This window comes from Streptomyces sp. OR43 (genome assembly GCF_008042275.1).
Taxonomy (GTDB): Bacteria; Actinomycetota; Actinomycetes; order Streptomycetales; family Streptomycetaceae; genus Streptomyces.
In genome coordinates, this window is sequence record NZ_RDBK01000008.1 from 570,137 (window position 1) to 617,483 (window position 47,347).

Sequence of the window (47,347 nt, forward strand, 5' to 3'; positions counted from 1 at the left end):
GTATCGTGAACCCCGTCCCATAACACCGCACGTCACAGCCGCTCCACCGCCGCAGCGGCCCGCAGCCCCCGCATCGCACGAGGAGCCCGCACCGCCATGGCCGAGCACGCCGATCACCCCGCCTACCCCGTCGGACTGCGCCTGAGCGGGCGCCGTGTAGTCGTCGTCGGCGGCGGCCAGGTCGCGCAGCGCCGGCTGCCCGCCCTCATCGCGGCCGGTGCGGACATCGTCCTCGTGTCGCCCGCCGCCACCCCGTCCGTCGAGGCGATGGCGGACGCCGGCGAGATCCGCTGGGAGCGCCGCCCGTACGCCGACGGGGACCTGGCCGGTACCTGGTACGCCCTCATCGCGTCCGACGACACGGCGGCCAACGACGCCGCCTCCGCCGAGGCCGAGCGCACCCGCACCTGGTGCGTCCGCAGCGACAACGCGGACGCCGCCACGGCCTGGACCCCCGCCACCGGCCGCAGCGAGGGCGTGACGGTCGCTGTCCTCACCACCGACGCGCACGGCCGCGACCCGCGTCACTCCGCCGCCGTCCGCGACGCCATCGTCGAGGGCCTGCGCGACGGCACCCTCGCCGCCCCCCACCACCGCACCCGCGCCCCCGGCGTCGCCCTGGTCGGCGGCGGACCCGGCGACCCCGACCTGATCACCGTCCGCGGCCGCCGTCTCCTCGCCGAGGCCGACGTCGTCATCGCGGACCGGCTCGGCCCGCGCGACCTGCTGGACGAACTGCCGCCGCACGTCGAGGTGATCGACGCCGCCAAGATCCCGTACGGCCGCTACATGGCGCAGGAGGCCATCAACAACGCGCTGATCGAACACGCCAAGGCGGGCAAGGCCGTCGTCCGGCTCAAGGGCGGCGACCCGTTCGTCTTCGGGCGCGGCATGGAAGAGGCCCAGGCGCTTGCCGCCGAAGGCATTCCCTGCACCGTCGTGCCCGGCATCTCCAGCTCGATCTCGGTCCCCGGCGCGGCCGGTATCCCCGTCACCCACCGCGGTGTCGCCCATGAGTTCACCGTGGTCAGCGGCCATGTCGCCCCCGACGACGAGCGTTCGCTGGTCGACTGGGAGGCCCTCGCCCGGCTGCGCGGCACCCTCGTCCTCCTGATGGCCGTCGACAAGATCGGCGCCATCGCCCGTACGCTCATCGCCCACGGCAAGTCCCCGGAGACCCCGGTCGCACTGGTCCAGGAAGGGACCACGGCCGCCCAGCGGCGCGTCGACGCGACGCTCGCCACGGCCGGCGAACGTGCCGTGGCCGAGGACGTCCGCCCGCCCGCCGTCATCGTCATCGGCGACGTCGTCGCGGTCGGCCCGGAAGCAGCCGCGCGAACCACTGAGTAACCAGCGGTAACGGATCTTCCGCCAGACCGTTGGCACCACACACCGGACAAGGCAGTATCAACCTGTGGCTGATCTCATCACCGTCGACGACCCCGACGACCCCCGCCTGAGCGACTACATCGGTCTGACCGACGTCGAGCTCCGGCGCAGGCGAGAGCCCGCGGAGGGACTCTTCATCGCCGAGGGGGAGAAGGTGATCAGACGCGCCAGGCACGCCGGGTACGAGATGCGCTCCATGCTGCTCTCGGCGAAGTGGGTCGACCTGATGCGCGACGTCATCGACGAGGTCCCGGCGCCCGTCTACGCGGTCAGCCCCGAGCTCGCCGAACGCGTCACCGGCTACCACGTGCACCGCGGCGCGCTCGCCTCCATGCAGCGCAAGCCGCTGCCGACGGCCGACGAACTGCTCCGCACGACCCGCCGTGTGGTCGTCGCTGAGGCCGTCGACGACCATGCGAACAGCGGGGAGATGTTGCCTTCGGGTTCACAAGGGCGTGCTGGGCTGTGCCGTATCGCGATCTTCGAGGACATCGTCGACCACGCCAATCTGGGTGCGGCCTTCCGCAATGCGGCGGCTCTGGGAGTGGACGCCGTGTTCCTCACCCCGCGCTGTGCCGACCCTCTTTACCGACGGGCCGTGAAGGTGTCCATGGGAGCTGTCCTCGCGGTCCCGTACGCCAGGCTCGAGTCATGGCCGCGTGATGCCGATGTCATCCGGAAGGACGGCTTCGTACTCGCGGCCCTCGCCCTCTCACCGAGTTCCATCACGCTCGACGAGCTCGCCGACCGCCGTTACGAGAAACTTGCGCTGATGCTGGGCACGGAAGGGGAGGGGCTGTCGGCCGGAGCGCTACTGGCTGCCGACGAGCATGTACGCATCCCGATGGACGCCGGTGTCGACTCGCTGAACGTGGCCGCTGCCTCGGCTGTCGCCTTCTATGCCACCCGGCCGAGGTCCGACTGACCCCGAAGGCGAGGATCACGAGCCCGCCCGGTGCGGCGTTCCGAGGTGACGGACGGCAAGGGCACGAGGTCGCTGCCTGAGGCGTGACTGCTCCCGGCGCAACAGGCCGGCTCTTCCTGGCGGACCAGGCGATCAGGACCTTTCCGCGGGTTGTGCCCAGGCCATGGACCCGTTCCCGCTCCCCGAGGCGATGTCAAGATCGAGCCAGGCGCGTGTCGGCCATGGGCTGGCCGGTTCATCTCTGCTTCTTCATAAAGCGTCTCGATTAGTGTGCCCTTTTGGGCCGAGACCGTATGTACTCCTTTCGGGCCAGCGTGACCTGGCACACGTATACGTCGTACGTTCAGCGTGTACGGTGTATCGTGGTGTGTCTGTTACGGCTGCGCAAGGGGGGTGCAGGTCAAACCGCTGGGCGTGTCGGGCGTGACCGCGCCCGTGGGTCGAGGAATCGGAAAGGGCCGGAAGCTCTGTGGTTGGCCTGCGTCTGCGTGATGTTTCCTCGTGGGGCGGAAATGGACACGCGCCGGACGTTCTTTTGGTTTCCTTTCGTGTTCCGCTTGAGTTCCCGCGTGTTTCGGCGGCGTTTCCGGTTCTCGTTATTCACTGGCAGTTAATTATCAATGTTTGACGCATTGAAGGCATGGTCTGTACCCTCATCGTGACCCTCTATGGATTGGTGCGACGCTTCGTTTTACCGGATGAATATGGGGGATTTCACGGATGGGGCATCAGAACGTAAGGCTTGCAGAACCGCGCATGTCGCAGCAACGTGCCACGCGGGGTGCGTCCGTCAGGCCTGAGGCAAGGCGAGCCCGCAAAGCGTTACGCGTGCTCACCGTCGAGAGCGAGCCGCAGGTCGCGAAAGTGCTCATCCACAACCTGTGCCGGCACGGGTTCCAGGCGGAGAGCGTGCCGACCGGGGCTCAGGCGCTGCAGAAGTACCGGAACGTAGATCTGCTCCTCGTCGACCTGGACCTGCCCGATCTCGATGGGGTCGAACTCTGCCGCAGTATCCGGGCCGTCTGCGACATCCCGATCATCGTCGTCACGGCACGTGACTCCGAACTGGACCGGGTGCTCAGTCTGCGCGCCGGCTCGGACGACTATGTGACGAAGCCCTATAGTCTCGCCGAGCTGATCGCCCGGATCGAAGCGGTCATGCGCCGGGCTCTGCGGCAGCCGGTCTCCATTGAGGAGAACATTGCTGTCGGTCCGCTCGGAATCGACCCGCGCGCTCGGCAGATCAGCCTCGAAGGCCGGCCCGTCGAGGTGACACGCAAGGAATTCGATCTGCTGTATCTGCTTGCCTCGCGCCCGGGTAGCGTCGTTACCCGTAAACAGATCATGGCGCAGGTCTGGAGAGATTCCCGGTCGGAGCCGGGGCGCACCATCGACACGCATGTCAGCAGCTTGCGGAGCAAGCTGGGATCGAGCAGTTGGATCATTACGGCCCGCGGTGTCGGATTCCGCATCGGGTACGCCTGAGCATTTATGGCGGTCATCCCGGGATACCCGGGCGATGGCCGTCTCCCTCCATGGGAATTCACCCTTTGTTCCAGGATGCAACCGACTCCCGAAACTCCTGGACCAAAGGCCTGAATTCGAGGACGCTCGGTCAACGGCGACCGGCGGTCCTCCTCTCCCCTGGCCCGTCGTGACGTGCAGACGGGATCACTCCCCCGTCTGCGAAGGCCTCCTCGGCGGGGCCGTCCTCACACTGCGCCGCGCCAGCCCGGCAACGGGTCGGCGGCCCAGGAAGTGACCGTCCTGCTCCTGGCCGAGAACAGCCCCCAGGGGGCCTTGTTCCGAAAGCCCGAGCCCGTCTCCTGCGCCGCCTGGACAGTGCGCGCGGCGAGGACGGTGGAGAGCGCCACCGAGACCGCGGCGAGCTCCTCGGGCGTGGGAGCGCCGCTGGTGATACGCCAGGAGCGCGCGGTCGGTATGCAGGAGGCCTCGCCTGTGGTGTTCTGCTCCGCTGCCATGGGTTCCTCTCCTGGAACGGGGGCGGCCCTCCGGAACCCGGWCCGGGTTCCGGAGGGCCGCCCGGTGATCCCGTTGGGTCAGACGCGGGACCGGCGAATCACTTCCAACGCGGCCACCGCGACGAAGCCGACGAACAGGTGCATCGTGATCAGCGTGGCGGCGGTGCCGCCGTCGGTGTCCTGGACCAGCGGGCCGATGGCCGTGAGCACCGCCACCGCGCCGCTCACGATCTGCCCCACCCGCAGGAACACCGGCTTCCAGCGGGCCAGGAGCACGACGGCCGTGATGCCGATCACCGGCGCGGCGATCGACATGAAGATCACGTCGCCGGCGCCGATATCGTCGGGCTTGCCGTTGAGCTCCAGGACCATCGAGGCGCCGGCGGCGTCACCGATGAACAGGACGATCAGATCGACGACCGCGGCGAGGGCGGCGGCCGCTGCCACCGCCTGCCACGCGGGCAGTGCCCGCCGTCCTGGAGCGGTGTTGGTGGCGGCGGGGTTACTGCTGGTCATGGAGCCCTCCGGGCTGTCGTACCGTGCCGGGACCGGGTTCTGTCCGGGCCCCGGCACGGTGATCGTCGAAATGGGGAGCGTGCGTTTCCGGCGGGGGGACCGGCCGCCCGAGCGGTGCGTCAGGAGGGGGTCAGGGACAGGCCGTGCCGGAAGACGTTCTTGGGGTCGTAGGTGTTCTTGACCTGCTGCAGCCTGGGGTAGTTGCCCTTCCATATGAGCGAGTACCAGGGCACCCCGGACGTGTTCTGCGCCGGATCGCGCATATCGCTGTCCGGGTAGTTGATGTAGCCGCCGTCCTGCTGGTCGTTGGGCGCCGGAAAGCCGCCGGTCGCGCCGTGGACGTTCTTGCGCAGCGTGCGCAGCCAGTCGACCTCGACCTCGTCGGAGGCCGGATCGGACCAGCTGTTGGAGTACCAGAGCTTGATGACGGAGTCCCGCTGCGGGATCGCCCTGGCCTCCGACGGCATGGTATTGATCTGGCAGCCGTACGCCGCCAGGTACACCAGGCCGACGCCGTAGTGGTTCGGGTCTGTCAGCGAGCGGTAGATCGCGCCGACCTGATCTACCGTCAGCGGCTTGCGCAGATGACCGCCCATGGACTTCTGGCGCGAGTACGCACCGTAGTCGGCGGTCGGCTCCAGAGCGATCTCCAGCCACGTGCCCTCCGTGACGTCGATCGTCGGCTGCACCCCCACGCCCGCGGAGAGCGCGCCGATGTAGTCGTCGTGGAGTCTGGCGGTGTCCGCCGACGTGGCGTCCATACGGATCTCCATCTGGATCGTCCCCGCGATCGACGAGTACAGCTGGAGCGAGCTGTGCATCGCCTGGTATACGGATCCCGGAGCGCTGTTCGCGGCATGCCAGGCGCCGTGGTTCATCACCAGACGTGTGAAGCCCGCTTCGGTCAGCTGCGCCCACGGCCAGGTGACGACGGTATTGCGCATCCGCGCGGGCGGCTTGGGCAGCAGCGAGGACGCGCTGCCCGTGGCGCCCGGGGTACGGAACCAGAACTTCGTCACGATGCCGAACCCGCCGCCGCCCCCGCCGGTGTGTGCCCACCACAGTTCGCGGTTCGGATCGTTCGCGTCGCGGGTGGCGACGATGGTGCGTGCCTTGCCGCCCTTGTCTGCCACGACGACCTCGACGGCGTACAGGTGGTCCACGACGAGGCCGAAGCGGCGGGACAGCGGGCCGTATCCGCCGCCGGCGACGTGACCGCCGACGCCGACCTCCGGGCACACGCCGCCCGGGACCGTGACGCCCCAGCCCTCGTACAGTGCCTTGTACACCTCGCCGAGCCGAGCACCCGGCTGGACGGCGAAGGCGTTCATCGACGGGTCGAAGCCCACGCTCTTCATCTCGGACATGTCGACGAGAACACGGACCTGGGGATTGGCGACCAGATCCTCGAAGCAGTGACCGCCGCTGCGCACGGTGATGCGCTGATTGTTGGCGCGGGCCTTGTTCACCGCCTTCTCCACCTGGGAGGCGCAGTGCACGAGCCAGATCTCGTCCGGCGTGGCCGCGAAGCGGGTGTTGTAACCGCGGCCGGAGAGCACGGCGTACCGTGCGTCTCCCGGTCTGACGATCACCTCCGGATCGACGTGAGCGGCCGCCTGGGCCGAGGAGGGCTGTGCGGTGAACCCCACCGTGGCACCGGCCACCGCTATTGCGGAGCCCAGAAACCTGCGTCGCGAAACCATATGGAGCCCTATCTCTGCTGGGATGCCGATAAGTCACCGCATTGACGGATGCGGACCGGGGGGTGGACTTCAGCCAATCAGTTCCCGGGAGCCGTCACCACGTGCTTGACACGGATCTGTCGTGCCTCGATACGAAAGTTGAGGTTCCGATGCTCCGGTCAGCCGTCCGAGGTGGTCCGCGGCGCCTCGCGAAGGGCCGCGAGCAGCGCGGCCTCCGACTGGGATCCGGTCAGTGGCCGCACGCCGTCGATGAAGAACACCGGCACACCGCTGACGCCGAGCCCGCGCACACGGTCGAGTTCGGCCTGAAGCCGGTCCGTTTCCGAAGCCGAAGCGGGGGCTGTTTCCGCCGGCCACGAGCCGGAGTCGTTCACCGTGACACCGGCCTCCCCGGCGAGCCGGGCAAGCGTGGGCGGGTCGCCGATGTGCAGCCCGTCCGTGAAGTGCGCGCGGAAGAGGCGCTCCACCATCTGTTCGGCCCTGCCCTGCCGCGCGGCTCGGCCGATGAGCCGGTGCGCCTCGAACGTGCCGGTGGCCACAGCGCGTTCGTAGTGGAGTTCCAGCCCCTCCGAGGCCACCTGCTCGGCGAACTGGAGCGTGTGCTGCACGGCCTGCGGGCCGAACACCCGCTCCAGTACGGGGAGCAGGGGCTCCCCTTCGGTGCCCGCGCCCGGCGCGAGCTCGAAGGGCAGGAACTCCACCCGGAGCGTGTGGCCCTCGGCGCGCATCCGGTGTGCCGCACGGCTGAAACGGGTGTAGCCGAGGTAGGAGTGCACGCAGATCACGTCCAGCGCGATCCGTACACGCAGCGTCGTGCTCTTCGGCGGTTGCTTCTCCACGGGTGTTGCCTCCCTTGGGCTGATGATTTCAAGTGCCCTTTTACTATGGCTGGTTGCCGTGTTTGCGGGAGGGAAGGCCGGCGTGTTCGGTCTGCAGCACGGCGAGGCACTGGATGAGGACCTCGCGGGTCTCGGCGGGGTCGATGACGTCGTCGACCAGGCCGCGCTCGGCGGCGTAGTACGGGTGCGTCAGTTCGGCCTTGTACTCCATGACCATGCGGGTCCGCGCATGGCCTCCGGGTCCTCGGCGTCGGCGATCTGCCGGCGGAAGGCCTGGGCGTACCCGGCTTCCTGCCCGGCGTCGATCAGGAGCACAGCCGCCGTCGGCCCGTGCCGGGGACGTGGCCGCCGATGCGGACCGCATCGGGCGGGAGCCGGTGTACCACGGGCCGGGGAGCCGGTCCCCTGATGGCCGCGGCCGCCGCATGGCCGGGGCCGAACGGCACGTCGAGGACACTCCAGCCGTCCGGCCGCGGTGGGGCGTCCGGTCCTCCGTTGCCGAGGTACACCTCGGACGTCCAGCCACCCACTCCGACGCCCATCCCCTTCAGACAGGCCTCTTTGCGGGCCCAGAGCCGGGCGAAGAAGGCCGGGCGGTCCGGCGGCCGGAGTCCCGCCAGCTCCTGCTGCTCATAGGGGTGGAGAGCCGAGCGGCAGACGTCGACCCGCTCCGGGCCCGGCACCCTCTCGACATCGACACCCACCGGTGCGCGGGCGACGCCGACGAGTACCGCTCCCCGGCTGTGCGACAGCGAGAAGTGCGGGGCGTCGGGCCCGGCGCCGGCCAGTACCGGGCGGCCGTGCGGACCGCCGCACCGGGGGCAGTGCGCACGGGCGAACACCAGTTCCTTCGCCGGCGTCCGCAGGTACCCGCCCAGCAGCCGGCGCAGCGCGATGTGTGCGGTCACGTACAACGTGCGGTCGCCGGGCAGCCGGAAGGCGTTTGCGCGGCGCCGCTCGGTCTCGTCGAGTTCGTCGAGCGCGAGCGGTCCCCGATCGGGCGGTGTCAGCAGCCACAGTGCCAAGTCCCCGTCCTGCAAGGTGAGCTCGCTGCTGTCGGGGGCGGCCGTCATACGGAGCGACGACGTACGTCATCCAGCAGGACGGCCTGCCGCAGGGTGTCCGCGCGCGGGGCGGCCCCGGCGCGGACCGCGGTGACGAACGCGGCGACCGTGGCCGCGACCTGGTCGGCGGGCTCCAGTCGGATCTGGTCCGTCTCGGCGCCCCGGTGCAGTCCGATCGAGGGCACGAAGTCCGCCGGCGGGGTGAAAGCCCGGTCCACGGTGATCCGGCCCTCGCTGCCCCACAGTTCGTACCGGGAGAGATAGGAGTGCTCCATGCCGAACGTGAGGTGTGCGGTGATCCCGCCGGGAGCGGCCAGCAGCACGGCCCCCGACGTCTCGACCTGCCGCCCGGCGCCCCGGGTGAGACGGGCGCCGACCACGTCGAGTTCGTGGCCCAGGAAGTGCAGGGCGGCCCGCAGCGGGTAGAGGCCGACGTCCACCAGTGCGCCGCCGCCCAGCTCGGCGGAGTACCGGATATCGTCGCCGTCGAGCGGGGGGATGGCGAACTCCGCTCGGAATGAGCGGAGTTCACCGATGCGCCCCTCGGTGACCAGTCGCCGCACCGCCTCGTGCCGGGGATGGTGGACGAACATGACGTTCTCCATCAGGGCCACACCGTGCTTCGCCGCGAGGTCCAGAAGCCGCTCGGTGCTTCCCGGGTCCATGGTCACGGGCTTCTCGGCCAGGACATGTTTGCCCGCGTTCAGCGCCGACTCCACCCACGGGGCGTGCAGCGCGGCCGGCAGGGGCACGTACACGGCCTGGATGTCGTCGGCGTCGAGCAGTTCGTCGTACCCGTGGACGGGGCGGCAGTCGAAGCGGCGGCCGACCCGCTCGGCCCTGGCCCGGTCGCGGCTGGCGACCGCGGCCAGCTCCAGACCGGGGGAGGCGGCGAACGCGGGCAGCATCCGCCGCACCGCGATGTCCGCGCAGCCGAGGACCCCGATCCGCACCGGCCCGCTCATCGGGCCCTCGCCGCCGCCGCGTTGAGGCAGGCCAGGAGCGTGCGGGCCTGGACGTTGAGGTAGTGGCCGTGGCGCACCAGCCAGGTGAGCTGGTCCGGTGTGACCCAGGTGTAGCCGGCCGGCGGATCGACGGGGACGTCGTGTTCGTCGGCGTCGACGATCAGATACCGGCTCTCGGCGTTGAGGAACCGGCCGCCCTCCTCCGAGTGCACGGCCTCGTACCGGATGCGGTCCGCCGGCGCCGCGAGCACGGTGTCGAGGAACGACGGGCGTTGCGTCGCGGACAGGTGGGCGTAGTTTCCGGGCGTGTACTGCACCGTGGGGCCCAGCTCGACGGTGTCCAGGAAACCGCCCTCGACGCGGGCGTGCGCCAGGACATGGAGGAAACCGTCGAACGTGCGGGTGAGGAACGCGGTGACGCCCAGGCCGACCGGCTCGAACAGCGGCTGGGTCCAGCCGGTGACCTCACGGTTGCCGGCCTGCACGGCGACCGCCGCCACCTTGAAGTAGCGGCCCTCCTCGTGCTCGACGGTCATCTCGTCGCGCCGCCAGCCGGGCAGCCCGGCCAGCGGTACGCGCTCGGCGTGTACGTCGTGCCGGGAGCGCTCGCCGGTGATCCAGGACAGCAGCTGGGCGTCGGACAGCAGGGCGCCGGCCGCCGTCTCCGGGACGGGCAGGCAGGACAGGACCGTACGCGAGTCCATGTTGACGACATTGTCCTGGTGCAGGAGTTCCGCTATCTGCCCGAGTGTGAGCCAGCAGAAGTCGTCGAGGAGCGGCACGTCGTCGTCCGTCAGCACGATCATGTTGCGGTTGGACTTGTGGAAGAACCACGAACCGTGCTCGGACTGCAGGACGTCCGCGACGACCCGGCCGCGGCCCGGGCCGACGAAGTGCTCGAGGTACTTCACGTCCGCGCCCTGGTGGACCTTGGTGTAGTTGCTGCGGGTGGCCTGCACGGTCGGGGACAACTGGAGCAGGTTCGGGTTGCCGGGCTCCATCTTCGCCTGCATCAGGAAGTGCAGGACCCCGTCGATCTCCTTGCCCAGGATGCCCAGGATGCCGACTTCGGGCTGCTTGATGATGGGCTGGTACCACTCGGCGTGCGGGCCGTCGCCGTACGGAGCGCCCCTCTCGATGACGTGCAAGCCCTCGATCGTGAAGAAGCGGCCGCTGCGGTGCTCGAGATTGCCGGTGGTGTCGTGGAACGACCAGCCGTCCAGGCGGTCGAAGGGGATCCGGTCCACGCGGAAGGCGTTGGCGCGGCCCCGCTCGGTGAGCCATGCGGAGAAGCCGGCGGTCGGGAGGTGCGCGCCCCGCGTGGTGGCGGACGACAGCGCGAGCCGGTCCGCCAGCAGCTTCGCGTCGTCGCGTGGCTGAAGGGTGAGAGGCAGCATCAGGGAACTCCCCGTGTTCGATGTGTCAGATGTGTCTGATGTGACCTGTGTCCGGTGTGCGTGACGTGCCGTTCATCTGACGTCGACGATGGTGAACAGGCCCTTCTTGACGAGCTTGATGCCGTCCGTGGCGTCCTTCGACCAGGTCAGCGCGGCGTATCGGGCGCTTTCCAGGGGGACCTGCACCACCGACGACCGGCCCGTGGACAGGTGCAGGCTGCCCAGGCCGGCTGAGACGAACGGGGAGTCCGGCGGGAACGTGCCGTCGTCGGGCATGGCGTCGAAGTACGCCTTGAGGTCGGCCTCGGCCGTGCCCTCCGCGATCTTCACGAAGATCAGTTCGTTGACCTGGCCGGGGATCTCGTTCACGTACCGCAGAGGCCGGCCGGCTCGCAGTGTGCCGCGGACCTCGAAGCGCGGACCCGTTCCCGGCACGTTCTTCGACACGATCGTCGCGGTCGGCGCCAGGCCCTGGGCGACGGCGTCGCCGGAGACGGTCAGCCAGCGATAGCGCGGCTCCGCGTCGCCCGCGGCCAGATAGTCGAACAGCAGGTACCTGCCCGGATCGAGGTGCTGGGTGAACGATCCGGGCCGGCCGGGCTGGAGCACCAGCCCGCCGAGCAAGGTCGCGGTCGCGTCCAGGTCCTTCGCCCCCTGGGGGACGTCGGACGGCGTGTTGGACAGCGCGCCCGCGAGGGCGTCCAGGAAGTCGTCCCAGCCGGCGCCGTCCTTCAGGCGGGCCAGCCCGATCCAGCCCTTGCCCGTCTGCGTGGTCGAGGCGCGGAAGGTGGTCAGGCCGGACCGGGTGGTCGCCGGTGCGGTGAAGCCGTCGGCGGTCGAGACGAGGTCGACGGTGTGGGAGGCCTCGGACGCCTGGACCGCGTGGGCGGCCCGGGCGGTCCGGAGGTTCTGGGCGGGGAGCGACAGGGCCGCGTGGGCGGGCCCCTGGACGCAGGCCAGGAGCAGCGTGGCACCGCACAGAAGGGTCGTCGTGCGTTTTGTCCTGGGGTGATTCATGGCGGGATCCGTCGTTGCCCTTCTCTTGTCAGATGTACACGGATGCCGAGAAGGCGCCGAGGATCCGCAGGTAGTAGAAGGGTCCGAAGCCCATCTCCGCGACCTGCGGAACCAGCGCGTGCAGCTTCTCGGTGGAGATGATGTGCTGGCGGCCGCCCGCGTCGTGGTACTCCCGGCGCGCCTCGAGGTTGAGGGCCTCGGCGAGATGGTCGACGATGTCCTCCACCGGAACCGCGAAACCCGATGCCACGTTGACCGTCTCGGCCCGCAGGTCCGTGGCGAGCAGACGGTCGACGACGGTGATGACGTCGCCGACGTCGATCAGGTCGCGGGCCGCCCCCCGGTGCACGCGGACCACGCCCTCGCGCAACTGCCGCACCAGCGTGGGCAGCAACTGGTGCTCGGGCTGGTCGGGGCCGACCAGATGTCCCAGCCGGAGAATGACGTGGTCGACCCCGGTGTCGCGCAGCAGTTCCTCCAGGGCGAGTTTGTGCGCGCCGTACGGGGTGCAGGGCGTCACCGGGACGTCCTCCCTGCCGGGCCCCTCGGCGAGCCCGTACATCCCGGTCGCCGCGGTGGAGAAGAACAGCAGCCGCCGCCCGTCGGCCGCGCACCGCTTCGCGACGTCGCCCACCAGCGCGGCCTCGCGGGCGAAATCCGCGTCCGAGGTGCCGCTCGCCCATGACACCCCCGCCGCCAGGGCCACGGTTTCCGGATGCCGGCCGGCCAGCGGACGCAGGTTCCGCGCCAGGAAACCGGTTCCCACAATGTCCATACGTCGTCGTCCCGATCTCTGGGGGAGTAGGAGGGCCGTTCAGCTCAGCCGCGCGCGGCCACGAACTCCTTGATCGAGGCGGTGACGTAGTCCAGCATCTCGTCGGTCAGCGCCGGGTAGACCCCGATCCAGAAGGTGTGCTCGGTGATGAGGTCGCTGTTGGTCAGCTCGCCCACGATCCGGTGCGGCTGGTCGATGTAGGCCGGGTGGCGGGTCAGGTTGCCCGCGAACAGCCGGCGGGTGCCTATCTTGCGCTCCTCGAGGAAGTCCACCAGTTCGGCGCGGCGGAACGGCGCCTCGGGATCCACGGTGATCACGAAGCCGAACCAGCTGGGCTCGGAGCGCGGGGTGGGCTCGGGCAGCAGCAGCCCCGGAACCCCGTCCAGGCCCTCCCGCAGCCGCCGCCAGTTGCGCTGCCTCGCCTCGATGAAGGAGTCCAGCTTGGCCAGCTGGGTCAGACCGAGTGCGGCCTGGATGTCGGTGGCCTTCAGGTTGTAACCGACATGCGAGAAGATGTACTTGTGGTCGTAGCCCTCGGGCAGGGTGCCCAGCTGGTATTTGAAGCGCTTCAGACACCGGTCGTTCTCGCCCGGCTCGCACCAGCAGTCCCGGCCCCAGTCCCGCAGCGACTCCACGATCCTGGCCAGGGCGAGGTTGGACGTCAGGACGCAGCCGCCCTCGCCCATGGTGAGGTGGTGCGCCGGATAGAAGCTGACGGTCGTCATGTCGCCGAACGTGCCGGTGAGCTTTCCGTCGTACAGCGAACCGACCGCGTCACAGTTGTCCTCGATGAGGAACAGGTCGTGCTGCTCGGCGAGCTGGGCGATCTCGGTCACCTCGAAGGGGTTGCCGAGCGCGTGAGCGACGATGATGGCCCGCGTCCTGGGGCCGATCGCCGCCGCCACCCGGTCGGCGGTAGCGTTGTAGGTGGTGAGGTCCACGTCCACGAAAACGGGGACCAGGCCGTTCTGCAGGATCGGGTTGACCGTGGTCGGGAAGCCCGCCGCGACGGTGATGATCTCGTCGCCCGGCTTCAGCCGCCGGTCCTCCAGGGTGTGCGAGGTGAGGGCCGACACGGCCAGCAGGTTGGCCGACGAACCGGAGTTCGTGAGGTGGGCCTTGCGGCGCTTGAGGCGCCGGGCGAAGGCCGACTCGAACTTGCGGGAACTGGTCCCGGCGGCGATGCGCATCTCCAGCGCCGCCTCCACCAGCGCCGCCCGGTCGTTCTCGTCCAGGACGGCGCCGGACGGCCAGATCTCGGTCGTACCGGGGATGAACTCCTGGGCAGGGGAGGACTCCCGGTGGTACGCGCGAACGCCTTCGAGTACCAGGTCCTTGCGGTCGCTCATGATCGTTTCCCTTCGTCGGCCGGTACGTCGGCCGTGATCCCGAGTGGTGTGCCGGGCCGGTGGTGCTCCGGCGGCAGTACGGAGACGAGCAGCTCGCGCAGGGAGTCGTCGAGGCTGCGCAACGGGCGCCAGCCGAGCAGGCGCTGCGCGCGGGCGACGTCCAGGCACTGCCACGCGACGTCGGTGCGCGATCCCGGTCCCTCGGCCGCCTCGGCCACCGGGAGCTCCAGCCCGCTGAGTTCGATCATCCGGTCGATCAGCCCGCGCATCGGGACCGCCGTGCCACGGCCCACATTGATCACCTGACCGGCTGTGTCCGCCTTCGGCGCGGTGGCCGCGGCCAGCACCGCCGCGGTGACGTCGCGGGCGTCCACCAGGTCGCGGGCCGCGCGCAGCGCCGGAAGGCGCAGTTCGGAGGCCTTCTCGCCGCGCGCCTCGGCGCGGGCCGCCGCACCGAGGTGTGCCGCGACCCGGCCGAAGAGGCTGCCCTGGGGGACCCCGGCGCCGATCACGTTGGCGAGCCGCAGCACCACGCCGTCGACCCCCTGCTCACGGGCGCGCAGCACGGCCCGTGTGCCCTGGAGCTTGGTGTAGCCGTACGGCGTGACCGGCTCGGGCTCATGCTCCTCGCCGGTGGCGGCGTCCGGGGCGCCCGCTCCGTACTCGTGGACGGTGCCGAGCTGGACCAGCCGTACCGGAGGACCGGGCAGCGCCGCGAGTGCTGCGACGACCCGCTCGACCAGTTCGGCGTTGCCCGCGGTCATCTGCGCCTCGTCGGCCTGCCAGGCCCGGCCGGCCGCGTTGACCACGACGTCGGCGCCGGCGGCGGCGAGGACCGCGGCGATCTCCCGCGGCGACGCCTTCACGAGGTCGAGGCCGACGGTCGACACGCCGGGCCCGAGGGCCGGCGCGGGGACCGCCGGCGCGCTGCGGGAGACCAGGTGCACCCGGGCGCCGTCCGCGGCGCACGCCGTGCCGATGCGGCTGCCCAGGAAACCGGTGCCGCCGAGGACCACGACCGAGAGCCCGGTCACCGGCCGGTGCTCAGAGCGCACGGCTCGTTCCGTGCTTGACGGCCTTCCACCAGTCGGGTTTGTCCCGGTACCAGGCGACCGTGTCGGCCAGGCCCGTCTCGAAGTCGGTCCGCGGCGCGTAGCCGAGCTCCTTGCGGATCTTCGACTCGTCGATCGAGTAGCGCAGGTCGTGTGCCTTGCGGTCCGCGACTCGGCGGATCATCTCCTCGCCCGCGCCGGTCAGTTCCAGCAGCCGCTCGGTCAGGGCGAGGTTGCTGTACTCATTGCCACCGCCGATGTTGTAGACCTCGCCCGCCCGGCCCCCGTTGAGCACCAGGTGGATGCCACGGCAGTGGTCGTCCACGTGAAGCCATTCGCGGACGTTGCGGCCGTCGCCGTACAGCGGGACCTGGCGGCCCTCCAGAAGGTTGGTGACGAACAGCGGGATGACCTTCTCGGGGTGCTGGTAGGGCCCGTAGTTGTTGGAGCAGCGGGTGATCGAGAGGTCCAGGCCATGGGTGCGCCAGTAGGCCCGCGCGACCAGGTCCGAACCGGCCTTCGAGGCGGCGTAGGGGGAGTTGGGGGCCAGTGGCCACTCCTCCGTCCAGGAGCCCTCGTCGATCGAGCCGTACACCTCGTCCGTCGAGACGTGTACGACCCGCTCGATCCCGCTCTCCAGTACGGCGTCCAGCAGGGTCTGGGTGCCCAGGACGTTCGTGCGGAAGAACTCGCCGGCGCCCTCCAGGGAGCGGTCGACGTGGGACTCGGCCGCGAAGTGGACCACGGCGTCGTGGCCGGGCACCAGTTCGCGCAACAGGCCGCTGTCGCACACGTCGCCGCGGACGAACTCCAGCCGCTCGTGCGAGGCGGGCAGGTTGTCCCGGTTCCCCGCGTAGGTCAGTTTGTCCAGGGCGGTGACGCGGGCGCCCTCCCAGCCGGTGTACTTGTCGGCCAACAGGCTGCGCACGAAGTGCGAGCCTATGAAGCCTGCCGCTCCGGTGACCAGGATCCTCATACCGCGACCTCCACTCGGGTGTGATCTCCGACGACCAGGCAGTGATGGCCCGTGCCAGGTCCGGTGGTGCCGACGGACGCGGCGCGCCCGATCAGCGAGTTGCGCAGTCCGCGGACTCCGGTGACCGACGCCTCGTCCAGGGCGATGGAGCCCTCCAGCCGACTTCCCGTCACTCTGCAGTCCCGCCCGATGGAGGTGTACGGACCCACATGGCTGTCCTGAAGGACCGTGCCCGCGCCGATGATGGCCGGTCCCTCGATCCGCGACCGCACGATGCGCGCCCCCGCCTCGACCACGACCCGGCCGACGAGCACGCTGTCGGCGTCGACCTGTCCGTCGACGCGCGGGGTCAGGTTGTCCAGGAGGTGGCTGTTGCACTCCAGGACGTCCTCGACCTTCCCGGTGTCCTTCCAGTAGCCGTCGTAGACGCTGGCGCGCACGTCCGCGCCGGAGGTGACCAGCCACTGGATGGCGTCGGTGATCTCGAGTTCGCCGCGGCTGCTGGGTCCGATGGCGGCCACCGCCTCGTGGATGGCGGCGGTGAAGAAGTACACGCCGATCAGGGCCATGTCGCTGCGCGGCCGCTGCGGTTTCTCCACCAGGCGCAGCACCTCCCCGTCGGGGCCGAGTTCGGCGACGCCGAAGGAGCGCGGGTCGGGGACCTTGTGCACGACGACCTGGGCGGCCGGGCGTTGCCGGGTGAACTCCTCGGCGATCCCGGCGACTCCGTCGGGCAGCATGTTGTCGCCGAGGTACATCACGAAGTCGTCGTCGCCGAGGAAGCCGCGGGCGATGGACACGGTGTGTGCCAGTCCGCGCGGTGCGTCCTGGGGGATGTAGGTGATGCGCACGCCGAACGGGGCGCCGTCGGCGAGCACGGCCTCGATCTCGGGGCCGCGGTTGCCGACGATGACACCGACCTCGGTCACCCCCAGCTCCCGGATGCCGTTCAGCACGTGCACCAGCACGGGCGTGTTGGCGATGGGGATGAGTTGTTTGGGCATCGAATAACTGAAAGGCCGCAGGCGGGTACCAGATCCGCCTGCGAGCACCAGAGCCTTCATCGAGAGGTCCTCTCGCTTCGTGTATTCACGCCGGTTCGAGCGCGTCGACCACGCTCGCGGGCGAGGGCATGGCGGCGATCTCCCGGGAGAGTTCGCGAGCCCGCTCGCCGTAGGTGTCCTTGGACAGCAGTTCATGGCAGGAGTCCGCGATCGCGTCGGTCGCGTCCTCGCCGGGCAGCAGCGTGATCGCGGCCCCCTGGTCGGCGACGCGCCGGGCCGGCTTCTCCAGCACGGCGCCCCGCGGAATGAGCAGTTGGGGCACACCTGCGTTCAGCCCGGTCAGGGTGCTGACACCGCCCCCGTGGTGCACGAGCAGATCGCAGGTGGGTGCCACCACGTCGAGCGGCACCCAGCCGGCCCGGATGCCCGGCAGTTCGTCGCGCAGGGCGTCGGCGACCGCTTCGGGCGCGGCGACGATCAGCTCGACGTCCCAGGCGGCGACGTCCTTGGCGAGGCCGCGCAGGAATTCGAAGTTCTTGTCGTAGCTCTCCCTGGCGACCCGGCTCCCGGACGTCACCAGGACACGGCGGCGTTCGCCCCGGCTGTACATCCAGGGCTCCAGCCGCCGCTGGGCGTTGGCCGGGACATACCGCATCGGCTGGGCCGGGGCGGCGCCCGCCGGCCGCAGGCTCGGCGGGCAGATGTCCACGAACACATCGGGGTCGGGCAGTCGGTCGAGGCCGAACTCTGCGAGCTCCGGCCGGAGTTCGGTGTCGGCGCCGGGATGGATGCCGTCTGCGTCGATGGCGTCCCAGGTCTGGCGCACGTGCGGCACGCCGAGGTGCAGGGCGAGCAGCGGGGCGATGTAGCTCATCGTGCCGCCGATGATCAGGTCGGGCCGCCAGGCGCGGCCGAACTCCAGCATCCGCGGCAGGCTCGAGGCGGCCATGCGCGCGAACCAGCGCCCGGTGAACAGCGCCTGCTCGCCCGGATCGGAGGGGATCTCCACGGGGAGACCGGCACGGTCCGCGGTGATGAAGTGCCGGATCGGCAGGGCGGTGGTCGCGATGCCGGGCAGGCCCGAGGCGGTGATGACCGGAACCATGTCGTCGTTCGCGGCCATGACGACCTGGTGACCCGCGTTGCGGGCGGCGGTGGCCAGCGGGGCCAGAGCGAAGACCGTCGCCGGGCTGCCCGCCGCCACGAAGAGCATTCTCACGGTGTCCCTGCTTTGCTGAATCGGGGCAGGAGGTCTGCCCGCACGGCCTCGGCCACGGTCGGCGCCTTCGCGTCCTTGTCCGAGATGAGTGGGGTCTGCGGGCAGTTCCAGGGCAGAGCGAGATCCGGATCGAGCGGATTGATGTCGATCTGGGTGCCCGGCACATACGCGGTGGAGACGACGTAGCAGATGCAGGCGTCGTCGCTGAGCGCGAGGAATCCGTGGCCCACGCCCTCAGGGACGTAGACGGACCTGCCGGAGTCCGCGTCCAGTTCGTTGACCTGGTGCTCGCCGAAGGTCGGGGAGCCGATCCGCAGGTCCACGACGATGTCGCGCAGCGCACCGCGGACGCAGGTGACGAACTTGGCCTGCCCGGGCGGAATGCGGACACTGTGGATCCCGCGCAGTGTGTGCCGTCTCGACACGGAGTAGTTGATCTGCTGGGGCCGGAAGGCGACGCCGGTCACGCTCTCCAGTGCGTCGCTGCGCAGGGACTCGTAGAACGTCCCGCGCTCGTCCGGAATCTGGTCGGGCGTGATCAGGTAGGTCCCGGGAAGGGGCATTTCCTCGATGTGCACTACACGCTCGCCTCTCTCGGTTCTGTGGCTGCTCGCGCCCGACGCTCCAGACGGGCGGCCACGGTGGCGGGGGACGGCATCGCGGCCATCTCCACGGCCAGTCGGCGGGCCGACCCGGCGTAGCGCGGGTCGGACAGCAGTTCGTCCAGGGCCCGGCCGACGACCTGCGGGTCGTCCTGGCGCGCCGCGGTGTCGAAGGACAGTCCCGCCCCGGTCGCGGCGAGCCGGTCGGCCAACGGGAAGTGGTCCGCCAGCTGCGGCAGCACCAGCTGCGGCAGTCCGAACGCGGTGGCGGTCATCGCCGTGCCGGCGCCGCCGTGGTGGACCATCGCGTCGCAGGTCCCGAGGAACAGGTGCAGGGGCAGCGGGTCGACGACCGTCACGTTCCCGGGCAGCGTCCCGAGGGCCGCACGGAACGGCCGCGGCAGCGTCACGAGGATCTCGGCGTCACGGCGGGCGGCGAGGGCGTGCAGCAGGCCGCGGACGAAAGGCCCGCCGTGCAGGGCCGGCGTGTTGCCCAGCGAGACGGCGACCCGTCGCCGTCCGGCTCCGGGACCCGCCCGCACCCAGGCGGGCGTCTCGGCGCCCCCGCTGTAGGGCACGTACCTGATCGGCACGCCCGCTTCGCCGTCCGGCATCCGCAGGCCCGGCGGGCACGGGTCGAGCAGCACGGTCGGGTCCGGTAGCCCGGAGGGCTCCGGGGCGTCGGCGCGCACGAAGCGCCGGGCCGGGCCGGAGATGGCGTCCACCGTCCACCGGTGGTGCACCACCGGCACATCCAGCCGGGCGCCGATGACCAGGGAGCAGTACTCCAACGGGTCGGCCACGATCAGCTCGGGGCCGTACTCCTCGGCCAGGGCGGTGTAGCGGTCGAGGAGCGGGGCGGCGTGCGCCCACCACACCTTGCCGTACCCGCCGAGCAGTTCGGGGTCCGGCCGGGGCCGGGCCTGCAGGGGCCGCTGCTCCGCGGGCAGGTTCCTGAGCAGCATGGCGTCGACGTCGAACGGCCTTCCCACCTCGACGCCGGTGAGCCCGCAGGCCCGGACCGCGCCGAGGACATCGGGCTGGCCGAGCACCGTCACTTCGTGACCGGCCGACCGCAGGGCCCACAGCAGGGGGACCAGAGGCAGGAAATGGGACGGCACAGGGGTGGTGATCACCAGTACGCGCATCTGACGGACAGTCCTCTCCGGCCTCTACGGGCGCGTTCAGCGGCGCTCGGCGGTCAGGCGCTCGAGCAGGGGCACGATGTCCTTCGGCGCGGGCGCGGCGAGCATCTCGTCGTAGAGACGGCGCGCGCCGAGGGAGAACGACGGGTCCTCCAGGAGCCGCACGAGTTGCTTGTGCAGTCCCGCGACGTCCAGGGACTCGGGATCGGCGACCAGACCCGCCCCCATGCCCTCGACGTACCGGGCCGTGACCATCTCGTCCCACATCGGCAGCGGCACCACCAGCTGGGGCACCTGGAAGGCGACGGCGGCGGAGAACGTCCCGCCCCCGCCGTGGTGGATGATCGCCGAACTGGTCGGCAGGACCTGGTTGAGCGGCACGTACTCGACCGTGTGGATGTTGTCGGGCAGGGTGCCGACCGCGGCGAGCTGGTCGCTGTTGAGGGTGGCGACGACCTCGAGGTCCAGGGCGGACACCGAGTCGAAGAACTCGCGCATGGGGAAGCCGCTGTACTTGCCGAAAATCTTGCGGCGGCTCACCCCGAGGGTGAGCACCACGCGCGGGCGTTCGGGCCGGTGGTGCAGCCAGGCCGGGAGGGATGCCGCGCCGTTGTAGGGGACCCGCCGCACCGGGACGTGGGTGAGGTCGAGCGGCAGCCGCATCCTGGACTGGGTCAGGTCGAGGGTCCACTGACCGAGCAGCATCTCGTCGCTGAACTCCAGCCCGTACCGCTCCAGCACCGGGCCGTACCAGCTCAGCCAGGGGTGCTCGGTCAGCTCCTTTTCCGGGTCGGCCAGTTCCCGCTTCGTCCGTTCGTGGATCAGCGCGATGTTGTCCACGCCCCAGACCAGGCGGGCATGGGCGGCGCCGCTGACCCGCGCGGCGATGGGCGCGGGGAACATCAACGGGTCCCACAGCACGAGATCGGGCCGCCAGGCGCGGGCGAAGTCGACCAGGTTGTCCAGAACGGGCCTGCGGCCGCCCGGCTCCGCAGGCTCGGGGTAGTGCATCCTGAACATGCCGTTGAGGATCATGCGCGCCGTGCGCCAGCCTTCCGACTCCTCCGGTTCGCACGCGTCGAAAGCGAGCGTCGGGCGGTCCGGCTTGGCGTCGCCCGTGTTCTTGCTCAGGGCTTCCGGCAACTCCTCCGGCGTTCCCAGCGGTACGGCCGTGAGCCCGGCCGCGCCGATGTTCGCGATCACCTCCGGGTCCACGACGCCCGCATGGCTCGCCACGACGACCTCGTGCCCGGCGCTCTGCAGCGCCCAGGCCAGCGGCACGATGGGATACAGGTGTGCCGTCGCCGGAAAGATGGTGAACAGGACACGCATCGTTGAAACTCCGTTCGTGTTCGGGTGCACAGGGAGGTGGACGTGTGGGGACGGGGCCGGTGTGAGGACCTGCACCGTCAGGGCGCGGCGTCGCCCCCGCGGGTGCGGGCCGTGCAGGCGACGAGCGCGCCCGTCGCCGACACGGCGGTGAGGAACGCCAGCGCGCCCCGGTAACCGGCGCCGGAGGACGCGGCCGCCGACGCGGCCGGCAGCGCGAGCACCGCACCGAGCTGTACGGCCGTCTGGTAGACCGGCACCGCGGAAGCCCGGTGCTCGGCCGGAATCCCGGCCGTGGCCTGGAGGTTGAGGGCCGCGAAGGACAGCACGAAGCCTGCCTCCACCAGCAGCAGCGCGGGCAGCACTCCGGTGGCGTACGTCGCGGGCGCCCCGGTGAGCAGGGCGGTCACGCAGCCGAGCGCCGCGGCACAGCTTCCGGCCCTGATCAGCCGTTCGGTGCCGAAGCGCGCCACCATCCGGCCGGCGAAGGGCAGCGCGAGCGCCAGGGGCAGACAGGCCGGCAGGAACGCGAGCGCCGTGCGCCAGGAACTCCACCCCCACTGGTCGTGCAGCCGGTAGCTGAGCAGCATCAGCAAACCCAGGTACGTGCCGTTGAGCGTGGCCGCGCACATCGCCGAGCGCCGGAACGGACCGTTGCGCGCCAGCCGCGCCAGGGTCGCCCCGAGCGGGGCGGCGGGCGTCGGCGCCGCATCGCGGGGGATGAGCCGGGATCCGGCCGCCAGCAACAGCAGAGCGACCGGGGCGGGGAACACCGGGTTCCAGCGCCAGCTCAGTTCGGTGAGCGCCCCCGAGCACAGCAGTCCCGCGGTGAACCCGGCCGCCCCGAAGAGCGAGTACACCGTCACCGCCCGGCGTTGCTCGGCTCCCGGGCGGAACGAGGTGCTGATGATCGCGAGGCCGGTGGGCGCGGTCAGCGCGGCGCACATGCCCTTCACCACCCTGGTGGCGACCAGCACGGCGCCCTGGTCGGCGAGGCCGCCGGCCACCGAGGCGACGATGAACACCAGCAGTGCGGCCAGGTACACGCGCCGTCGGCCCCACCGGGCGACGAGACGCGGACCGAGCAGCAGCAGCGCCGCGAAGCCGGCGGCGAAGCCGCTCATCACCCACTGGCTGCCGAGCATCGAGAGACCGAGGTTCCGCCCCATCGCCGGCAGGGCGACCAGCACGACGGAGACCTCGAGGGCGTCGACGAGCATGTTGCCGGCGAGTACGAAGAGCAGGGCCCGCCGTCCCGCGCCGATCCGGGGGGCAGGCTGCGAGGACAGCGTCGTCATCTGCTTGGCCGTCCGCCCGCTCAGCCGAGCAGCGTGCCGCCGCTGGCGTCCAGATAGGAGCCGGTGATCCAGCGGGAGTCGTCGCTCGCGAGGAAGGCCACCACGTCGGCGACGTCCCGTGTCTCGCCGACCCGCCCGAAGACCGAGTAGTCCGCCATGGCCGCCACCGCCTCCGGGTCGTCGAAGACCGGCGCGCCGTTGTCGGTGATGCCCGGACCCACGCTGTTCACGGTGATGCCGCGGGGGCCGAGGTGCTTGGCGAAGTGCAGGGTGAGCTGGTCGATGGCGCCCTTGGTCATCGCGTACGCCACCTCCTGCGGGTTGGCGACCCTGGTCAGCCCGGAGGAGATGTTGATGATCCGGCCGCCGTCGGGGAGGTTTTCCAGCGCACGCTGCACGAGGAAGTACGGAGCCTTGGCGTTGACGGCGAAGAGCCGGTCGAACGCCTCGGGCGTGAGGTTCTCCGGGGCCACGCCGCCCATGACGCCGGCGTTGTTCACCAGGATGTCGAGGGTGCCGGTGCCGGTGCGTTCCTTCAGCTCCCGTTCCAGGGCCAGGAACACCTTGTGGACGTCGCCGGGCACCCCGAGCTCGGCCAGCACCGAGAAGCCCCGGCCGCCCTCCTTCTCGATGGCGGTGACCGTCTCGTCGGCGGCCTCGCGGTTGCTGGAGCAGTGCACCGCGACGAGCGCCCCCTCGCGCGCCAGCCGGATCGCCGTGGCCCGGCCGATGCCGCGGCTGGAGCCGGTGACGAGCGCGGTCTTTCCGGTCAGTTTGCCCATGGTGGTCCTCCTGTGCGTGGTGTGCTGACGATTCGGTCCGGGAGCGGCTTGGCCGACGGGCTCCGTCACGGCAGGGCCGCCGCCGTCGAGCCCGCTGATCAACGCGGCGAGATGGCGGCGGGCCGACGGGATGCCCAGCAGTTCTCGGAACACCGTCCGTACGCCGTCCACCTCGGGCCCTCCGAACAGCAGCTGAGCCTGAGCCTCGATGTGGCCGAGTACGCGTGCGCCCACCGGGTGGCGGACGGCGTGGTAGGTGTCGAGCAGTTCCTCACCGCCCCGGCCGGTGAGGTGGGCGGCGAGCTTTCCGCCGAGGTCCGCCGCGTCCTGCAGGCCGAGGTTGAGGGCCTGTCCTCCCACCGGCAGCTGGACATGGGCGGCGTCCCCGGCGAGGAGAACCCGCCCTACGCGGTAACGGGCCGCCTGCCGACGGGCGTTGTGGAACGCGTTGAGCCAGACCGGCTCGGCGCCGCTGACGTCCTCGCCGGTTACCCGGGCCCACACCGCGCAGACCTCCTCGAAGGCGGGGGTTCTCGACGCGCCGGGTGCCCGGTCGAAGGCGTGCACCATGATGCGGGTGATGCCGTCCGGTCCGCGGCGGGCGTTGGCCACCCCGGCCGCGTGCCGCTCGAAGCGCCGCTCCCGCAGGTCGATGCCCGCCAGGTCCGCGCGCAGCAGCTCCTTGGTGGGACCGGCACCGGGGAACGCGAAGCCGGCCAGCCGCCGTACGGCACTCTCCTCGCCGTCACAGCCCACGACGTACGCGGCGCTCAGCCGTAGCCGCTCACCCGCCGACGTGGTCACGACGACGTGCACCCGGTCGGGCGCCTCGACCAGACCGGTCACCGTGTGGCCGCGTCGCACCTCGGCGCCGAGCCCGGTCGCCCAGTCCGCGAGAACGGCCTCGACGCGGGTCTGCGGCGCCTTCCACTGGCCGGCGTACGGGCTGTCGCCGGCCTCGGTCAGGTCGAGGGGGATGCCGCCGAAGTGGCCGGGCCCGGCGTCCGGCGGGGGCCCGAACCGTTCGACCAGGCCCCGCTCGTGCAGCAGTTCCATGGTGCGGGCGTGCAGGATCGACGCCCGCGACTCGGCGGTGGGCTCGGTCAGCCGCTCCAGCACGGTCACCCGTGCCCCGCCGGTGCGCAGTTCCCCGGCGAGCAGCAGGCCGACCGGTCCGGCGCCCACGACGAGCACATCGGTGTCCAGCGCGGCCATGGTCAGCGCCTGTTCTCGGCGTAGTCCTTGGCATGGCCCAGGGTGGCGCGGCTGTTGGTGCTCAGCGCGCTGCGGACGTACTCCCGGGCGTCGGCGACGGTCGCGTCGGCTCCCAGGACCGCGGCGATGTTCGCCGTGTTGAGGACAACGGTGTGCTGCGAGGTCGCGGCGACGCCGCCGTCGTTCTCCGCGAACGTCCAGTAGCCGGTGTGCAGGGTCATCAGCGCGGGCAGGGTGACCTGCTTGTACGCGATCCTGTGGTGCGGGAAGGCCACCCGGTACGACTTCGTGGTGTGCGTCGAGCCGTCCTTGGCGCGGGTGTCCATCTCCAGGGTCTGCAGCCCCGGGGTGTCCTCCGAGAAGCGGACGGAGGCCACGTGCGGCAACCGCTCCACCCACAGCCCGGCCTCGTTGACGAAGTCGTAGGCGTCCTTGGCCGCGCCGGCGATCTGCACGGTGTCCTCGAAGGAGAACGTGAGCTCCTCGGAGACGTGGGCCAGTTCGACGTTGGTCTTCAGCGCGGCCAGCTCCGAGCGGGAGTTGCGGTCGACGGCCTCGTCGATCCACTTCAGGCCTTCCGGGTCGTCCCCGACGGCCCGGTAGTCGTGCAGCAGCCGCACCCGCGACGAGGTCCCGGACAGCGGCTCGATGATCCACGTGCCGCCCATGGCCGCGACCGGCGGGGTGGAGACCTCCTGGCGAAACGTGATCCGCAGGCTTTTGGGGTCCAGGGTGCGGCGCGAGGTCCAGTTCTTCGCCTCACCGTTGGCGGTGGCCCAGATCCGGATGCGCTCCTCGCCCGCGCCGCGCTCGACGTGGTCGACGTGGATGGTGGGCGGGAAGATCCGCGGCCAGTTCTCCACCTCGGCGATCAGCCGGTAGATGGCGACGGCCGGGGCCTCGACGGTGATGGTGTGCTCGACCTGAGTCGTCATGATGTGCTCTCCTCCGTGTCTCAGAAGTTGCCCAGGCCGCCACAGACGTTCAGTGCCTGGGAGGTGATGGAGGCGGCGGTGTCGGACGCCAGATAGCCGACCAGGCCCGCGACCTCCTCCGGCGTCGAGTAGCGGCCGAGCGGGATCTTCGCCTGGAACTTCTGGAGAATGGCGTCCTCGCTGGTGTCGTACGCGGCCGCGTAGCCCTGGCGCACGCGCTGCGCCATCGGCGTCTCGACATAGCCGGGGCAGACCGCGTTGACGGTGATGCCCGTGGGCGCCAGCTCGTTGCCGAGCGCCTTGGTGAGGCCGACGACACCGTGCTTGGAGGCCGAGTAGGGGACGCCGAGCACCACGCCCTGCTTGCCCGCGGTGGAGGCGATGTTGATGATGCGGCCGCGGTCCTTGTCGCGCATGCCGCCTGTGGTGAGCACCTCGCGCGTCATCAGGAAGACGCTGTTGAGGTTGGTGTCGATGACGTCGAACCAGAGTTCGTCGGTGATGTCGGCGGTGACCCCGCCGCCGGATCGGCCCGCGTTGTTGACGAGTACGTCGATCGTGCCGAAGCGCTCGACCGCCTGCCGCACGAACCGTCCTGTGTCGTCGGCGGAGCGGACGTCGCAGGGGGTGCCGTCCACCTCCAGCCCCTCGTCGAGGAGTGCCTTGACCGTACGGGTCACGCCGTCCTCGGTGCGGGCACACAGGAACACCCGGTGGCCCTGCTGGGCCAGCAGCCTGGTCACCGCCAGGCCGATGCCGCTGGTCGCGCCGGTGACGAGGGCGACCTTCGGATTCTGCTGCTTCATGTCTGTCTCCTGCAGAAGGGTGGGAGGCGGGAGGTGTGAGGAGGGGAAAGCCTGCCGTCGGTTCCCGCCTCAGGCATCGGCGGGAACCGGAGGCGCGGTCCGGGGCTGGGCTCAGCCGATCTCGGCGGGCACCAGTAGGGCGTTGACGGACTCGATCAGCGCGCGCGGCGTCTTGGCGTCGGTCAGCGTGTCGTCGTCAAGGGTGACGCCGAACTCGCGCTCGATGCGGCCGCCGGTCTCCAGCATCGCCAGCGAGTCGTAGCCCAGCGACTCGAAGTCGACGCCGGTGATGTCCCCCTCGAGGTCGACGCTTTCGTCCGCGCCGGCCCCCTCGCGCAGGATGCGCTTGAGGTCGTCGATGGTGAACTCGTGAGCAGGCATGGGTGAGTGTCCTTTCGTTGCTGGGGTGGGAAGCCGTTCCGCCCGGTCCTCCGCGCGCCGGGGGCCCGGCGGGCGCCGCCCGTCGGCGGGCCGGGCCCTATGCGGCGGAGCGCACCACGATCGCGGAGTTGAAACCGCCGTGGCCGCGGGCGATCACCAGGGCGGAGCGAACCGTGGCACACCGCTCCTGTCCGACGACCAGGTCGAGGCCGTGCTCGGAGGCGGGGGTGACGCCGACGGACGGCGGGATCACACCGTCCCGCATGGCGAGGAACGCGGCGGCGAGGTCCAGGGGAGCCGCTCCCGAGTAGAGCCGCCCGGTCATCGTCTTGGGCGCCGTCACCGGCACCGCCCCGGCCCCGAACACCTCGGTGATCGCCGCGGCCTCGATCCGGTCCAGCTCGGGGATCGCGGCCGCATCGGCGAACACCACGTCGATCTCGCCCGGCGTGACCCCGGCATCGGCCAGCGCCAGCTCGACCGCCTTGCGCAGACCCGCAGGACGCTCACTGCCCGGCCGGGGGTCGAGCGTGGAGCCGTACCCGGCGATCTCGCCGTAGATCTGCTTCGCGCCCCGGGCCCGGGCCTGCTCCAGTTCCTCCATGACGAGCAGGGCACCGCCCTCGCCGGCCACATGGCCGTTCGCCGCGGCGTCGAAGGGCAGATAGGCCCGCTCCGGGTCGGTGCTGGTGCTCAGCCGGTTGCTCGCCATCTGGGCGACCCACCCCCAGGGGCAGATCGAGGCGTCGACGGCGCCCGACATCACCAGCCGGGTGCCCTTGCGGATCTGCCGCCGCGCCTGGGCGACCGCGTCGAGCCCGCCCGCCTGGTCGCTGACGACCACACCGCTCGGGCCCCGCATGCCGTTGCGTATGGAGATCTGGCCGCTGTTGACGGCGTAGAACCAGGCGAACGACTGATACGCGCTGACGTACCGGCTCCCCTGACTCCACAAGGCCTGCAACTCCCGTTGGCCGAACTCGAAGCCGCCCGACGAACTGGCCGTGATCACACCCATCTCGTACTCGGGCAGCTCCCCCGGCCGCACCGCGGCGTCCTCGAACGCCCAGTCCGCGGCCACGAGGGCGAGCTGGGTCATTCGGTCGGTCTGCGGCAGCAGCCGGCCGGGCAGATGCTCCTGTGCGGCGAACCCCTCGATCTCACCCGCCAGCTGGACCGGATAGCGGTCGGGGACGAACCGTGAGACGCGGCCGATGCCGCTGATCCCCTTGCGGGTCGCCGTCCAGTAGGCGTCAACTCCCAGGCCGTTGGGCGCGACCACGCCCAGTCCGGTGACGGCGACCCGGACGCCGGACGCGCTCACGCGGCCCTCCGATCGGGCCGGGCGAGCACCATGGCGCTCTGGAATCCGCCGAAGCCGCTGCCCACGGTCAGCACGGTGTCGGTCCTCCAGTCCCGAGCGGTGAGCGGCACATAGTCGAGATCGCACTCGGGGTCGGGCGTGTGCAGGTTGGCGGTGGGCGGCACGACGTGGTTCTCCATCGCCAGCGCGCTCGCCGCGATCTCGATCGAGCCGATGGCACCCAGCGAGTGCCCCACCATCGACTTGATGGAGCTGACCGGCACGGCGTACGCATGCTCGCCGAGGCTGCGCTTGAACGCGGCGGTCTCGTGCCGGTCGTTCTGCTTGGTGCCGGAACCGTGTGCGTTGATGTAGTCGAGCGCCTGCGGGGCGAGCCTCGCCTCGTCCAGGGCGACCCGGATCGCCTCGGCCATCTCGCGTCCGTCGGGGCGCAGCCCCGTCATGTGGAAGGCGTTGCTGCGCGTGGCGTACCCGGCTATCTCCGCGTACACATGCGCGCCACGCCGCCGCGCGCTGTCCAGCTCCTCCAGGACGAAGACGGCCGAACCCTCGCCCAGGACGAAGCCGTTGCGGGTCCCGTCGAACGGGCGGGAGGCGTGCTGGGGGTCGTCGTTGTGCGATGTGGTGGCCTTGATCGCGTCGAAGCAGGCCACGGTGATGGGTGAGATCGGGGCGTCGGCCGCACCGGCCACCATGACGTCGGCCGATCCCTCCCGGATCAGTTCGGCGGCGTAGCCCACGGCGTCGAGGCCCGAGGTGCAGCCGGTGGAGATCACCGTGGCCGGGCCCTCCGCACCGACCGCCCAGGCCACCTCCGCGGCGAAGGAACTGGGCACCATGTAGTTGTAGAGGTGCGGGACAGCGTATGCGTGGTCGACGAGTTCGAGCCGTCCGCTGTCGCTGACGGTCCGGTACTCCTCGTCGAGCCCCATCGTCGCGCCGACCGCGCTGCCAATGGTCACGCCGGTGCGGTGCGGGGCGAGAGCGTCGAACTCGAGTCCGCTGTCGGCCACCGCCTCCCGCGCGGTGACCACGGCGAACTGCGCGGCCCGGTCCATCCGCCGGATCTCCTGGGCGCCGAGACCCAGCAGTTCGGCGTCGAAGTCGACCTCGGCGGCGACCTGCGAGCGGAACGGGGAGGAGTCGAAGAAGCTGATCCGCCGGGTCGCGGTGTGCCCGTCGGACAGCAGGCTCCAGAAGTTCTTGGCGCCCACGCCGCCCGGTGCGGTGACGCCGATGCCGGTGATCACGACCCGCCTGCCGTACGGGCCGCTCACAGCGCGGTCCAGTGGTAGAAGCGCTGCGCCATGGCATCGGCGGGGGAGCGCCAGGTGGCGGGGTCGTATGCGGTGATGAACGGCTTGAGGTCCTCACTGACGCCGACGAAGCGAGGGTCCGTCTTGGCCCCCTCGATCCGCTCGCCGCCGTCCTCGGATTCGAAGTCCTGGAGGTGGAAGTAGAGGCCCCGGTAGGTGAAGAGCTGCCGCCGCCGGGTGCCCATTCGGTGCGGCATGTCCGTGCCGTCGAACTCGCCGAAGAGGCGGGATACGTCATCAGCCGAATGGGGTTCCATCCGGGCCACGATCAATGTGCTGTGCATGAATCTCTCCTTGTCAGGCCTGCTGGATCCGGGACGGACCGAACCAGCGCTCCAGTGCCATGGGCAGATCGTGATGGCTGCCCGGGGCGGACCAGGCCACGTGCCCGTCGGGACGGACCAGCACCGCCGACGTGCCCGAGAGCGGACTGCCGGCCAGGACTCCGTGGGGGTCCGCGGTCACGATGTCCACCCGGTCCGACCACCCGGCCGCGCGGTCGCGGAGGACGGCGTTGTCCTCCAGGTCGAGCAGCACACCCCGCCCCGCGCGCAGCAGTTCGGTGCTGCTGGTCTTACGCCGCTCACCGACCAGCTCCAGGTGCGGCATCCGCAGGCCCAGCAGCGGGTGGCGGCCCGGGCCGACGTCGTAGCGGATCTCCAGCCCGCTCACCATGCCGGCGAGATGGCGGCTCACCTCCTCGTACCGGATCAGCTCCGCCAGTACGTCGCGCAGCGGCTGGACCTCGTCGCCGCTGAGGAAGAGCAGGCCTTGCGCCTTGGTGTTCATCATCAGCCGCTCGCCCACCGCGTGCCGTTCGCCGTGGTAGGTGTCCAGCAGTTCCTCGGGCGCGGCGCCCCGGACCACGGCGGCCAGCTTCCAGCCGAGGTTCACGGCGTCCTGGATACCCGTGTTCATGCCCTGGCCGCCGGCCGGCAGATGGATGTGCGCGGCGTCCCCGGCCAGCAGCACCCGGCCCCGCCGGTACTCGGTGGCGAGCCGTGTCGCGTCGCCGAACGCGCTGACCCACTCGTGCTCGGCGTGCGAGATGTCGATGCCGGTGATCCGCTGCCAGGCCGCGGCCACCTCCGCGTACGAGGGAGGCTCGGTGCGCCGACGCGGCGGCGTGCCGCGTTCGCAGACGATGATGCGGGTGACGCCGCGGTCGCCGAGCGGACCGCACATGACCATGCCGCCGGAGTACGTCTCGCCGATCAGCCGCGGTGCCAGGTCCACGCCCCTGATGTCCGCCAGGTACATCTCCATGGTCGCCGCGGTACCGGGGAAGTCGAAGCCGGAGGCCTTGCGCACGGTGCTGCGGCCGCCGTCGCACCCCACGAGGTAGGAAGCCGTCAGCCGGCTCTCCTCGCCATCGGGGCCGCGCACCTCGGCCTCGACGTGGTCGCCGTGGTCGTGCAGGGTGACGAGGCTGTGGCCGCGTCGGAGGTCGGCGCCCAGCTCACGCACCCAGCCTTCGAGCATCGTCTCGGTGTCCGACTGCGGCACGGTCTTGGCGGCTTGGTGGATGCTGTCGAGGACGCCGAAGTCCACGGGCAGACCACCGAAGTGGCCGGCGTTGCTGGTGCCCATGTCGCCCAGGCGGTGCAGCAGTCCGCGCTGGTCGAAGACCTCCATCGTCCGTGTCGTGAAACCCAGGCCGCGGGATTCGCCGGTGCGCTCCTCAAGCCGGTCCAGCACGATGACGTCGATGCCCGCAAGGCGCAGTTCCCCGGCCAGCATGAGCCCGGTGGGACCTGCGCCGGCGACGATGACGGAAGCGTCCATGGATGTTTCCTCCGGGGGCTTCGGAATAGTCGATACGACGAAGCGGCGCACCGGAATGGATCATCGGTGCGCCGCTTGATGCTTTCCCGCAGTGACGTTCCTGTCGGATGAATCGAGACAGTGCTGCGGAAGCTGATGTAGAGCTTCTTCGGAATCCCGGTGGATGTCAATACCCGAATTCCAGTTCAACGACATGCTTGAGTCAGACCTTTGTTAAATCAAATGCCCGGGGGGCCACGAAAAATGGCTCCACCAGGGGTGGTTCACCCTGGTGGAGCCATTGACGGCCGCGGCTGTGGCCGTATGTCAGGAGCGGTCGCCGAATGACGCGTTGACGTCCTGCTCGTGGTAGTAGGTGCGGCCGTTGACGGCGCGGCGGCGCCACTGGCCCTCGCTGGCCCGCCGGTAGACGCTGCCGGGCGCCGCGCCCCACAGCACGGCGATGTCCCGGGCGGTCATCCAGCGCACAGCCGGCTCTGTGCGCTCCGCGCCGATCCGGCCGTTCTCTCGCATCCACTCCTGCCCGGACCAGCGGTGGGCGGGCTCCGCGTCGCAGCCCACCTCGACCGCGGGGCCGGAGCCGCCGGGCCGGACCGCCGCGGTCAGGGCGCCTTCGCAGTCCGGCACGACGCAGTCGCCGACCGGTACACGACGCCGCGGGGCCGGGTCGATCACCCGGCGGGCCCGGCGCACACACCGTGCCACCTCGTCGGACAGCTCACCGGCGGCCTGGTGTGCGAGGAGCCATGCGGAGTGCCGCAACAGGAAGTCCGCGATCCCTGCCGGGGTGTCGTGCGGAACGCCGACGCCCCGCTCCGCGATCACCAGCGCTGCCCAGGACCGCAGAACTCCGATGATCCCCGAACGGGCCTCGGCGGCAGCGGTGTTGAAGGGCAGACCGGGCACGGAGCCGCCGCCCGACGTGCGGTCGCGCGGCCGGTCGACGCCGGTGAGCAACTGTCCGCACTCGTCGTGCAGACGCGGCAGCCGCCGCAGATCGTGGGTGAGACGGAGTCGGCAGTTCGGGCAGAGCCGGCTGCCGGCGACCGCCAGTTCCGGTGCGCGGCCTGCGCGCTCGCTGTGCAGGCACGCCGCGCCCTTGCACTCCGTCGGTTCCGTTGTCGTCGTCAGGGCGGTATCCGTGGTGTCCGTGAATCCGTAAGTCATTTCCCCCACCGCATCGAAGTGCGGCGAATCTATTTCTCGGATTCAGGAACCGGCAAGCGAAAGCCCGCTACGTGTATTTCTTCTGTAGCGGGCCTTCGGTTTTCCGCACCGACCTGTCCTGGTGATGTCCTCAGAGCGAGAGGCGCGCCGCGATGCCGTCGAGGACGGAGTCCAGGCCGGCTTCGAACTGCCACTGCTGATCGTCCTTGCGCCGGGCCTCGCCGATGTAGCGCGCGTACATCGGGAAACGGCCGGTGGTCATGAGCCAGGCCATCTGCGAGGCCAGGCCGGCGCGGGCCTCCTCGCGGGTGGACCAGCCGCGGACGCGCAGCATCTGCGTCAGCGCGACCTCGGAGTCCACCGCGCCGTGCACATAGGCGGTGAGGGTGTTGTAGACCGCCATGGCGTTGTCCGCGTCGAGCCCGAGGCCGTCGAGCGCGGCCAGGACCGCCTCCGGCACGGCCAGCTGGTTCGGGGTCGGCGCGCACCACGTAGCCCGCGTCACCCACGAGTGCCGCAGCAGGACCTCTCTTATCCGCAGGGCGACGGAGCGCATGGTCGCCCGCCAGCCCTCCTTGCCGTCGGGCAGCTCCAGCTCCGCGTACACGAAGTCGACCATCAGCTCCAGGAGCTCGTCCTTGCCGGTGACGTAGCGGTACGCGGCCATGGGGGCGACGCCGAGTTCGGTGGCCAGTCGGCGCATGGTGACCGCGTCAAGTCCCTCCGCGTCGGCGACGCCGACGGCGGCCTTGGCGATCCGCAAGGGGGTGAGGGTGGTGCGGGGGGCGGGCGTCGGCCGTTCGAGGCGTTCCCACACGGAGGCGTTGTCCTTGTCCTCGTTCGCTGCCTGTCTCTCCTGGGCGGCCATCGCTTCGGCTCCTTCCGACGAACGGTGCTGTGTACAGCGTATCAGGAGTAGACAACGTACACGCCGCCGTGTACGTTGTACGAGAAATGTACGACGTACACACCACTGAGGGGTTCCCTATGGCCGACGTGACTGACGACACTCTCCGGACCGCGGTGATCATCGGCAGCACCCGGGACGGACGGTTCGGTCCGGTCGTCGCCGACTGGATCGCCGGACACATCGCCGAGCGTGAGGACGTGCAGGCCGACGTGATCGACCTCGTGGAGACGCCTCTGCCCACCGTCTTCCCGGCGTTCGGCCAGACCCCCAGCGACGAGGTCGTGGCCCAGCTGGGCGCGGTGTCACCGCGGCTGGCCCGGGCCGACGCCTTCGTCATCGTCACGCCCGAGTACAACCACAGCTTCCCCGCGCCGCTGAAGAACGCCGTCGACTGGCACAACGAGCAGTGGCACGCCAAGCCGGTCGGCTTCGTCTCCTACGGCGGACTCGCGGGCGGCCTGCGCGCCGTCGAACAGCTCCGTGTCGTGCTCGCGGAGCTGCACGCGGTCACGATCCGCAACACCGTCAGCTTCCACAACTACGGCGAGATCTTCGGCGCGGACGGCAAGCCGACCGACCCGGGGTGTGACGTGGCCGCCAAGGCCATGCTCGACCAGCTCACCTGGTGGGGGCAGTCCCTGCGCGAGGCCAGGCGCGTGCGCCCGTATCCCGTCTGACATCCCTCTACTCGTGCCCTGGGGGGCAGCGATGAACGACCGCCCTACCGACGCTCCCGCGCCCGACCGGCCCGGTCTGCCCCGACTGGGCGTCTTCGGACTGATGCTGGGCATCTTCCTGGCCACGCTCGACGGGCAGATCGTCAGCACGGCGCTCCCCACGATCGTGGGCGACCTCGGCGGCCTCGACCACTTCTCGTGGTCGGTGACGGCGTACCTGCTCACCATGGCCGCGTCCACTCCTCTCTGGGGGAAACTCGGGGATCTGTACGGTCGCAAGGGCGCCTGTATGAGTTCCGTGACGCTCTTCCTGGCCGGGACGGTGCTCTGCGGCATGGCGCAGAGCATGGGACAGCTCATCGCGTTCCGCGGCCTCCAGGGCCTCGGCGCGGGTGGCCTGATGGTCGGCGCACTCGCGGTCATCGGAGTGGTGGTACCCGCGCAGGACCGCGGCCGTATCCAGTCGATGGTGGGCGTCATGATGCCGGTCGCGTTCGTCGGCGGCCCCCTGCTCGGCGGGTTCATCACCGACTACATGAGCTGGCGCTGGGCCTTCTACGTCAACGTGCCCGTCGGCCTCATCGCGCTGCTCGCCGTCGCCAAGGGCGTACGCCTGCCCGCCGGCCGCGTCACGGGACGGATCGACTGGCTCGGCGCGGCCCTGCTCACCACCGGCATCCTGGCCCTCACCCTGCTGGCCGGCTGGGCCGGCACCACCTACGCCTGGACGTCCTGGCAGATCGTCGGACTCGGCGTGGTCGTCGTGCTGGCCATGGCCTGGTTCGTGCCCGTGGAACGGCGCGCCGCCGAGCCGATCACGCCGCCCCGGCTCTTCGCCCGCCGGGACTTCACCCTCGCCCAGATCCTCAGCTTCCTGGTCGGGGCCGTCCTCTTCTCCGTCGTCAACTACCTTCCGCAGTACATGCAGTTCGTCCAGGGCTCCTCGTCCACGGCCAGCGGACTGCTCATCCTGCCGCTGATGCTCGGCATGCTGACGGCCCAGCTGGCCACCGGGCGACTGATGGACGGCGGCGGTCTGGACCGCGTCGTGCCGCTCGCCGGCGGTGCCGCCACCTTCGCCGGGGCGCTGCTGCTCCTGATGCTCGGCACGGGCACCCCGCTCATCGCCGCCTCCGCGCTCACCCTGGTCATCGGGGTGGGAGTCGGCGCCCTGATCCAGAGCACCCTGCTGACCACCATGAACAACGCGGACCCGCGGGACATGGGCGCGGCCACGGGCACGGTCACCCTGGTGCGCACCATCGGCGGCTCCCTCGGCGTCGCCCTGCTCGGCGCCCTGCAGAGCAGCCGCATGAGCGAGGTGCTGACCGACCGGCTCGGATCCGCCGCGCAGGAGCGGCTGACCGCGGGCGGTGGTCTGACCCCGGCGCTGCTGAAGGACATGCCGGCTGCCATGCGTGACGCGGTCCGGGAAGCAGTCAACAGCGGTCTGCACGGCGTCCTGATCGGCGCGGCCGTCCTGTCCGCGATCGCGTTCGGCACGGCGTGGTTCGTCCGTGCGGCGCCGCTCCCGGTCCCGGCGGCCGTCTGGACGCCGATCGCCGGGGCCGATGCCGGGAAGGACCCCGCCCGCACCCCTCCGGGGGACTGAGCGCGGCCCCGCACCGCAACCGGTCCCGCACCCATCCAAGCCGCCGGCCGCACGGTCCGATTCCCCCGTCGCCGTGCGGTCGGCTCCTATCGAAGGTGAACACCGATGCCCACGAATTTCGTCGAACGTGTCAGGGACATCCTGGTCCGTCCGCTTTCCCTGGGAGGCCTCACGCTGCCCAACCGCGTCGTGATGGCCCCTATGACGCGCGAGTTCTCCCCCGGCGGCGTGCCGGGCGACGACGTGGCGCGGTACTACGCCCGGCGGGCAGCCGCCGGGGTCGGCCTGATCATCACCGAAGGTACCTTCGTCGGTCACGACTCGGCGGGCAGCAGCGCCCGCGTCCCCCACTTCCACGGCGACGAGGCGCTTGCCGGCTGGTCGGCCGTGGCCGAGGCCGTCCATCAGGCGGGCGGCCGGATCATGCCGCAGCTGTGGCACGTCGGCATGGACCGCACCGCAGGCAGTCCGCCGGTCCCCGACGCCCCGCGGATCGGTCCCTCGGGCATCGCCCTGGACGGTACGAAGTCGGGCAAGGAGATGACTCAGGCGGACATCGACAACGTGGTCGCCGCCTACGCCACGGCCGCGGCTTCCGCCGAGGCGCTGGGCTTCGACGGCGTAGAGATCCACGGCGGCCACGGCTATCTCATCGACCAGTTCCTGTGGGGACACACCAACCGGCGCACGGACGCCTACGGCGGCGACATCGTCGCCCGCACCCGTTTCGCCGCCCAGGTCGTGGCCGCCTGCCGGGAAAGCGTCTCCGACGACTTCCCGATCTCCTTCCGGTTCTCCCAGTGGAAGGTGAACCACTACCAGGCGCGGGTCGCCGAGACGCCGCAGGAACTGCAGACCATGCTCGGCCTGCTGGCCGACGCGGGCGCCGACGCCTTCCACTGCTCCACCCGGCGATTCCACCTCCCCGAGTTCGAGGGCTCCGACCTCAACCTCGCGGGCTGGGCGAAGAAGCTCTCCGGCAGACCCGCCATCAGCGTCGGCTCCGTGGGCCTCAGCAACGAGTTCCTCCAGATGGTCCCGGGCCAGCAGTCCACCGTCACGGACATCGGTGAGCTGCTCGACCGAATGGAGCGCGACGAGTTCGACCTCGTGGCGGTCGGCCGGGCCCTGCTCGGGGACCCCGAGTGGCTGCAGAAGGTGCTCGCCGGACGCGTCGACGAACTCAACCCGTTCCACCTGGGGCTCGTCGGCAGCCTCTACTGAGCCGCACGGACGCCTGCCCGACCGCGGGCCGATGCCCCGTCGCTCCGGACCTGCCTCCGGAGCGACGGCCGCTCGGGAGGCGCGGATGTGCCCGTGGGTCCGGTACCGCCGCGGCCGTCCGTGTGCTCACGGTGTCGACTCGCTGAACGGCGGCGGGGCCGCCGCGGTCGCCTTCCACGCGGTCGTCAACGGACGCCCGGAGAGCCGACAGCGCCCGGGGACGGCCTACTGCCCGCTCTGGCTCTGGCTCTCGCCCGCGCCGAGCCCGCGGGCCGGGCCCTGGCAGCCCTGAGCCGCCGCGATGCCCAGCGCCACCAGCAGGGTCACCACGACGAAGACCACCAGCCGCTGACGCAGCAGCCGCGGGTTGGCGGGACGCCTGCCGGTCGAGGTCGAGCGCGTGCCGGGCCGGGTACCCGGCCGGCCGTTCGTCCCCGCCGCGCCCTGCGGCCTCCTGCCCGAGCGCGTCGTATTGCGCGGCTGCTGCTGCGGGGGGCGCGAACCCCCGGTGCGGGGCGACGCCGGCCGCGGCGATGCCGCCTGCCGGCTCTGGGCCCGCGACGCCGGAGCGGGGCCGGGCGCGCGACGCGTCTGCTGCTCGGTGTACGGGCCGTCCAGACGCCCGGTCGGCCGGTCGGCCTCCTGCGCCGAACGCTGGGCGGGCGGGCGGCTCTCGTGCAGCCCTTGCGCCTCCCGGGCCGCGATCTCCTTGAGCCGCATGGAGAGTTGCAGGGTGCTGGGACGCTCCTCCGGGTCCTTCGCCAGACAGGCGCTCACCAGGGGGGCGAGGGCGTCGTGCACGTCGTACAACTGAGGCTCCTCGTGCACCACGCGGTACAGCATCACCTCGGAACTGCCGTGCCCGAAAGGCGAGTCGGCCATGGCCGCGTACGCCAGCGTGGCCCCGAGGGAGAAGACGTCCGTCGCGGGCGTCACCGCCGCGCCCCGTACCTGCTCGGGCGCGAGGAAGCCGGGCGAACCGACCGCCGTACCCACGTGCGTGAGCGTGGAGGCGCCGGTCGCCCAGGCGATCCCGAAGTCGATGATCCGCGGGCCCTTGGGGGACAGCAGGATGTTGGAGGGCTTCAGGTCCCGGTGGACGACCCCGGCCTCGTGCACCGCCACCAGGCCCTCGGAGAGCGCGGCGCCGATCGAGGCCACCTCGGCAGCCGACAACGGGCCCTCCTCGGCCACCTTGTCGTGCAGCGAGGGGCCGGGAACGTACTGCGTGGCGAACCACGGGCGGTCCGCCTCCAGGTCGGCGGCGACCAGGCGTGCCGTACAGCCACCGCGGATCCGCCGCGCCGCTGACACCTCGCGGGCGAACCGCGAGCGGAACTCCTGGTCCTCCGCCAGGTCGGGGCGGATCACCTTCAGCGCCACCCGCTGGCCCCGCCGGTCCGAGCCCAGATAGACGACACCCATGCCGCCGGCCCCGAGCCGCCGGTGCAGCCTGAACGAGCCGACGACACGCGGGTCCTCGCGCCGGAGCCGCATCATCGCCATGTCTGCCCATCCCCGCTGCCTGGTCCGCCTGACGAGGCACAGCTTACGTACCCGCCGCCCGGGGCGCTCAGAGGCCGCGCCCTCGCCGGAGATTCGATTGTCAGTGCCGGGTGGGAAACTTGAGGAGTGGTCAGGGAGCCGCGGATCCACGCTCCCCGGCCCGTGCGAGATCTCAAAGGTCCGTCGCAGAAGGGGGATTGGATCAATGAAGGGCGATCGAGTCGAGATAGTCGTGGACGCCGGAGACACGACCCGAACCTACGAAATGGTGGCCTCCAGAGCAGGGCGCAGGGTGGAGACGGCGGTTCGCCGCGGGGTGGTCGAAGTGAGTGAAGTCACGAGGAACGGCTCCGTGGTGCGTACCGCCCGCTTCATGGCGACCAGGGTTCTCGCCCTGGTCGAACAACCGGTACCCAGGGAGGATGCCTCCGAGCGCCCCCTCCGGGATGACCCCAACGTCCGATAGACCCGTCTCCACCCAGGGGAGTACGCCGACCACCCTCGGCTCATCCTCCGGGAGGCCCGGCATTCGGTACGCGGGCATGACGCCGCCCGCCTCCCGGATCCCTAATGTTGAAGTCAAGCGGCGGGCGTCGCACTCGTCCCCCGAGGTCAAACGCCCGCCGCCCCACATCAGGTCAGGAGAGGAACCATGGCGGACACGGCAGCGCGGACGATGGTCCGTACGCAGGGACGCAAGGCCTTCGCCTCGTTCGGCAGCCGCCCGTCGTCCGGCACACGCCACCCGTTGGTGGCGACGGCCATGGTTCTTCCTCTGGCGGCCCTGCTCGTAGTCGTCTTCGGCGGCTGGGAAGCGGTGGTCACACAGGCGTCGTCCGTGGGCGTGATGCTGGGGCGCTGAGCGGCGCCCCGGGTCCGGAAGAGCGGTCCGGACCGGGACATCCGGCCAACAACCCCGTGGGGACGGGGGTGCGGCGGACGGCAGCGTTTGTCCGGTCAGCTGGGGAGCTGACCGGACATCGCGCTGTCCGGGGCCGTGCGGCCACGGACGGACGCCGCCCTGTTGCCCGGTGCCCGGCGCCGGAGCCGCACACCCCGTGCGCCCCCTCGCCCGGCACGATCCGCGTACGCTCTCCGGCGGGCGCGGCGCCGGCCGGGTCCGCCGATCCTGTGCCACCCGGGGAGTCCGTGACCACCGCAGTCGTACGCGCACTGGGCGCCCTCGCCCACGAATCGGCACACGCCCGTCCCGGGTCCCCCTGCGCCTGCCCGGCGCCGGTCGTCCTCGCGGACCGGGCGGACGGCACGGTCGTCCGCTGCGGCCCCGTCGTCGCCAAGGCCCACGCCGCCGGCACGGACACCGCAGCACTCTCCGCCCGCCTCGGCCTGGCCGCCGGCCCCGGCCTCGCGGGTGTCCTGCTCGCACCCCTTCCCGTAAGGCCCGCCGAGAACCGGGCAGGGCGGGGCGCCTCCTCGCCGTACCTCACGGAGCTGCACGGCCGCCCCGTCACCCTGTGGCCGTACGGGGAGCCCGTGGACCCCGGGGATCCCGACGCGGCACCCTGGGAGGCGGCAGCCGTCCTCCTGGCCCGGCTCCACGGGACGGGGACGCGTACGGGCCGCTCCACACCCGGGGAGCCGTCCGGTCCGTCAGCGGTGCCCGCCGTGCGCGCACCCGTCCAAGCGCCCGCGGTGCCCGGCATGCGCGCCGCTGCCCTCCACGCACCCGCCGTGCCCGCAGCGGGCGTTTCCGCCATGCACGCACCCGCCGTGCCCGGCATGCGCGGTCCGGCGAAGGCCGCGCTCGCCGTGGCCCGGATGCGCGCGGCCAGGCCCGGCGATCAGGCCACCGCTCCCGTGCTCGCGGCCTGGCACGGGCTGCCGCCCTGGGCGCGGGACGAGGCCCCCGCACCCGAGCACCGCGCCCACCTTCTCTGCCACGGAGACCTGCACCTGGGCCAGCTGGTCCGGTACCCCGCCCCGCACGGCCCGTGGCTGCTCATCGACGTCGACGACGCCGGTCCTGGTGATCCCGCGTGGGACCTCGCGCGGCCCGCCGCCTGGTACGCGGCCGGCCTGCTGCCCCCCGAGGTGTGGTTCCGCTTCCTGGACGCCTACCGGGCCGCGGGCGGCCCCGCGGTGCGCGCCGACGGTGACCCGTGGCCCCGGCTGGACGTCGCGGCCCGCGCGCTGACCGTGCAGACGGCGGCGCTGGCCCTCGCCAAGTCCGCTGCGGAGCACAGGGCTCCGGATGAGGTGGAACAGGTGATGATCGACGCCTGTGCCCGAATTGCCGCTCTCCCGCCCGAGTTGACCGCCGAACACTCGTCGTAGGGTGAACCGACCGCCGCCGGGCACGCATTCCGGCGACGGCTAACCGACGGCGAGGAGTGAGCCCGCAGATGCAGTGTCCCAAGTGCCACGCACAGATGCAGACGTACAACCGCAACGGCATTCAGATCGAGCAGTGCAGCGGCTGCCGGGGGATATTCCTGGACTACGGCGAGCTGGAGTCCCTGACGCGCGTGGAGGCGCAGTGGACGCAGCAGGCTCCGCCGGCGCCGCCCGCCCCGCAGGCCTACCCCGCGGCCCCGGCACCCGCCTGGGGCGCCCCGCAGCACCACGGCGGACACCACCAGGGCCACTACCGGCAGAAGAGCTTCGGCCGGATGCTGTTCTCGTCCTGACCCCCGGCACCCCGCACTCCCGTCCCCGCGGCCCGCACGGATACGTCCGGGCCGCGGAGACGGCCCGCGGGACAACGGCGAAGCCCCGGTCGTCGAGACGACCGGGGCTTCGAACGGTGCGCGATACTGGGATTGAACCAGTGACCTCTTCCGTGTCAGGGAAGCGCTCTCCCGCTGAGCTAATCGCGCAGGGTGAACCTGCGTGTACTGCGTGCGCGATACTGGGATTGAACCAGTGACCTCTTCCGTGTCAGGGAAGCGCTCTCCCGCTGAGCTAATCGCGCGGGGATCCTTGCGGATCAGTGGACGATACTGGGATTGAACCAGTGACCCCTTCCGTGTCAGGGAAGTGCTCTCCCGCTGAGCTAATCGTCCTTGGAGGTGGAGACGGGATTTGAACCCGTGTAGACGGCTTTGCAGGCCGTTGCCTCGCCTCTCGGCCACTCCACCAGGGATGGGGGTTCGGGAAGGATCCCCCATCTTCTGCGAGCGGACGACCAGGTTCGAACTGGCGACCTCAACCTTGGCAAGGTTGCGCTCTACCAACTGAGCTACGTCCGCTTGTCGGTTCCGGTCCGCTTGCGCGTCCCGGCGACGTGTTGAACTCTAGCGGATTCCGGGGCCAGTACAAAAACGCGTTTGTGCAGCGTGCTGAGGTGCGCTCGCCCCGGCGCAGGTCACCGCGCGCCGTCCTAGACTCACCGACGTGCACGACCTCGCTCCAATGGCCCGCTTCGGCGGCCTCGTCGCCTCCGATCTACAGGATGTGACCAGTGATCCCGCAGCCCTCGACTCGTCCGGATTCTGGGCGCTATCAGCTGACTTCGAGGGCCGGCTCGTCTGTGCCCGGTTCGCCACCGTGCGTACCGCGGCCGTGCCCGCGCCCGTGCGCGGCGCCTGGCGCGGCCCGGCCGCCGGTGACTGGACCTCGTCCCTCGACCGCGCCGCTTACACGGAGGGCGTACGGCGCATCCGCGCATACATCGCGAGGGGCGAGGTCTATCAGGCCAACCTCTGCCGTGTGATGACCGCGCCGCTGCCCGATCCGGCCGCGGCGGACGTGGACGCCCTCACCGCGCTGCTGGCGCGCGGCAACCCGGCCCCCTACGCAGGAACGATTCGGCTTCCCGGTCACGGGGTGGAGATCGCCACCGCCTCGCCGGAGCTGTTCCTGCGCAGGGGCGGCCGCACGGTCGAGTCCGGGCCGATCAAGGGGACCGGGCGCACGGAGGCGGATCTGCTGGAGAAGGACCACGCCGAGAACGTCATGATCGTCGACCTGGTCCGCAACGACCTGGGCCGGGTCTGCGCCACCGGATCGGTCACGGTCCCCGGCCTCTGCGTCGTGGAGAAGCACCCGGGCCTCGTCCACCTCGTCTCCACCGTGCGCGGCCGGCTCGCCGACGGTGTGGGCTGGCCGGAACTGCTTGCCGCCGCCTTCCCGCCCGGATCGGTGACCGGGGCACCCAAGTCCAGCGCGCTGAGGATCATCGGGGAACTGGAGACCGCCCCGCGCGGCCCGTACTGCGGAGGCATCGGCTGGGTGGACGCCGACCGGGCCACCGCCTCCCTCGCGGTGGGGATCCGCACCTTCTGGACCGACCGCACGGACGGCGCTCCGGTGCTGCGGTTCGGCACCGGAGCCGGCATCACCTGGGGCTCCGATCCGGAACGTGAATGGGCCGAGACCGAACTGAAGGCGTCCAGGCTGCTCGCGGTAGCGTCGGGCGCATACGAGGCAACCGGAAGGACCGCACCATGAAGATCTGGGTCAACGGGGGACTGCGGGCCGCCGATGACGCCCGCGTGTCCGTGCTCGACCACGGGCTGACCGTCGGCGACGGCATCTTCGAGACGCTGAGGACCGCCGACGGCAGGCCCTTCGCACTCACCCGCCATCTCGACCGGCTGACCCGCTCCGCTCTCGGCCTCGGACTGCCCGCGCCCGACCTGGACGAGGTGCGCCGCGCCTGCGCCGCCGTCATCGAGGCCAACCCGGTCCCGCTCGGCCGGCTCCGCATCACCTACACGGGCGGGATCTCGCCGCTCGGCTCCGACCGCGGCACGGCGGGCCCCGGCCTCGTCGTCGCCCTCGGAGAGGTGAAGCGCCGCCCGGACACCACGGCCGTGATCACCGTTCCCTGGACGCGCAACGAACGAGGCGCGCTCACCGGGCTCAAGACCACCTCGTACGCCGAGAACGTGGTCGCCCTCGCCCGCGCCCACGAGCACGGCGCCTCCGAGGCGCTGTTCGCCAACACCGTCGGCCGCCTCTGCGAAGGCACCGGCTCGAACGTCTTCGTCGTCCTGGACGGACAGGTGCACACACCGCCGGTCGCCTCCGGCTGTCTGGCGGGAATCACCCGGGCACTGGCGGTGGAGTGGACCGGGGCGCAGGAGACGGACCTGCCGTTCGACGTCCTGGACCGGGCCGAGGAGATCTTCCTGACCTCCACCCTCCGCGACATCCAGGCCGTCCACCGGGTCGACGGCCGGGAACTGCCCGGCGCGCCGGGACCGGTGACCGCCAAGGCCATGCGCGTCTTCGACGAGCGGGCCGGCGACGACCTGGACCCGTGATCACGTCCGCGCCCGGCCGGTCCGTCGCCGCAAAAGCGGATGACGCACACCCGGGCAGGGGATAGAAATCCTCTGATGACCACGACACTCCGGCCGTCCGGGCCGATCCAGCAAGGCGCCGACGGCGCACAGAGCCGCGCCTACGACGTGTGCGACAACGGACGCCCCGTCGGCGCCGTCGAGATCGGCACCGAGCCGGGTTCGGACGGCGCGACAGGAGCGCTGCGGTCCCTGCGGATCGACGAACCGGTGCGGCGACGCGGTCGCGGCACCATTGCGGCACTGGCGGCCGAGGAGGTGCTGCGGGGCTGGGGCTGCACGCAGGTGCGGACGAGTGTCGGCGCCGACAACCTCGCGGGGCAGCGGCTGACCGCCGCACTCGGCTACACCGAACGCAGCCGGAACATGATCAAACAGCTGCCCGCCGGCCCTCCGGAACTGCCCGCCGGGCTGACCGCGCGGCCGATGACGCCCGAGGAGTACGCAGCCTGGGAGGACGGCGCGATCGCCGGATACGCGGAGAGCCTGGTGACCCGCGGCACCCCGCCGGAGTCGGCGCTGCGGGCGGCCCGCGCCTCGCACGCCGGACATCTGCCCCAGGGCCTCGCCACCGAGGGCGCCCGGCTGAGTTACCTCATCCACGAGGACGAGAGGGTCGGGTTCCTCTGGGTGGCGCGGTTCGAGATGCACCCCGGCCAGGTGGTCGGCTACGTCTTCGACGTCGAGGTGGACGAGCGCTTCCGGGGAAGGGGCTACGGCCGTGCGCTGATGCTCCAGGCCGAACGCCTCGCGCTCGCGGCGGGGGAGACGCGGCTGGGCCTGCACGTCGTCACGGCCAACACGCCCGCACTGCGGCTGTACGAGTCGCTGGGCTACGAGCCGACCCGGTACAACCTGGCCAAGCCGCTCTGACCCGCCGCCCAGCCGCGGCCGAGCCCTGGGATCAGCCCAGCCCGTGCGGGCGAGCTGCTCCGCCCGTGTTGGCGAGCCGCACCGGGGACCCGCCGGCAGCTTCGGCGTGTGTCGGCCACGCCCTTCCGGTGGGCGGCCTCGGCCTGAAGCCGGGCCGCAGACCGGGCTGATGCCGGGCCGCCAACCGGCTTGAAGCAGCTGGGACGCCGACCGGTTCGAAGCTGAGCCGTAGACCGCCCCGATGCCTGGTCGCCGCCCCGGCCCCGGCCAGGCTTCGATAGCGGCCCTGGCCCGGCTCAGCCCTGTCTATGGCCTCAGGCCTGCTCGGCTGCGGCCTCAGCCGGGGACCCCGTTCCGGCCCAGCCGGGCCCGGCTACGGCCTCAGCCCTCTTCGGCCACCGCCCCAGCCAAGGCCCGGCCCCGGCCTCAGCCCTGTTCGGCGAGCAGCCGGTCGGCGATCGTCTCGATCCGCTCGCGGAGCCCGTCCTGGCTCTTGCCGCCGTCCAGTCGCTCGCCGCCGATCACGTAGGTGGGCGTGCCGGTGACCCCGATCGCCTTGCCCTCGGCCTGATCGGCGTCGACGATCAGCATGTGCCGGCCGTCGATCAGGGCGGTGTCGAACTCCTCGGCGTCCAGACCGAGTTCCCCCGCCACCTCGATCAGCAGGGGCTCGCCGGCGCGGTCGAGCTCGGCGGTGCGGGCGAGCACCGCCTCGATGTACGGCCAGGCCCTGCCCTGCGCCGCGGCCTCCTCGGCGGCCTGCGCGGCGGCGAAGGCGTGCTTGTGCTTCTCCAGCGGGAAGTGCCGGAACCGGATCTCGACGCGGTCGCCGTAGCGGGCACGCAGGGCGTGCACGTCGCTGAGGGCGTGGTGGCAGTCGGGGCACTGGAGCTCGCACCAGACGTCGAGGACGACCGGTGCTGCGGGGGTGGAATCGCTCATGGGGACCAGTCTCCCAGGGTGTGCGGAGGTGCCACGACAGGCGTCGGGGGAGCGGACGGCACGCGGTCCGGGCGCGGGCCGTGCGGCACCTGGGGAGGATCCCGGCCCTGAAATGTCCCTGATGTGGGCTCGGAGCATGGCCGCCCGCCCGGTCGTCGGTGCAGGATGGAAGGGACGTTTCCCCTGCGCCTGGAGGCACCGATGCTTGCCGAGACCATTTGCTCCGCGGTGTCCGCGGCGGGCCTGGGCATCGCCGCTGTCACCGCATACCGGAAGCGGTTCCTCACGGCGACCCGGATCGCCGCGTACTCGCTGGTTCCGATCGGCCTGGTGCTGACCGGCGTCGTCGAGTGGGTGTCGGACATCGCCTTCAAGCCGAGTGTCTGGCTGGGCTTCGGGGTGCTGGGAGTGGCATGGCTGCTGTTCATGACCACCCGCGCGATCGAACGCCGCGGCGGGAGCACCCGCAAGGAGCGCAAGGCGGCGGCCCGTGCCGCGCAGACCGGCGCGGTGGCGCCCGCGGCCTCGGCGCCCTCGCTGGGGGCAGGAGTCACCGCCACCGAGCCGCGGCAGAAGCCGAAGAAGCAGTCCGCCGACGCAGGGCCCGGCGACGACTTCAGCGACATCGAGGCCATCCTGAAGAAGCACGGCATCTGACCGGACCTCTTCCGTCCCGGTCCCGTTCCGTCCGGACCCCTTCCGTCCCGGTCCCGTTCCGTCCGGACCTCTTCCGTCCGGGCCCGCCGTCCGGGCATGCTTCGGGGCCTCCTGTCCGGCCCACCCGCGACAGCACGAGGACACGCGGGGGCGGCGCTCCCATGAATCGATTCAGCCATGATCCTTGACGGCGTTCGGCGAGCGGGTTAGCGTCCCACCCGGATTGAAACAATTCATTCACCGCCGTCCGTACGATGGGGTGACGCCGCTGGACGAGCGCGGCCAAGGGCAGTGGGGCAGGACTAGTGGCGCGTGTGGCAGGCATCAAGGATGTGGCCCGGGAGGCCGGCGTCTCCGTGGGCACGGTCTCCAATGTGATCAACCGCCCCGAGGCCGTGCTGCCCGAGACCCGGGCCCGGGTGCTGGCCGCGATCGAGGAGCTCGGATACGTCCGCAGCGAGTCGGCCCGCCAGCTCAGGGCCGGCCGCAGCCGGATCATGGCGCTCCTCGTCCTGGACATGGGCAACCCCTTCTTCGTCGACGTGGCCCGTGGCGCCGAACGCGCCGCCCGTCAGGCGGGCCTCGGCGTCATGGTCTGCAACAGCGGCCAGAGCCCCGCCGAGGAGGCCGAATACCTCGGCATGTTCGCGGAGCAGCGGGTGTGCGGCGTGCTGGTCACCCCGGCCGACGCCACCGGCCGCAACCTCGACTCCTTCAGCCGCCATCGGATTCCCTACGTCCTGGTGGACCGGGTCGCCTCCGGCACGGGCAGCTGCGCGGTCTCCGTCGACGACGTACGCGGCGGTGCGCTGGCCGTCGGCCACCTGGTCTCGGCCGGGCACCGCTCGGTGGCGTACGTCAGCGGACCCGGCGACCTGCACCAGATCAGGGACCGTCGCGAGGGCGCGCTGTCCGCGCTCGCCGAGGCCGGACTGCCGCCCGGGGCGCTCGTCGAGATCCCCTCCGACCGCCTGGACGTGGCGGCGGGCCGGGACGCCGGAGCCCGGCTGCTCGGGCTCGTCCCGCGCCCCACCGCCGTGTTCTGCGCCAACGACCTGCTGGCCCTGGGCGTGCTCCAGGCCCTGTACGCGGCAGGGGTGCGGGTCCCGCAGGACATCGCCATCGTCGGGTACGACGACATCGAGTTCGCCGCCGCCGCTGCCGTACCGCTCACCTCGGTCCGCCAGCCGGCGGTCGTGATGGGCCGGATGGCCGCCGAGCTCCTGCTGGAGGAGGCGGACGACGAGGGCGGTACCCACGAGCACCGCAGCGTCGTGCTCCAGCCTGAACTCGTCGTGCGCGCATCCAGTTCCACCCCGCGCTGAGCCCTGCCACCACGCCCTCAGCGACGTGCACGCCCTGCGTGCCCGCTACGGCGACCGCGTCGAGATCCGGTTCCGGCACTTCCCGCTGGAGAAGCAC

The 47,347-nt window shown here is 71.2% G+C and carries 45 protein-coding genes, 5 tRNA genes and 1 pseudogene; 15 read left to right on the forward strand and 36 right to left on the reverse strand.

Features of this window, described 5'->3' with window-relative positions; genetic code table 11:
* The first annotated feature begins 96 nt into the window (after positions 1-96).
* The 3 genes from cobA (at position 97) to EAO72_RS06570 (ending at position 3,799) form a co-directional block, all read left to right on the forward strand.
* Positions 97-1,350 carry a uroporphyrinogen-III C-methyltransferase gene (cobA, locus tag EAO72_RS06560; protein ID WP_148016232.1) on the forward strand — a complete coding sequence of 418 codons (1,254 nt, stop codon included), beginning with the start codon at positions 97-99 and terminating at the stop codon, positions 1,348-1,350.
* Positions 1,351-1,414: 64 nt separating this feature from the next.
* Positions 1,415-2,314, forward strand: coding sequence for a TrmH family RNA methyltransferase (locus tag EAO72_RS06565; RefSeq protein WP_148016233.1), 900 nt, complete (start codon positions 1,415-1,417; stop codon positions 2,312-2,314).
* Positions 2,315-3,142: 828 nt separating this feature from the next.
* Positions 3,143-3,799 (forward strand): response regulator transcription factor, encoded by a 657-nt coding sequence (locus EAO72_RS06570; protein WP_315986289.1) that lies wholly within the window; start codon positions 3,143-3,145, stop codon positions 3,797-3,799.
* A gap of 227 nt (positions 3,800-4,026) precedes the next feature.
* Here EAO72_RS06570 and EAO72_RS06575 read toward each other — a convergent pair whose 3' ends face one another.
* The 29 genes and pseudogenes from EAO72_RS06575 to EAO72_RS06715 all read right to left on the reverse strand — a co-directional run bounded on the left by EAO72_RS06575 (position 4,027) and on the right by EAO72_RS06715 (position 33,125).
* Positions 4,027-4,296, reverse strand: a complete 270-nt coding sequence (locus EAO72_RS06575; RefSeq protein WP_148016234.1) for an acyl-CoA carboxylase epsilon subunit — start codon at positions 4,294-4,296, stop codon at positions 4,027-4,029.
* Between the two features lie 78 nt (positions 4,297-4,374).
* On the reverse strand, positions 4,375-4,812 hold the full coding sequence (locus EAO72_RS06580; protein WP_148016235.1) for a DUF6069 family protein: 438 nt from the start codon (positions 4,810-4,812) through the stop codon (positions 4,375-4,377).
* A 119-nt stretch (positions 4,813-4,931) separates the two neighbouring features.
* Positions 4,932-6,461 (reverse strand): FAD-dependent oxidoreductase, encoded by a 1,530-nt coding sequence (locus EAO72_RS06585; protein WP_315986290.1) that lies wholly within the window; start codon positions 6,459-6,461, stop codon positions 4,932-4,934.
* Positions 6,462-6,673: 212 nt separating this feature from the next.
* Positions 6,674-7,354, reverse strand: coding sequence for a DsbA family oxidoreductase (locus tag EAO72_RS06590; RefSeq protein ID WP_261991343.1), 681 nt, complete (start codon positions 7,352-7,354; stop codon positions 6,674-6,676).
* 43 nt (positions 7,355-7,397) lie between these two features.
* Positions 7,398-7,627 (reverse strand): annotated as a pseudogene (locus EAO72_RS06595) (carboxyl transferase domain-containing protein); the annotation flags it as partial.
* A 32-nt stretch (positions 7,628-7,659) separates the two neighbouring features.
* A complete protein-coding gene (locus EAO72_RS06600; protein ID WP_148016237.1) occupies positions 7,660-8,427 on the reverse strand; it encodes a 4'-phosphopantetheinyl transferase family protein in 768 nt (255 codons plus the stop codon).
* Positions 8,424-9,383 carry a Gfo/Idh/MocA family protein gene (locus EAO72_RS06605; protein WP_148016238.1) on the reverse strand — a complete coding sequence of 320 codons (960 nt, stop codon included), beginning with the start codon at positions 9,381-9,383 and terminating at the stop codon, positions 8,424-8,426. Before EAO72_RS06605 ends, EAO72_RS06600 begins: the two co-directional genes overlap by 4 nt.
* Positions 9,380-10,780, reverse strand: coding sequence for an NDP-hexose 2,3-dehydratase family protein (locus EAO72_RS06610; RefSeq protein ID WP_148016239.1), 1,401 nt, complete (start codon positions 10,778-10,780; stop codon positions 9,380-9,382). The genes EAO72_RS06605 and EAO72_RS06610 overlap by 4 nt, the downstream gene beginning before the upstream one ends.
* A gap of 72 nt (positions 10,781-10,852) precedes the next feature.
* Positions 10,853-11,797 carry a hypothetical protein gene (locus EAO72_RS06615; RefSeq protein ID WP_148016240.1) on the reverse strand — a complete coding sequence of 315 codons (945 nt, stop codon included), beginning with the start codon at positions 11,795-11,797 and terminating at the stop codon, positions 10,853-10,855.
* A gap of 28 nt (positions 11,798-11,825) precedes the next feature.
* Entirely contained in the window at positions 11,826-12,572 is a 747-nt protein-coding gene (locus EAO72_RS06620; protein ID WP_148016241.1) for an NAD-dependent epimerase/dehydratase family protein, read from the reverse strand.
* Positions 12,573-12,616: 44 nt separating this feature from the next.
* On the reverse strand, positions 12,617-13,921 hold the full coding sequence (gene rfbH, locus EAO72_RS06625; RefSeq protein WP_148016242.1) for a lipopolysaccharide biosynthesis protein RfbH: 1,305 nt from the start codon (positions 13,919-13,921) through the stop codon (positions 12,617-12,619).
* Positions 13,918-14,976 carry an NAD-dependent epimerase/dehydratase family protein gene (locus EAO72_RS06630; RefSeq protein ID WP_148016243.1) on the reverse strand — a complete coding sequence of 353 codons (1,059 nt, stop codon included), beginning with the start codon at positions 14,974-14,976 and terminating at the stop codon, positions 13,918-13,920. Before EAO72_RS06630 ends, rfbH begins: the two co-directional genes overlap by 4 nt.
* Positions 14,966-15,949 (reverse strand): dTDP-glucose 4,6-dehydratase, encoded by a 984-nt coding sequence (gene rfbB / locus EAO72_RS06635; RefSeq protein WP_148016244.1) that lies wholly within the window; start codon positions 15,947-15,949, stop codon positions 14,966-14,968. The genes EAO72_RS06630 and rfbB overlap by 11 nt, the downstream gene beginning before the upstream one ends.
* The gene (locus tag EAO72_RS06640) at positions 15,946-17,013 is read right to left on the reverse strand and encodes a glucose-1-phosphate thymidylyltransferase (protein ID WP_148016245.1); all 1,068 of its coding nucleotides are present in this window, start codon (positions 17,011-17,013) and stop codon (positions 15,946-15,948) included. Before EAO72_RS06640 ends, rfbB begins: the two co-directional genes overlap by 4 nt.
* A 25-nt stretch (positions 17,014-17,038) precedes the next feature.
* Positions 17,039-18,166, reverse strand: a complete 1,128-nt coding sequence (locus EAO72_RS06645; protein WP_148016457.1) for a nucleotide disphospho-sugar-binding domain-containing protein — start codon at positions 18,164-18,166, stop codon at positions 17,039-17,041.
* 2 nt (positions 18,167-18,168) lie between these two features.
* Positions 18,169-18,750, reverse strand: a complete 582-nt coding sequence (locus EAO72_RS06650; RefSeq protein ID WP_187284944.1) for a dTDP-4-dehydrorhamnose 3,5-epimerase family protein — start codon at positions 18,748-18,750, stop codon at positions 18,169-18,171.
* A complete protein-coding gene (locus EAO72_RS06655; protein WP_148016247.1) occupies positions 18,750-19,922 on the reverse strand; it encodes a nucleotide disphospho-sugar-binding domain-containing protein in 1,173 nt (390 codons plus the stop codon). The genes EAO72_RS06650 and EAO72_RS06655 overlap by 1 nt, the downstream gene beginning before the upstream one ends.
* A gap of 36 nt (positions 19,923-19,958) precedes the next feature.
* Positions 19,959-21,251, reverse strand: a complete 1,293-nt coding sequence (locus EAO72_RS06660) for an activator-dependent family glycosyltransferase (RefSeq protein WP_148016248.1) — start codon at positions 21,249-21,251, stop codon at positions 19,959-19,961.
* Positions 21,252-21,328: 77 nt separating this feature from the next.
* Positions 21,329-22,546: an MFS transporter gene (locus EAO72_RS06665; protein ID WP_148016249.1), complete on the reverse strand. Its 1,218-nt coding sequence runs from the start codon at positions 22,544-22,546 to the stop codon at positions 21,329-21,331.
* A 20-nt stretch (positions 22,547-22,566) separates the two neighbouring features.
* On the reverse strand, positions 22,567-24,543 hold the full coding sequence (locus tag EAO72_RS06670) for an SDR family oxidoreductase (protein WP_148016250.1): 1,977 nt from the start codon (positions 24,541-24,543) through the stop codon (positions 22,567-22,569).
* Between the two features lie 2 nt (positions 24,544-24,545).
* A complete protein-coding gene (locus EAO72_RS06675) occupies positions 24,546-25,478 on the reverse strand; it encodes an aromatase/cyclase (RefSeq protein WP_148016251.1) in 933 nt (310 codons plus the stop codon).
* Positions 25,479-25,498: 20 nt separating this feature from the next.
* Positions 25,499-26,284, reverse strand: a complete 786-nt coding sequence (gene fabG / locus EAO72_RS06680) for a 3-oxoacyl-ACP reductase FabG (protein ID WP_148016252.1) — start codon at positions 26,282-26,284, stop codon at positions 25,499-25,501.
* A gap of 111 nt (positions 26,285-26,395) precedes the next feature.
* Positions 26,396-26,665 carry an acyl carrier protein gene (locus EAO72_RS06685; RefSeq protein WP_148016253.1) on the reverse strand — a complete coding sequence of 90 codons (270 nt, stop codon included), beginning with the start codon at positions 26,663-26,665 and terminating at the stop codon, positions 26,396-26,398.
* Between the two features lie 97 nt (positions 26,666-26,762).
* Positions 26,763-27,989: a ketosynthase chain-length factor gene (locus tag EAO72_RS06690; RefSeq protein ID WP_148016254.1), complete on the reverse strand. Its 1,227-nt coding sequence runs from the start codon at positions 27,987-27,989 to the stop codon at positions 26,763-26,765.
* A complete protein-coding gene (locus EAO72_RS06695) occupies positions 27,986-29,266 on the reverse strand; it encodes a beta-ketoacyl-[acyl-carrier-protein] synthase family protein (protein WP_148016255.1) in 1,281 nt (426 codons plus the stop codon). The genes EAO72_RS06690 and EAO72_RS06695 overlap by 4 nt, the downstream gene beginning before the upstream one ends.
* Positions 29,263-29,589 (reverse strand): TcmI family type II polyketide cyclase, encoded by a 327-nt coding sequence (locus EAO72_RS06700; RefSeq protein WP_148016256.1) that lies wholly within the window; start codon positions 29,587-29,589, stop codon positions 29,263-29,265. Before EAO72_RS06700 ends, EAO72_RS06695 begins: the two co-directional genes overlap by 4 nt.
* A gap of 13 nt (positions 29,590-29,602) precedes the next feature.
* Positions 29,603-31,090: an FAD-dependent monooxygenase gene (locus EAO72_RS06705; RefSeq protein WP_148016257.1), complete on the reverse strand. Its 1,488-nt coding sequence runs from the start codon at positions 31,088-31,090 to the stop codon at positions 29,603-29,605.
* Between the two features lie 306 nt (positions 31,091-31,396).
* The gene (locus EAO72_RS06710; RefSeq protein WP_148016258.1) at positions 31,397-32,257 is read right to left on the reverse strand and encodes a hypothetical protein; all 861 of its coding nucleotides are present in this window, start codon (positions 32,255-32,257) and stop codon (positions 31,397-31,399) included.
* A 130-nt stretch (positions 32,258-32,387) separates the two neighbouring features.
* Entirely contained in the window at positions 32,388-33,125 is a 738-nt protein-coding gene (locus EAO72_RS06715) for a TetR/AcrR family transcriptional regulator (protein WP_148016259.1), read from the reverse strand.
* Between the two features lie 119 nt (positions 33,126-33,244).
* Between EAO72_RS06715 and EAO72_RS06720 the strand changes: the two genes are divergently transcribed.
* From EAO72_RS06720 to EAO72_RS06730, 3 genes are all read left to right on the forward strand, one after another.
* Positions 33,245-33,844 carry an NADPH-dependent FMN reductase gene (locus EAO72_RS06720; RefSeq protein ID WP_148016260.1) on the forward strand — a complete coding sequence of 200 codons (600 nt, stop codon included), beginning with the start codon at positions 33,245-33,247 and terminating at the stop codon, positions 33,842-33,844.
* A gap of 31 nt (positions 33,845-33,875) precedes the next feature.
* Positions 33,876-35,456 carry a DHA2 family efflux MFS transporter permease subunit gene (locus EAO72_RS06725; RefSeq protein ID WP_261991344.1) on the forward strand — a complete coding sequence of 527 codons (1,581 nt, stop codon included), beginning with the start codon at positions 33,876-33,878 and terminating at the stop codon, positions 35,454-35,456.
* Between the two features lie 105 nt (positions 35,457-35,561).
* A complete protein-coding gene (locus EAO72_RS06730) occupies positions 35,562-36,680 on the forward strand; it encodes an NADH:flavin oxidoreductase (protein ID WP_148016261.1) in 1,119 nt (372 codons plus the stop codon).
* A gap of 225 nt (positions 36,681-36,905) precedes the next feature.
* Here EAO72_RS06730 and EAO72_RS06735 read toward each other — a convergent pair whose 3' ends face one another.
* Positions 36,906-38,186 carry a serine/threonine-protein kinase gene (locus tag EAO72_RS06735; protein ID WP_148016262.1) on the reverse strand — a complete coding sequence of 427 codons (1,281 nt, stop codon included), beginning with the start codon at positions 38,184-38,186 and terminating at the stop codon, positions 36,906-36,908.
* Positions 38,187-38,391: 205 nt separating this feature from the next.
* Between EAO72_RS06735 and EAO72_RS06740 the strand changes: the two genes are divergently transcribed.
* From EAO72_RS06740 to EAO72_RS06755, 4 genes are all read left to right on the forward strand, one after another.
* Positions 38,392-38,652: a hypothetical protein gene (locus tag EAO72_RS06740; RefSeq protein WP_148016263.1), complete on the forward strand. Its 261-nt coding sequence runs from the start codon at positions 38,392-38,394 to the stop codon at positions 38,650-38,652.
* Between the two features lie 186 nt (positions 38,653-38,838).
* Complete coding sequence (locus EAO72_RS06745) at positions 38,839-39,048, forward strand: hypothetical protein (RefSeq protein WP_148016264.1); 210 nt, start codon at positions 38,839-38,841, stop codon at positions 39,046-39,048.
* A 287-nt stretch (positions 39,049-39,335) separates the two neighbouring features.
* Complete coding sequence (locus EAO72_RS06750; protein WP_148016265.1) at positions 39,336-40,481, forward strand: phosphotransferase; 1,146 nt, start codon at positions 39,336-39,338, stop codon at positions 40,479-40,481.
* 68 nt (positions 40,482-40,549) lie between these two features.
* On the forward strand, positions 40,550-40,834 hold the full coding sequence (locus EAO72_RS06755) for a TFIIB-type zinc ribbon-containing protein (RefSeq protein WP_148016266.1): 285 nt from the start codon (positions 40,550-40,552) through the stop codon (positions 40,832-40,834).
* 117 nt (positions 40,835-40,951) lie between these two features.
* Here EAO72_RS06755 and EAO72_RS06760 read toward each other — a convergent pair.
* The 5 genes from EAO72_RS06760 to EAO72_RS06780 all read right to left on the reverse strand — a co-directional run bounded on the left by EAO72_RS06760 (position 40,952) and on the right by EAO72_RS06780 (position 41,395).
* Positions 40,952-41,023, reverse strand: a tRNA-Val gene (locus EAO72_RS06760).
* 23 nt (positions 41,024-41,046) lie between these two features.
* Positions 41,047-41,118: transfer RNA gene (locus tag EAO72_RS06765), tRNA-Val, on the reverse strand.
* Between the two features lie 19 nt (positions 41,119-41,137).
* Positions 41,138-41,209 (reverse strand) — tRNA-Val (locus EAO72_RS06770).
* Between the two features lies 1 nt (position 41,210).
* Positions 41,211-41,284: transfer RNA gene (locus EAO72_RS06775), tRNA-Cys, on the reverse strand.
* Between the two features lie 38 nt (positions 41,285-41,322).
* Positions 41,323-41,395 (reverse strand) — tRNA-Gly (locus tag EAO72_RS06780).
* A gap of 163 nt (positions 41,396-41,558) precedes the next feature.
* On the opposite strand from EAO72_RS06780, the gene EAO72_RS06785 reads away from it, so the two are divergent.
* From EAO72_RS06785 to EAO72_RS06795, 3 genes are all read left to right on the forward strand, one after another.
* Positions 41,559-42,596: a chorismate-binding protein gene (locus EAO72_RS06785; protein WP_148016459.1), complete on the forward strand. Its 1,038-nt coding sequence runs from the start codon at positions 41,559-41,561 to the stop codon at positions 42,594-42,596.
* Entirely contained in the window at positions 42,593-43,414 is an 822-nt protein-coding gene (locus EAO72_RS06790) for an aminotransferase class IV (RefSeq protein ID WP_148016267.1), read from the forward strand. The genes EAO72_RS06785 and EAO72_RS06790 overlap by 4 nt, the downstream gene beginning before the upstream one ends.
* A gap of 75 nt (positions 43,415-43,489) precedes the next feature.
* On the forward strand, positions 43,490-44,326 hold the full coding sequence (locus EAO72_RS06795) for a GNAT family N-acetyltransferase (RefSeq protein ID WP_148016268.1): 837 nt from the start codon (positions 43,490-43,492) through the stop codon (positions 44,324-44,326).
* A 426-nt stretch (positions 44,327-44,752) separates the two neighbouring features.
* Here EAO72_RS06795 and EAO72_RS06800 read toward each other — a convergent pair whose 3' ends face one another.
* Positions 44,753-45,268 carry a DsbA family protein gene (locus EAO72_RS06800; RefSeq protein ID WP_148016269.1) on the reverse strand — a complete coding sequence of 172 codons (516 nt, stop codon included), beginning with the start codon at positions 45,266-45,268 and terminating at the stop codon, positions 44,753-44,755.
* Between the two features lie 201 nt (positions 45,269-45,469).
* Here EAO72_RS06800 and EAO72_RS06805 point away from each other — a divergent pair, with 201 nt between their 5' ends.
* Together EAO72_RS06805 and EAO72_RS06810 are read left to right on the forward strand one after the other, a co-directional pair.
* Entirely contained in the window at positions 45,470-45,925 is a 456-nt protein-coding gene (locus EAO72_RS06805; RefSeq protein WP_187284945.1) for a hypothetical protein, read from the forward strand.
* Positions 45,926-46,230: 305 nt separating this feature from the next.
* Positions 46,231-47,250 carry a LacI family DNA-binding transcriptional regulator gene (locus EAO72_RS06810; RefSeq protein ID WP_148016270.1) on the forward strand — a complete coding sequence of 340 codons (1,020 nt, stop codon included), beginning with the start codon at positions 46,231-46,233 and terminating at the stop codon, positions 47,248-47,250.
* Positions 47,251-47,347 lie beyond the last annotated feature (97 nt).

Coding starts and splice junctions, on each gene's coding strand:
- cobA (WP_148016232.1), top strand. CDS start 97: ATGGCCGAGCACGCCGATCACCCCGCCTACCCCGTCGGACTGCGCCTG.
- EAO72_RS06575 (WP_148016234.1), bottom strand. CDS start 4,296: ATGGCAGCGGAGCAGAACACCACAGGCGAGGCCTCCTGCATACCGACC.
- EAO72_RS06580 (WP_148016235.1), bottom strand. CDS start 4,812: ATGACCAGCAGTAACCCCGCCGCCACCAACACCGCTCCAGGACGGCGG.
- EAO72_RS06600 (WP_148016237.1), bottom strand. CDS start 8,427: ATGACGGCCGCCCCCGACAGCAGCGAGCTCACCTTGCAGGACGGGGAC.
- EAO72_RS06605 (WP_148016238.1), bottom strand. CDS start 9,383: ATGAGCGGGCCGGTGCGGATCGGGGTCCTCGGCTGCGCGGACATCGCG.
- EAO72_RS06610 (WP_148016239.1), bottom strand. CDS start 10,780: ATGCTGCCTCTCACCCTTCAGCCACGCGACGACGCGAAGCTGCTGGCG.
- EAO72_RS06615 (WP_148016240.1), bottom strand. CDS start 11,797: ATGAATCACCCCAGGACAAAACGCACGACGACCCTTCTGTGCGGTGCC.
- EAO72_RS06620 (WP_148016241.1), bottom strand. CDS start 12,572: ATGGACATTGTGGGAACCGGTTTCCTGGCGCGGAACCTGCGTCCGCTG.
- rfbH (WP_148016242.1), bottom strand. CDS start 13,921: ATGAGCGACCGCAAGGACCTGGTACTCGAAGGCGTTCGCGCGTACCAC.
- rfbB (WP_148016244.1), bottom strand. CDS start 15,949: ATGAGGATCCTGGTCACCGGAGCGGCAGGCTTCATAGGCTCGCACTTC.
- EAO72_RS06640 (WP_148016245.1), bottom strand. CDS start 17,013: ATGAAGGCTCTGGTGCTCGCAGGCGGATCTGGTACCCGCCTGCGGCCT.
- EAO72_RS06645 (WP_148016457.1), bottom strand. CDS start 18,166: ATGCTCTTCGTGGCGGCGGGCAGCCCGGCGACGGTCTTCGCTCTGGCC.
- EAO72_RS06655 (WP_148016247.1), bottom strand. CDS start 19,922: ATGCGCGTACTGGTGATCACCACCCCTGTGCCGTCCCATTTCCTGCCT.
- EAO72_RS06660 (WP_148016248.1), bottom strand. CDS start 21,251: ATGCGTGTCCTGTTCACCATCTTTCCGGCGACGGCACACCTGTATCCC.
- EAO72_RS06665 (WP_148016249.1), bottom strand. CDS start 22,546: ATGACGACGCTGTCCTCGCAGCCTGCCCCCCGGATCGGCGCGGGACGG.
- EAO72_RS06670 (WP_148016250.1), bottom strand. CDS start 24,543: ATGGCCGCGCTGGACACCGATGTGCTCGTCGTGGGCGCCGGACCGGTC.
- EAO72_RS06675 (WP_148016251.1), bottom strand. CDS start 25,478: ATGACGACTCAGGTCGAGCACACCATCACCGTCGAGGCCCCGGCCGTC.
- fabG (WP_148016252.1), bottom strand. CDS start 26,284: ATGAAGCAGCAGAATCCGAAGGTCGCCCTCGTCACCGGCGCGACCAGC.
- EAO72_RS06685 (WP_148016253.1), bottom strand. CDS start 26,665: ATGCCTGCTCACGAGTTCACCATCGACGACCTCAAGCGCATCCTGCGC.
- EAO72_RS06700 (WP_148016256.1), bottom strand. CDS start 29,589: ATGCACAGCACATTGATCGTGGCCCGGATGGAACCCCATTCGGCTGAT.
- EAO72_RS06705 (WP_148016257.1), bottom strand. CDS start 31,090: ATGGACGCTTCCGTCATCGTCGCCGGCGCAGGTCCCACCGGGCTCATG.
- EAO72_RS06710 (WP_148016258.1), bottom strand. CDS start 32,257: ATGACTTACGGATTCACGGACACCACGGATACCGCCCTGACGACGACA.
- EAO72_RS06715 (WP_148016259.1), bottom strand. CDS start 33,125: ATGGCCGCCCAGGAGAGACAGGCAGCGAACGAGGACAAGGACAACGCC.
- EAO72_RS06720 (WP_148016260.1), top strand. CDS start 33,245: ATGGCCGACGTGACTGACGACACTCTCCGGACCGCGGTGATCATCGGC.
- EAO72_RS06725 (WP_261991344.1), top strand. CDS start 33,876: ATGAACGACCGCCCTACCGACGCTCCCGCGCCCGACCGGCCCGGTCTG.
- EAO72_RS06730 (WP_148016261.1), top strand. CDS start 35,562: ATGCCCACGAATTTCGTCGAACGTGTCAGGGACATCCTGGTCCGTCCG.
- EAO72_RS06735 (WP_148016262.1), bottom strand. CDS start 38,186: ATGGCGATGATGCGGCTCCGGCGCGAGGACCCGCGTGTCGTCGGCTCG.
- EAO72_RS06740 (WP_148016263.1), top strand. CDS start 38,392: ATGAAGGGCGATCGAGTCGAGATAGTCGTGGACGCCGGAGACACGACC.
- EAO72_RS06745 (WP_148016264.1), top strand. CDS start 38,839: ATGGCGGACACGGCAGCGCGGACGATGGTCCGTACGCAGGGACGCAAG.
- EAO72_RS06755 (WP_148016266.1), top strand. CDS start 40,550: ATGCAGTGTCCCAAGTGCCACGCACAGATGCAGACGTACAACCGCAAC.
- EAO72_RS06785 (WP_148016459.1), top strand. CDS start 41,559: ATGGCCCGCTTCGGCGGCCTCGTCGCCTCCGATCTACAGGATGTGACC.
- EAO72_RS06790 (WP_148016267.1), top strand. CDS start 42,593: ATGAAGATCTGGGTCAACGGGGGACTGCGGGCCGCCGATGACGCCCGC.
- EAO72_RS06795 (WP_148016268.1), top strand. CDS start 43,490: ATGACCACGACACTCCGGCCGTCCGGGCCGATCCAGCAAGGCGCCGAC.
- EAO72_RS06800 (WP_148016269.1), bottom strand. CDS start 45,268: ATGAGCGATTCCACCCCCGCAGCACCGGTCGTCCTCGACGTCTGGTGC.
- EAO72_RS06805 (WP_187284945.1), top strand. CDS start 45,470: ATGCTTGCCGAGACCATTTGCTCCGCGGTGTCCGCGGCGGGCCTGGGC.